The sequence below is a fragment of the Streptomyces sp. Y309 genome (assembly GCF_056712025.1).
The window spans coordinates 8,072,679-8,130,349 of record NZ_CM160048.1; the positions used below are offsets into that span (position 1 = coordinate 8,072,679).

General features: G+C 72.2%; 41 protein-coding genes and 2 pseudogenes (2 of these 43 cut by a window edge). 25 read left to right on the forward strand and 18 right to left on the reverse strand.

Going from position 1 to position 57,671, the window contains the following annotated elements; all coding sequences use genetic code 11:
• Positions 1 to 167: the beginning of a subtilase-type protease inhibitor gene (locus AC0KTA_RS33795; protein ID WP_481051990.1), read on the reverse strand. 283 nt of this gene lie to the left of the window's left edge; the window shows 167 of its 450 coding nt (coding positions 1–167); the start codon lies at positions 165 to 167; its stop codon lies off the left edge, out of view.
• Positions 168 to 531: 364 nt separating this feature from the next.
• Entirely contained in the window at positions 532 to 4,173 is a 3,642-nt protein-coding gene (locus AC0KTA_RS33800) for an AfsR/SARP family transcriptional regulator (protein ID WP_481051991.1), read from the reverse strand.
• A 174-nt stretch (positions 4,174 to 4,347) separates the two neighbouring features.
• Between AC0KTA_RS33800 and AC0KTA_RS33805 the strand changes: the two genes are divergently transcribed.
• The 5 genes from AC0KTA_RS33805 to AC0KTA_RS33825 all read left to right on the forward strand — a co-directional run bounded on the left by AC0KTA_RS33805 (position 4,348) and on the right by AC0KTA_RS33825 (position 11,726).
• A complete protein-coding gene (locus AC0KTA_RS33805; protein WP_481051992.1) occupies positions 4,348 to 5,289 on the forward strand; it encodes an NAD(P)-dependent oxidoreductase in 942 nt (313 codons plus the stop codon).
• A 191-nt stretch (positions 5,290 to 5,480) separates the two neighbouring features.
• Complete coding sequence (kdpF, locus tag AC0KTA_RS33810) at positions 5,481 to 5,570, forward strand: K(+)-transporting ATPase subunit F (RefSeq protein ID WP_106968048.1); 90 nt, start codon at positions 5,481 to 5,483, stop codon at positions 5,568 to 5,570.
• A gap of 10 nt (positions 5,571 to 5,580) precedes the next feature.
• On the forward strand, positions 5,581 to 8,133 hold the full coding sequence (locus AC0KTA_RS33815) for an ATP-binding protein (protein ID WP_481051993.1): 2,553 nt from the start codon (positions 5,581 to 5,583) through the stop codon (positions 8,131 to 8,133).
• Positions 8,134 to 8,180: 47 nt separating this feature from the next.
• Entirely contained in the window at positions 8,181 to 10,736 is a 2,556-nt protein-coding gene (locus tag AC0KTA_RS33820) for a DUF4118 domain-containing protein (protein WP_481051994.1), read from the forward strand.
• 135 nt (positions 10,737 to 10,871) lie between these two features.
• The gene (locus AC0KTA_RS33825) at positions 10,872 to 11,726 is read left to right on the forward strand and encodes a trimeric intracellular cation channel family protein (RefSeq protein WP_481051995.1); all 855 of its coding nucleotides are present in this window, start codon (positions 10,872 to 10,874) and stop codon (positions 11,724 to 11,726) included.
• A gap of 51 nt (positions 11,727 to 11,777) precedes the next feature.
• Here AC0KTA_RS33825 and AC0KTA_RS33830 read toward each other — a convergent pair whose 3' ends face one another.
• The 4 genes from AC0KTA_RS33830 to AC0KTA_RS33845 all read right to left on the reverse strand — a co-directional run bounded on the left by AC0KTA_RS33830 (position 11,778) and on the right by AC0KTA_RS33845 (position 16,886).
• On the reverse strand, positions 11,778 to 12,350 hold the full coding sequence (locus tag AC0KTA_RS33830) for a putative glycolipid-binding domain-containing protein (protein WP_481051996.1): 573 nt from the start codon (positions 12,348 to 12,350) through the stop codon (positions 11,778 to 11,780).
• A 73-nt stretch (positions 12,351 to 12,423) separates the two neighbouring features.
• Positions 12,424 to 14,895, reverse strand: a complete 2,472-nt coding sequence (locus AC0KTA_RS33835; RefSeq protein WP_481051997.1) for a polysaccharide lyase 8 family protein — start codon at positions 14,893 to 14,895, stop codon at positions 12,424 to 12,426.
• 129 nt (positions 14,896 to 15,024) lie between these two features.
• Entirely contained in the window at positions 15,025 to 15,918 is an 894-nt protein-coding gene (locus AC0KTA_RS33840; protein WP_481051998.1) for a slipin family protein, read from the reverse strand.
• 92 nt (positions 15,919 to 16,010) lie between these two features.
• The gene (locus AC0KTA_RS33845) at positions 16,011 to 16,886 is read right to left on the reverse strand and encodes a hypothetical protein (protein WP_481051999.1); all 876 of its coding nucleotides are present in this window, start codon (positions 16,884 to 16,886) and stop codon (positions 16,011 to 16,013) included.
• Between the two features lie 127 nt (positions 16,887 to 17,013).
• Between AC0KTA_RS33845 and AC0KTA_RS33850 the strand changes: the two genes are divergently transcribed.
• Positions 17,014 to 17,763: a class I SAM-dependent methyltransferase gene (locus AC0KTA_RS33850; protein ID WP_481052000.1), complete on the forward strand. Its 750-nt coding sequence runs from the start codon at positions 17,014 to 17,016 to the stop codon at positions 17,761 to 17,763.
• A 15-nt stretch (positions 17,764 to 17,778) separates the two neighbouring features.
• Here the strand turns inward: AC0KTA_RS33850 and AC0KTA_RS33855 are convergent, their stop codons facing one another.
• Entirely contained in the window at positions 17,779 to 18,729 is a 951-nt protein-coding gene (locus AC0KTA_RS33855) for a GlxA family transcriptional regulator (protein WP_481052001.1), read from the reverse strand.
• A 262-nt stretch (positions 18,730 to 18,991) separates the two neighbouring features.
• Here AC0KTA_RS33855 and AC0KTA_RS33860 point away from each other — a divergent pair, with 262 nt between their 5' ends.
• The 5 genes from AC0KTA_RS33860 (at position 18,992) to AC0KTA_RS33880 (ending at position 22,898) form a co-directional block, all read left to right on the forward strand.
• Positions 18,992 to 19,645, forward strand: a complete 654-nt coding sequence (locus tag AC0KTA_RS33860; RefSeq protein WP_481052002.1) for a DJ-1/PfpI family protein — start codon at positions 18,992 to 18,994, stop codon at positions 19,643 to 19,645.
• Between the two features lie 134 nt (positions 19,646 to 19,779).
• Positions 19,780 to 20,304, forward strand: coding sequence for a hypothetical protein (locus AC0KTA_RS33865; protein WP_481052003.1), 525 nt, complete (start codon positions 19,780 to 19,782; stop codon positions 20,302 to 20,304).
• A gap of 53 nt (positions 20,305 to 20,357) precedes the next feature.
• Positions 20,358 to 21,011, forward strand: coding sequence for a M15 family metallopeptidase (locus AC0KTA_RS33870; protein WP_481052004.1), 654 nt, complete (start codon positions 20,358 to 20,360; stop codon positions 21,009 to 21,011).
• A 136-nt stretch (positions 21,012 to 21,147) separates the two neighbouring features.
• Positions 21,148 to 21,852 (forward strand): DUF4232 domain-containing protein, encoded by a 705-nt coding sequence (locus tag AC0KTA_RS33875; RefSeq protein ID WP_481052005.1) that lies wholly within the window; start codon positions 21,148 to 21,150, stop codon positions 21,850 to 21,852.
• Positions 21,853 to 21,983: 131 nt separating this feature from the next.
• Positions 21,984 to 22,898, forward strand: a complete 915-nt coding sequence (locus AC0KTA_RS33880; protein WP_481052006.1) for an N-acetyltransferase — start codon at positions 21,984 to 21,986, stop codon at positions 22,896 to 22,898.
• Positions 22,899 to 22,972: 74 nt separating this feature from the next.
• Here AC0KTA_RS33880 and AC0KTA_RS33885 read toward each other — a convergent pair whose 3' ends face one another.
• On the reverse strand, positions 22,973 to 23,767 hold the full coding sequence (locus AC0KTA_RS33885) for a dioxygenase family protein (protein ID WP_481052007.1): 795 nt from the start codon (positions 23,765 to 23,767) through the stop codon (positions 22,973 to 22,975).
• A 111-nt stretch (positions 23,768 to 23,878) separates the two neighbouring features.
• Between AC0KTA_RS33885 and AC0KTA_RS33890 the strand changes: the two genes are divergently transcribed.
• Positions 23,879 to 24,337 (forward strand): MarR family winged helix-turn-helix transcriptional regulator, encoded by a 459-nt coding sequence (locus AC0KTA_RS33890; protein ID WP_481052008.1) that lies wholly within the window; start codon positions 23,879 to 23,881, stop codon positions 24,335 to 24,337.
• Between the two features lie 24 nt (positions 24,338 to 24,361).
• Here the strand turns inward: AC0KTA_RS33890 and AC0KTA_RS33895 are convergent, their stop codons facing one another.
• The gene (locus AC0KTA_RS33895) at positions 24,362 to 25,189 is read right to left on the reverse strand and encodes a class I SAM-dependent methyltransferase (RefSeq protein ID WP_481052009.1); all 828 of its coding nucleotides are present in this window, start codon (positions 25,187 to 25,189) and stop codon (positions 24,362 to 24,364) included.
• Between the two features lie 46 nt (positions 25,190 to 25,235).
• Positions 25,236 to 25,970, reverse strand: coding sequence for an MgtC/SapB family protein (locus tag AC0KTA_RS33900; RefSeq protein ID WP_481052010.1), 735 nt, complete (start codon positions 25,968 to 25,970; stop codon positions 25,236 to 25,238).
• Between the two features lie 439 nt (positions 25,971 to 26,409).
• On the opposite strand from AC0KTA_RS33900, the gene AC0KTA_RS33905 reads away from it, so the two are divergent.
• Together AC0KTA_RS33905 and AC0KTA_RS33910 are read left to right on the forward strand one after the other, a co-directional pair.
• Positions 26,410 to 28,164, forward strand: coding sequence for an ABC transporter permease (locus AC0KTA_RS33905; RefSeq protein ID WP_481052011.1), 1,755 nt, complete (start codon positions 26,410 to 26,412; stop codon positions 28,162 to 28,164).
• 71 nt (positions 28,165 to 28,235) lie between these two features.
• Positions 28,236 to 29,654 carry an ABC transporter ATP-binding protein gene (locus tag AC0KTA_RS33910; protein WP_481052012.1) on the forward strand — a complete coding sequence of 473 codons (1,419 nt, stop codon included), beginning with the start codon at positions 28,236 to 28,238 and terminating at the stop codon, positions 29,652 to 29,654.
• 44 nt (positions 29,655 to 29,698) lie between these two features.
• Here the strand turns inward: AC0KTA_RS33910 and AC0KTA_RS33915 are convergent, their stop codons facing one another.
• Together AC0KTA_RS33915 and AC0KTA_RS33920 are read right to left on the reverse strand one after the other, a co-directional pair.
• Positions 29,699 to 30,115, reverse strand: coding sequence for an ArsR/SmtB family transcription factor (locus tag AC0KTA_RS33915; RefSeq protein WP_481052013.1), 417 nt, complete (start codon positions 30,113 to 30,115; stop codon positions 29,699 to 29,701).
• 53 nt (positions 30,116 to 30,168) lie between these two features.
• Positions 30,169 to 31,206, reverse strand: coding sequence for a LacI family DNA-binding transcriptional regulator (locus AC0KTA_RS33920; protein WP_481052014.1), 1,038 nt, complete (start codon positions 31,204 to 31,206; stop codon positions 30,169 to 30,171).
• A gap of 299 nt (positions 31,207 to 31,505) precedes the next feature.
• On the opposite strand from AC0KTA_RS33920, the gene AC0KTA_RS33925 reads away from it, so the two are divergent.
• The 8 genes and pseudogenes from AC0KTA_RS33925 (at position 31,506) to AC0KTA_RS33960 (ending at position 43,935) form a co-directional block, all read left to right on the forward strand.
• Positions 31,506 to 32,783 (forward strand): extracellular solute-binding protein, encoded by a 1,278-nt coding sequence (locus tag AC0KTA_RS33925; RefSeq protein WP_481052015.1) that lies wholly within the window; start codon positions 31,506 to 31,508, stop codon positions 32,781 to 32,783.
• A gap of 2 nt (positions 32,784 to 32,785) precedes the next feature.
• Complete coding sequence (locus tag AC0KTA_RS33930) at positions 32,786 to 33,796, forward strand: carbohydrate ABC transporter permease (RefSeq protein ID WP_481052016.1); 1,011 nt, start codon at positions 32,786 to 32,788, stop codon at positions 33,794 to 33,796.
• A gap of 5 nt (positions 33,797 to 33,801) precedes the next feature.
• Positions 33,802 to 34,701: a sugar ABC transporter permease gene (locus tag AC0KTA_RS33935; protein ID WP_481056659.1), complete on the forward strand. Its 900-nt coding sequence runs from the start codon at positions 33,802 to 33,804 to the stop codon at positions 34,699 to 34,701.
• A gap of 81 nt (positions 34,702 to 34,782) precedes the next feature.
• The gene (locus AC0KTA_RS33940; protein ID WP_481052017.1) at positions 34,783 to 36,465 is read left to right on the forward strand and encodes a glycoside hydrolase family 13 protein; all 1,683 of its coding nucleotides are present in this window, start codon (positions 34,783 to 34,785) and stop codon (positions 36,463 to 36,465) included.
• Entirely contained in the window at positions 36,453 to 37,511 is a 1,059-nt protein-coding gene (locus tag AC0KTA_RS33945) for a LacI family DNA-binding transcriptional regulator (protein ID WP_481052018.1), read from the forward strand. Before AC0KTA_RS33940 ends, AC0KTA_RS33945 begins: the two co-directional genes overlap by 13 nt.
• A gap of 183 nt (positions 37,512 to 37,694) precedes the next feature.
• A pseudogene (locus AC0KTA_RS33950) lies at positions 37,695 to 39,104 on the forward strand (alpha-amylase); the annotation flags it as partial.
• A 135-nt stretch (positions 39,105 to 39,239) separates the two neighbouring features.
• Positions 39,240 to 41,939 carry a pullulanase-type alpha-1,6-glucosidase gene (pulA, locus tag AC0KTA_RS33955; protein ID WP_481052019.1) on the forward strand — a complete coding sequence of 900 codons (2,700 nt, stop codon included), beginning with the start codon at positions 39,240 to 39,242 and terminating at the stop codon, positions 41,937 to 41,939.
• A gap of 124 nt (positions 41,940 to 42,063) precedes the next feature.
• On the forward strand, positions 42,064 to 43,935 hold the full coding sequence (locus AC0KTA_RS33960) for a rhamnogalacturonan lyase (RefSeq protein WP_481052020.1): 1,872 nt from the start codon (positions 42,064 to 42,066) through the stop codon (positions 43,933 to 43,935).
• A 19-nt stretch (positions 43,936 to 43,954) separates the two neighbouring features.
• On the opposite strand, the gene AC0KTA_RS33965 is transcribed toward AC0KTA_RS33960, so the two are convergent.
• Together AC0KTA_RS33965 and AC0KTA_RS33970 are read right to left on the reverse strand one after the other, a co-directional pair.
• Positions 43,955 to 46,300 carry a xyloglucanase gene (locus AC0KTA_RS33965; RefSeq protein ID WP_481052021.1) on the reverse strand — a complete coding sequence of 782 codons (2,346 nt, stop codon included), beginning with the start codon at positions 46,298 to 46,300 and terminating at the stop codon, positions 43,955 to 43,957.
• Positions 46,301 to 46,387: 87 nt separating this feature from the next.
• Positions 46,388 to 48,277, reverse strand: a pseudogene (locus tag AC0KTA_RS33970) (glycoside hydrolase family 48 protein); the annotation flags it as partial.
• A gap of 343 nt (positions 48,278 to 48,620) precedes the next feature.
• On the opposite strand from AC0KTA_RS33970, the gene AC0KTA_RS33975 reads away from it, so the two are divergent.
• From AC0KTA_RS33975 to AC0KTA_RS33985, 3 genes are all read left to right on the forward strand, one after another.
• Positions 48,621 to 49,814, forward strand: coding sequence for a glycoside hydrolase family 5 protein (locus AC0KTA_RS33975; protein WP_481052022.1), 1,194 nt, complete (start codon positions 48,621 to 48,623; stop codon positions 49,812 to 49,814).
• Between the two features lie 14 nt (positions 49,815 to 49,828).
• Positions 49,829 to 51,187 (forward strand): glycoside hydrolase family 6 protein, encoded by a 1,359-nt coding sequence (locus AC0KTA_RS33980; RefSeq protein ID WP_481052023.1) that lies wholly within the window; start codon positions 49,829 to 49,831, stop codon positions 51,185 to 51,187.
• Between the two features lie 183 nt (positions 51,188 to 51,370).
• Positions 51,371 to 52,378, forward strand: coding sequence for a LacI family DNA-binding transcriptional regulator (locus AC0KTA_RS33985; RefSeq protein WP_481052024.1), 1,008 nt, complete (start codon positions 51,371 to 51,373; stop codon positions 52,376 to 52,378).
• A gap of 202 nt (positions 52,379 to 52,580) precedes the next feature.
• On the opposite strand, the gene AC0KTA_RS33990 is transcribed toward AC0KTA_RS33985, so the two are convergent.
• The 4 genes in view from AC0KTA_RS33990 to AC0KTA_RS34005 are tightly spaced (at most 41 nt apart) and all read right to left on the reverse strand, a layout consistent with a single transcriptional unit that may run on beyond the window.
• Positions 52,581 to 53,318, reverse strand: coding sequence for a glycoside hydrolase family 12 protein (locus AC0KTA_RS33990; protein ID WP_481052025.1), 738 nt, complete (start codon positions 53,316 to 53,318; stop codon positions 52,581 to 52,583).
• Positions 53,319 to 53,359: 41 nt separating this feature from the next.
• Positions 53,360 to 55,552 (reverse strand): glycosyl hydrolase family 95 catalytic domain-containing protein, encoded by a 2,193-nt coding sequence (locus AC0KTA_RS33995; protein WP_481056660.1) that lies wholly within the window; start codon positions 55,550 to 55,552, stop codon positions 53,360 to 53,362.
• Entirely contained in the window at positions 55,552 to 57,600 is a 2,049-nt protein-coding gene (locus AC0KTA_RS34000; protein ID WP_481052026.1) for a beta-galactosidase, read from the reverse strand. The genes AC0KTA_RS33995 and AC0KTA_RS34000 overlap by 1 nt, the downstream gene beginning before the upstream one ends.
• Positions 57,601 to 57,629: 29 nt before the next feature.
• A protein-coding gene (locus tag AC0KTA_RS34005) for a carbohydrate ABC transporter permease (RefSeq protein WP_481052027.1) crosses the window boundary here: on the reverse strand, positions 57,630 to 57,671 show its final stretch. The gene runs 885 nt beyond the window's last position; only the last 42 of its 927 coding nucleotides appear in the window; the start codon falls outside the window, past its right edge; its stop codon occupies positions 57,630 to 57,632.

Here is a 57,671-nt window from a genome sequence, read left to right on the forward strand (position 1 = left end):
GCGGCGTCCTCGCCCTGGCCGACGGTGAGCACCAGGTCCGACGGCGCGTAGAGGCCCCTCGGCTCGGCGGGCGCTGCCGCGGCCGTGCCGGTCGAGACCGCCGAGACGGTCAGGACACCGGCAGCCACGGCGACGGCCGCGCTCACGGTCTTCAGGAGGTGACGCACTTTGACGCTCCTTCAATGCGGGTTGGTTGTTCGGGGATTGTGTTTCTTGTGGGTAATGCTGGGTGTTACATGGAGATTGCGTGTGCTGCTTGCGGTTGCGGTGGGGAGTCTGGCAAGTGCGCTGAGTGAGCGGCAAGCGGATGGTCGATTTCCGGATGACTGGCTCCGCTGAGCGAGGAGCGAATGGCCGTTCGGGCAGCTCAGGGCGGCCGGGCGCGGCCCGTGCGGGCCGTCCAAAATGTGGACGGAGCCCGGTGGTATAACGCGGAACAACCGGCTGACCTGGGAAAATGAGCGGTTGGTTGTTTTGAGCGGCGCGGCCTTCGACCGGAAACCAGCGGTTGACCGTGGGCGTGCGGAGGGGCTACAGGCGGCGGGTGGGGCTGGTGGGATCTAGTCGACTTGCGGCTTTTGGGGTGGATGCGGGCCGGTCGGTGCCGGGGTGTGTCGCGGTGGGCGCGGGGCGGTGGGGCGGGTGGCGGTGGGCCGCGTCGACCGGGGGCGTCGCGTGGCCGCGGGCCGTTTCGGGCGTCAGGCGCCCGCCCTCCTCGAACGCGGTTGTGTACGTCCCGTCGCCGAGGTGTGCGCGGGCCGCCGCCGACACCCGGTCCACGTCCCGCCGTTCGCCCAGCGGAAGCGGCGCTCCCACGGAGGCGCGCGCCGCGGCGGCAGCGCCGAGCAGCGTCGCGGCCGCGCGGTGCTCCCCGGCGGCGGCAGCCGCCCCGGCGAGGCCCTCCAGGGCCAGGGCGAGTGCCCGCGCGTCACCGAGGCCGAGGGCGACGTCGAAGCCCTCCGCGTGTAGCGCGTGGGCCGCCGCGGCGTCGCCGCGCAGCTCCGCCACGAAGCCCAGCTCGGCGAGCGCGAGCGTCACGCCGGGGCCGTAGTCGGCGCCCCGGAACCAGGCGAGCAGCTCCCGCATGTGCCGCTCGGCGCCCGCCAGGTCGCCCTCCCTGCGCGCGCCGAGGCCGAGGCCGATGAGCGCGTCCAGTTCGCCGGAGCGGAAGCTGTGGTCGCGCGCGAGGCGCAGGGCCCGCTCGTGTGCGGCGCGGGCCTGTGCGAAGTCGCCCGTGAGCAGAGCGATCCGGCCAAGTCCGGACAGCCGCTTGGAGGCCTCCGTCCACAGTCCGAGGCGCTCCGCGATGGCCAGTCCGGCACGGTGCAGCCGGGCCGCCTCGGCGTAGTCGCCCGCGATCTCGCTGAGCGTGGCGAGCGGGAAGACGGTCTGCAACTGCCCCCATTCGTCGCCCAGTTCACGGAAGAGACGGGCGCTGCGCTCGCTGTCACGCCGTACGGCGGCGAGGTCGCCGTGCGCGATGGCGTGCCGGGCGCGCACGCTGAGCGCGGCCGCGGTGCCCCAGGTGTCGCCGAGGGCGGCGAAGGCGTCGAGCGCCTCGTTGACCAGCCGCTCGCCGGTGCGTACGGCGCCCGCGCCCATCTGGGCGGAGCCGAGGATCCACAGGGCGGTTGCCTGGACTGACGGGTCGTCAAGGTCTTGGTGGGCGGCGAGGGTTGCCCGGAGCAGGCGGGCGGTTTCGGGACTGCCCCCGCGGCTCTCGCGTTCGCGTCCGCCCTCGTGGCCGTGCTCGCCCTCGCCGGTGGCCTCCGGTCCGGTCTCGCCGGTGGCCTGCGGTCCGGTGTCCGTGCCTGCGCAGGCGTCCGCGTACGCGTCCGCGCCCGCGTCGGTGCCCTCGCGCAGTGAGATGCCGGTCCGCCAGGCCAGCGCGAGGGCGCGCGCGGAGGCGGTCTCCGTGGCGGGCTCGGGCACCAGGGCCAGCGCCGCGTCCAAGGACCTGCGGGCCTCCGCGATCCGCCCCCGCAGCACCCAGTACCAGGACAGGGCGTTGACCATGTCCAGCGCGCGGCCCGCCGCCTCCTGCCGGCCCGCCGCCCCCTGCCGGACCGCCGTGTCCAGTGCCCGGCGCAGATTGGCGCTTTCTTCGTCGAGGCGATCCAGCCACTTCCGCTGCTCCGGCCCGTGCAGCAACCGGCCCGCCCGTACGGCCAGCTCGGCGTAGTGGACGCTGTGCCGCTCGCGTACGGCGTCGGACTCGCCCGCCTCCTGGAGCTGTTCGGCGCCGTACTCCCTGACCGACTCCAGGACGCAGTACCGCGGCCCGTCCGGCCGGTCCGCGGCCACCACCAGGGAGCGGTCCACCAGGCGGGAGAGGAGGTCGAGCACATCGGTCCCGCGTACGGTGCCGCCCGCGCCGACGGCCTGCGCGGCGTCGAGCGTGCAGCCGTCGTGCACGGCGAGACGCCGCAGCACCGTGCGCTCCGGAGGTGTGAGCAACGACCAGCTCCAGTCGATGACCGCGCGGAGGGTGCGCTGCCGCGCCGGGGCGCCGCGGAAGCCGCGGGCGAGCAGGGCGAACCGGTCGTCGATGCGGGACAGCAGTCCGTGCACCCCCATCGTGCGGACGCGCGCCGCCGCCAGCTCCAGCGCCAGCGGCAGGCCGTCGAGGCGTACGCACAGCTCGGCGACCGCCTCGTCGTCGTCCGCGCCGAGCCCCGCCCCGGGCCCGGCGCCAAGGCCGGCCCGCCGCCGGAACAGCTCCATGGCGCTCGCCAGGTCGAGCGGGGGCACCGCCCACACCCGCTCGCCGCTCACATCGAGCGGTTCCTGGCTGGTCGCGAGGACGCTGAGTCCCGGCAGGTCGCGCAGCAGTACGTCCGCCAACTCGGCCACCGCGTCCACGAGATGCTCGCAGTTGTCGAGGACGACGAGCAGTCGGCGCCCGCGCAGCGCCCGCGTCAGCCGCTCGACCGCGGCCACCGGGGCACCCGGCTCCTCGTGCAGCCCGAGAACCCGGGCCACCGCCTCGGCCACCGTCTCGGCCACCGCGTCCGGCCCTCGCCCGGCCGCGCCGTCGAGGCCCGCGAGCTCGACCAGCCACACCCCGTCGGGAAACCCGTCCGCGAGCCCCCGCGCCGCCGCGACGGCGAGCCGCGTCTTGCCCACCCCGCCGGGCCCGGTGAGGGTCACAAGGCGGGTCGCGGCGAGGAGTTGACGTACTCCCGGCACGTCGTCGTCCCGCCCGACGAGGCCGGCGACGGGGGCGGGAAGGTTGGTGCGGGGCGCTGCCCCGGGCCCGGCGTGCGCTTCACTGCGGTTCGGCAGCCCCCCGAAGGGGCGCGGGGCTCCGACATGTGCGGCTCCGCCGCGTGGGGGCGACCAGCCACGACGAGGCCGCAGAGAATCAACGGCCCCTCGCGGCCCCGCGGCGGAGCCGCTAGTGGGCACAGCCAGCGGAGCGTCCAGCGCCGGATCCTGGCGCAGGATCGCCCCGTGCAGCGCCACGAGTTCCGCGCCCGGGGTGAGGCCCAGGTCGTCCGCGAGGCGGCGGCGGAGGTCCTCGTACGCGTCGAGGGCCTCCGCCTGGCGGCCCGCGCGGTACAGCGCCCGCAGGTGCGCGGCGCGCAGCCGCTCCCGCAGCGGGTGGCGTACGACCAGGTCGGCGAGGTCCGCGGCGAGCGGCCCGTGTTCGCCCGACTCCAGGCGCGCCTCGGCCTGTTCCTCCCACGCGGTGAGCCGGTCCTCCTCCAGGCGGCCGATCGCGCCGCGCGCGAACGCGGCGTCGGCGAAGTCGGCGAACGCCTCGCCGCGCCACAGCCCCAGCGCCTCGTCGAGGAGCCGCGCCTTCGCGCGCGGCCCGTCCGCGGTGGCCCGCGCCCGCTCCAGCAGGAGCGCGAACCGGCCGGCGTCGACCGCGTCCGCCGCGACGCGCAGCGCGTAACCGGCGGGCCCGGCCGCGACCAGGGCCCGGCCGCCCGGTTCGGCCCGCTCCAACGCCGCGCGAAGCTGGGACACCTTGCCCTGGAGCGCGTTCGCCGGATGGGCGGGCAGTTCCTCGCCCCACAGCCCGTCGATCAGCCGGTCCGCGGACACCGAGTGGCCGGGGTGCACCAGCAAGTGGGCCAGGAGCGCACGGACCTTGGCCCCCGGGACGGCCGCCGCCGCGCCGTCCGTCGTCCACACGGCCAGCGGACCGAGCACCCCGAATCGCATGCCGACGACGATAACCCGCCAGGTGAGCGACCCCCGGCCGGCTTCGACAGGGGACCGGCAGGGCACCGACAGCGACTCGGCAGCGACTCGGCAGCGAACCGGCAGTGCCCACCCGCACGGTGATGACCACAGGCCGGGCGCACCGCCCGGCACCGCACCCACCGGAGGCACACCATGAGCGAGACCCGGAACCGGACCGCGAACGACCAGGCCACCGCCACCCCCGAACCCACCACCCCCGAACCCACCACCGCCCCCGAACCCACGACCGTCACCGTCGTCGGCCTCGGCAACCTCGGCCAGGTCCTCGCCCGCACCTTCCTCGACCAGGGCCACAAGGTCACCGTCTGGAACCGCTCGCAGAACAAGGCGGACGAACTGGTCGCCCGGGGCGCCACCCTGGCGGCCACCCCGGCCGAGGCCGTCGCGGCGAGCGACCTCGTCGTCATCTGCGTACTCGACTACACGACCGTCCGTGACCTGCTCACGCCCGCCGCGGACGCCCTCGCGGGCCGCGTCGTCGTCAACGTCACCTCCGGCATCCCGGAGGCCGCCCGCGAACTCGGCACCTGGGTCACCGGGCAGGGCGCCGCGTACGTGGACGGCGCCGTCTACGCCATCCCGCAGACCATCGGAACGCCGGAGGCCTTCGTCCTCTACAGCGGTGACGAGGACGCCTTCGCGCGGTACCGGACGCTGCTGGAGACGCTGGGCGGAGCGGAGTTCGTCGGTTCCGAGGCGGGGCTCGCGGCGGTGTACGACGTGGCGCTGCTCAGCGGCATGTACGGCATGTTCGCCGGGTTCTTCCAGACGGTGGCCGTCGGCGGCTCCGCCGGGATCGACGCGGCGCGGGTCACCGAACTCCTCGTCCGCTGGCTCAAGGAGGCGATCGGCGCGCTGCCCGGCTTCGCCGCCGAGATCGACTCCGGGGACTACCGCACGGAGACGTCCAACATGGACATCAACGCCGTCGGACTTGCCCACATCCTGACCGCGACCCGGGGGCAGGGCGTCGGCGTCGACCTGCTCGCCCCGCTGCACGCCCTGTTCGAGCAGCAGGTGTCCGAGGGGCACGGGGCGGAGAGCCTGTCCCGCACGATCGAGTCCTTGCGTTAGCCGTTGGACCGGTACCGGCGGCGGGCGGGGGTCGCCGGCCCGCGTGACGTCAAGGCAGTGTCAACGTCCTGGTGAGAGCTGCCAAGGATGTGTCAAGGGGCATGTCCGCTTTCCCCGTGAGCGGCTTCGGTGGGGGAGTCACCAAGCGGCTTCGCAAGGAAGTCACCCGGCACGCCAAGGAGTTGAGGACCGTGAGCGCTGAGAATGTGGTGGGTCTCCTCGTCGCCGTCAGCCTGGTCGGATACCTCGTCCTCGCACGGCTCTTCCCGGAGAGGTTCTGACACCGGCGCGATGACGGACGTACGACCCGGACAACTGAAGGTCTTCCTCGGCGCGGCACCGGGGGTCGGCAAGACCTGCCGCATGCTCGACGAAGGACGGCGAAGGGCCGCGCGCGGCGCCGACGTCGTCGTGGGCTTCGTGGAGTGCCACCGGCGTCCGCACACGGAAGCCGCGTTCGAGGAGGCGAGGGCCGGCGGTCTCGAGGTCGTGGAGCGGGCCCGCTGCTCCTACCGCGGCGGCGAGTTCACCGAGCTCGACCTGGACGCCCTGCTGGCCCGGCGTCCGCAGGTCGCGCTGGTCGACGACCTCGCCCACACCAACGTCCCGGGCGAGGGCCGCAACCCCAAGCGCTGGCAGGACATCGACCGGCTGCTCACGGCCGGGATCGACGTCGTCACCACGGTCAACATCCAGCAGATGGAGTCCCTCAAGGACGTCGTCGAGAAGATCACCAAGGTGCCGCAGGCCGAGACCGTCCCCGACGACGTCGTGCGCCGCGCCCACCAGATCGAACTCGTCGATGTCGCCCCCGAGTCGCTGCGCCGCCGGATGGCGCACGGCAACATCCACGCGCCGGAGAAGGTCGACGCGGCCCTCGCCAACTACTTCCGCACCGGCAACCTCACGGCCCTGCGCCAGCTCGCCCTGCTCTGGGTGGCCGACCGCGTCGACGAGGCCCTCCAGGCCTACCGCGTCGAGCACGGCATCGGCGGCGTGTGGGAGATCCGCGAGCGCGTCGTCGTCGGCCTCACCGGCGGCCCCGAGGGCGACACGCTGATCCGCCGCGCCGCCCGCATAGCCGACCGCTCCGTGGGCGGTGAGCTCCTCGCCGTGCACATCGCGCGCAGCGACGGGCTCGCCGCCGGCACCTCGCACGCCTCCCTGACCCGGCAGCGCAGGCTCGTGGAGGACCTGGGCGGCAGTTACCACTCGGTCGTCGGCGACGACATCGCGACCGCCCTCGTGGAGTTCGCGCGCGCCGAGAACGCCACCCAGCTCGTCCTCGGCTCCAGCCGCCGCGGCCGCTTCGAGCGGTTCCTCACCGGGCGCGGCACGGGCGAGACCGCCGTCGCGCTCTCCGGTGACATCGATGTCCACACCGTCACCCACGAACGCGCGGGCCGCGGCACGCTCCTGCCCTCCCGCAGACGGACGCTGTCGGGCCCGCGCCGCGTCGGGGGCCCCGTCGCCGGGCTGCTGCTGCCGATCGTGCTCACCTTCCTGCTCGACCTGGACGTGGCCCGCGGGCACCTGAACCTCACCAGCGTGGCGCTGCTGTTCCTGCTCGCCGTGGTGGGCGTGGCCTGCATCGGCGGCGTGCTGTCCGCGGTGGTGGCGTCCGTGACCGCGTCGCTGCTGCTCAACTACTGGTTCATGCCTCCCATCGGGCACTTCACGCTCGCCGATCCGAACAGCATGCTCGCGCTCGTGGTGTTCGCGATCGTCGCCGCCACCGTCGCCGCCGTGGTCGACCGGTCGCTGCGCCTGTCCCGCCGCTCCGCGCGCGCCACCGCCGAGGCGGAGACGATGTCGTCGCTCGCGGGCACCATCGTGCGCGGCGGGCAGCCGATCCCCGCCCTGCTCGAACGCGCCCGTGAGGCCTTCGGCGTGGATGCCGCCGAGCTGGTGGAGCAGCCGCCCGACACCGAAGGCACCGCGGCCGCCCTGGTGACCGCCGTGCCCGCCGGCACCGACGCCTATCTCGTGCTGCGCGGCCGCACCCTGCCCTCCGCCGACCGCCGGGTCCTCGCCGCGTTCGCCGCGCACGTGGGCGCCGCCGTCGAGCGGGCCCGGCTCGCCGAGGCCGCCGCCGAGGTGGAGCCCGTGAAGGCCGCCGACCGGATGCGCACCGCGCTGCTGCGGGCCGTCGGCCACGACCTGCGCACCCCGCTGGCCGCCGCGCTCGCCGCGATCGGCTCGCTGCGCAGCCGCGACCTGGACTTCTCCGCGCAGGACCGCGAGGAACTCCTCGCCACCGCCGACGAGTCCATGACCAAGCTGAACCGTCTCGTCGACAACCTGCTCGACATGAGCCGTCTCCAGGCGGGCGCCCTCAAGCTCGAACTGCGCGACACCGCCCTTGAGGAGGTGCTGCCGACCGCACTCGACTCGCTGCCCGTCGCGTGCCCGGTCGAGACGGGCAGCCTGGAGGAGATCCCCGCCGTCCTCGCCGACCCGCCGCTCCTGGAGCGGGTGATCGCCAATCTCGTCGGCAACGCCGCCCGCCACACCCCGCCCGGCGGGAAGGTCCTGGTCACCGCGAGCGTCTTGGCGGGCCGCGTCGAACTGCGCGTCGTCGACCGGGGCCCCGGCCTCCCGGCGGCCGACCGCGACCGGGTGTTCGAGCCCTTCCAGCGGCTCGGCGACACCGACAACACGACGGGGCTCGGGCTCGGCCTCGCCCTGTCGAGGGGCCTCGCCGAGGCGATGGACGGCACCCTCACACCCGAGGACACGCCAGGTGGCGGCCTCACCATGGTGCTTTCGCTGCCCTTCGCGGAACGGGTGCGGGAAGTGAACGGTGCGGGCGGATCCGGCGTCTGGCATGCTGAGTGCCTTTGATTTGATCGAGGGCGCGTCCCCCGCACCTGAGCGCAGAAACGAGATTCATGGCACGCGGCAAGCTTCGGATCTATCTGGGGGCGGCACCCGGCGTCGGCAAGACGTACGCGATGCTGTCCGAGGCCCACCGTCGTATCGAGCGCGGCACGGACTGCGTCGTGGCCTTCGTGGAGCATCACGACCGTCCGCGTACGGAAGTGATGCTGCACGGCCTCGAACTGCTGCCGCGCAAGGAACTGGAGTACCGGGACGCCACGTTCACGGAGATGGACGTGGACGCCGTCCTGCAGCGCGCCCCGGCCGTCGCGCTGGTGGACGAGCTGGCGCACACGAACATCCCCGGCTCGCGCAACGCCAAGCGCTGGCAGGACGTCGAGGAGCTGCTCGCGGCCGGCATCGACGTGATCTCCACCGTCAACATCCAGCACCTCGAGTCGCTGGGCGACGTCGTCGAGAACATCACCGGCGTCCGGCAGCGCGAGGCCGTCCCGGACGAGGTCGTGCGCCGCGCGGACCAGATCGAACTGGTCGACATGTCGCCCCAGGCGCTGCGCCGCCGGATGGCACACGGCAACATCTATAAGGCCGACAAGGTCGACGCGGCCCTGTCGAACTACTTCCGCCCCGGCAACCTGACCGCCCTGCGCGAGCTGGCGCTGCTGTGGGTGGCCGACCGGGTCGACGAATATCTTCAGCAGTACCGGGGCGAGCACAACATCCGCTCCACCTGGCAGGCCCGCGAACGCATCGTCGTCGGCCTCACCGGCGGCCCCGAGGGCCGCACGCTGCTGCGCCGGGCCGCCCGGCTCGCCGAGAAGGGCGCGGGCGGCGAGGTGCTCGCCGTCTACATCGCCCGCAGCGACGGCCTCACCGCGGCCTCGCCCAAGGAACTCGCCGTCCAGCGCACCCTCGTCGAGGACCTCGGCGGCTCCTTCCACCAGGTCATAGGGGAGGACATCACCGCCGCGCTCCTGGAGTTCGCGCGCGGCGTCAACGCCACCCAGATCGTCCTCGGCGTCTCCCGGCGCAAGTCCTGGCAGTACGTCTTCGGGCCCGGCGTCAGCGCCACCGTCGCCCGCGAGTCGGGGCCCGACCTCGACGTCCACCTGGTCACGCACGACGAGGCGGGCAAGGGGCGCAGCCTGTCGCCCACCCCGCGCGCCACCCGGCTCGGCCGCAGGCGGCTCATCTGGGGCTGGCTGGTCGGCATGGGCGGGCCGATCCTGCTCGCCCTGCTGCTGCGCGGCTTCGCGCCGCACCTCGGCCTCGCCAACGACATGCTGCTGTTCCTGACGCTGACCGTGGCGGCGGCCCTGCTCGGCGGACTGCTGCCGGCGCTCGCGTCGGCGCTGTTCGGCTCCCTGCTCCTGAACTACTACTTCACCCCACCCGTCCACCACGTCCTGATCTCCAATCCGAAGAACATCGTCGCGCTGGTGATCTTCATAGTGGTGGCCCTGTCCGTGGCGTCGGTCGTGGACCTGGCGGCCCGCCGCACCCATCAGGCCGCGCGGCTGCGCGCCGAGTCGGAGATCCTGTCCTATCTGGCGGGCAGCGTGCTGCGCGGCGAGAACAGCCTGGAGTCCCTCCTGGAGACCGTGCGCGAGACCTTCGCCATGGAGTCCGTCGCCCTCCTGGAGCGCGAGAGCGACATCTCCCTGTGGACCTGCGCGGCGAGCGTCGGGACCCACCCGCACGTCGGCCGCCCCGAGGACGCCGACGTCGACATGCCCGTCGGCGACTACATGGCCCTCGCCCTGACCGGCCGCGTGCTGCCCGCCGAGGACCGCCGCGTGCTCGGCGCGTTCGCCGCGCAGGCCGCCGTCGTCCTGGACCGCCAGCGCCTGCAGTCCCAGGCGGCGGAAGCCCGCACCCTCGCCGAGGGCAACCGCATCCGCACCGCCCTGCTGGCCGCCGTCAGCCACGACCTGCGCACCCCGCTCGCCGGCATCAAGGCGTCCGTCTCCAGCCTCCGCTCGGACGACATCGAGTGGTCCGAGGAGGACCAGGCCGAACTCCTCGCCGCCATCGAGGCCGGCGCCGACCGCCTCGACCACCTCGTGGGCAACCTCCTGGACATGTCACGCCTGCAGACCCACACCGTGATGCCCATGGTCCGCGAGATCGACCTCGACGAGGTCGTCCCGCTCGCCCTCGAAGGCATGGCCACGCCCGCCGACAACGTCGTGCTCGACATCCCCGAGGAACTGCCGATGGTGGCCGCCGACAAGGGCCTCCTGGAGCGGGCCGTCGCCAACGTCATCGAGAACGCCCTCAAATACAGCCCCGACGACAAGCCCGTCCTCGTCTCCGCCAGCACCATGACCGACCAGGTGCAGCTCCGCGTCGTGGACCGCGGCCCGGGAGTGCCCGAGGAGGCCAAGGAACGCATCTTCGAGCCCTTCCAGCGGTACGGCGACGCGCCGCGCGGCGCCGGGGTGGGCCTCGGCCTCGCGGTGGCCCGCGGCTTCACCGAGGCGATGGGCGGCACCCTCGCCGCCGAGGACACCCCCGGCGGCGGGCTCACCATGGTCCTCGCGCTGCGGCTGGTCCCCGGTCGCCCCCGGACGAGCCCGGACCTGCCGACGGCCGCCACGTCCTGAGCCCGCCCGGGCCCGGGGCCCGAACGCGGCGTCCGGACCGCCTCCGGTCGCCGCCCGCCGCCCGGTGACGTACGAAACGTAGAGACGTACGAAAACGCAGAGACGTACGGAACGCGGGCCGGGAGGCGGGCGGTGATGGCCGAGCTGCTGACGCCGCACGGCGTGGCCCTGGCCACGCGCGGGCTCGATCTCGCCGGGGTCTTCGCCGCCGCGCTGCAGGGCGGCGCCATCGCCCGCACCGAACGCCTCGACCTGTTCGGCTTCGTCGCGGTCGGCGTGGTGTCCGGGCTCGGCGGCGGCCTCATCCGCGACACGCTGCTCCAGCACGGGACGCCGGTGGCGCTCACCGACGTCTTCTATCTGCCGACCGCGCTCGCCGGCGCGTTCATCGCCTTCGTGATCAGCATCGGCCAGGACGCCTGGGACCGGCTGTTCACCGCCCTGGACGCCGCGGTCATCGGCTTCTGGGCGGTCGCCGGGGCGCAGAAGACCCTCGCGGCGGGGCTCGGCTGGCTGCCCGCGCTGCTGCTCGGCACCACCACGGCCGTCGGCGGCGGGGCGCTGCGCGACATGATGCTGCGCCGCGTCCCCGCGGTGCTCGGCGGCAACGCGCTGTACGCGTCCGTGGCGGTGGTCGCCGCCGCGATCACCGTCGTGTGCAGCTACGCCGAGCAGCCCACCCTCGGCATCGTGCTCGGCGTCGCCGCGGCTCTCGCCCTGCGGCTCACCGCGTACAAGCGCGGCTGGGGGCTGCCGAGCGGCCTCGACTGGCAGCCCCGTACGCGTTTCGCGGGCGCGCTGCGGCGCAGGCGGCGCGGCGAACCCAGGGTCGCGGAGCGCTCGGAGAAGGCCCGGGGCGAGGGCGCGGCCCGACGGCTGCGGTTCCGCGGCGCCCACCCCGCGCCGGGCACCCTGCGCAGGAAGTCCGCCCCCGCGCACCCGCACGACACCGACGGCGACAGCACACCACGCCGTCCGGCGGTGAAGTAGTCCGCGCGTGCCTCACCCGGTTGGCCGAACACACCCCGGCAGTGTGGGCCCTCAGCGCGCCAGGCGGTGCGCGAGCCCCGGATAGTCGACGACGAAGCCGTCCCCGTCGAACGTCACGTCCCGCTGGAAGTCGCCGGACGTGAAGCGGACCCGCGCGCCGTGCACCGTGCGCTGGAGCGGCGCGTACCGCTGCCGGGAGGCGTGCACCGTCAGGTCCGGCACCGACACCCAGGCCATCAGGAACCGCCGCTCGCCGTCCGCCGCGGACCGGTGCAGGCCGTGCCGCAGCACCGGCATGGTGTTGGTCAGCGGACATAGCCCCAGGTCGCAGTCCAGCGCGCCGTCGAGCTCGGGCAGCGCCGAGCCGTCCGCGCTCCACCGCCCCGCGTCGTCGCGCACCAGCTCCAACTCCCGTACGCCGCCCGCGTCCTCGGCGGTGACGCGCAGCGCGCGCGTCACGAAGTCGGCGCCGGTGTCGAGTTCGTACGAGATCCAATAGGGATCGGGGGCCGTGCCGACGGCGCGGCCGTGGGCCCGCAGCGCGTCGCCGTCGAGCTCGGCCCAGGCCGTCTCGTATCCGGTGCTCTCCGTGACCTGCCAGGTGAGGACGCGCGAGATCGACATGGGCGGCACCTTAGCGGCGCGGGTGCGCCCTGACCGGCCGGGCCGCAGGGTGTTCACGCGTGTCGCAGGGTGTTCACGCGAGCCGCACAACAACTCTTTGGGTCGCGCCCCTCGTGGGGCCGAGGTCGCCGAACGTGAGTTTCAGGGACGCGCCCGTCGTGGCCGACGTGACGGTGGCGGGCTTGGCGGTGACCGCGGCGACCGGCCGGTTCCAGGTGACGGTGAGGCCCGGGCCCGCCGCGCGCGTCGGGTCGCTGACGCACACCACCGCCGTCCCGTCGGACCGCTCGCCGATCAGGACGGCGCAGGCGGCACTCGCGGTGAGCGCACCGGCCGTACCGCCCGTCCAGAAAGTCACGCCGGTGAAGCCGAGGGAGGGCACGCTGATGCCCTGCCGCGCACCGGAGTTGGCGAGGACCCGCAGCCAGCCGGTGGCCGCCGCGCGCTCGGCGGTGCGGGCCGCGCTCGCGCCGGGCAGCAGCATGTACGCGTACGTCGCGTCCGTGGGGTCGGTGCCGTGGTCCACGTACAGCGTGAGATAGGTGCGGGTCAGCGGGGTCGTGGCGCCGCCCTTGTTGATGTCGCTCCACTTGCCGGTGCGCTGCTCGCGCCGCGCGTCGACGGTGGCTCCGCCCGGGAAGACATAGCCGCCGTGGCCGCCGATGTGCGCCCACTTGGCGCCGGTGAGCCGCTGGGACCAGGGCGTGGTGGTGGGCTTGGTGACGCCGTCGGCCTGGAACGGGGCGCGTCCGTCCGGGCCCAGGTTGCGGTTCTCGACGGTCGTCTCCACGGGCGTCCCGTCCGCGCAGGTGATGCCCGCGCCCAGGCACACGATCGCGTCGTCCAGGCAGAACCACGCCTTGCGCGCCGACAGCGTGCTCTGCAGCCCCTTCAAGTGCTGCCCAAGGACGGCCCGTTGACCGTCGCTCGTCCCGCCCACCCAGCTCACGTCCGGCCGCGCCGCGCCCCAGTCGCCGCCCGCCCCGTCCGCGAGGACCTTGCGGGACGCGGTGATGCCGGGCAGCCGGTAGGGGTCGACGGTGGGCCAGAAGGCGTCGCTGTACTGCCCGTTGGCGTAGCTGTCGCCCCACCAGGCGAGCAGGCCCGAGCCGGTGTGCCAGCCGCGCAGATTCTCGCCGTTGCCGGTCTCGTAGTACGTGATGCGGGAGTCGGCCATGCTGATCGACGCGGCCCAGCCGGGGCGGCGGTGCGTGGCGCGCGCCATGTTGGTGAACAGGCGGTGGCCGGTCGGCTCCGGCACGGGCGTGACGGCGGCGTCGTCCTCGACGGCCTTGAGCCGGGCCAGCTGCGCCAGGCCGAGCTGCGGGTCCTTCAGTGGCGGGCTGTAGTAGTCGCGGCGCGTCCAGCCCTTCACCAGGCCGCGCCAGCGGGCGTTCTCGGCCGCGGACGCGCCCTGGCCGAGCAGCGCGATCGACGCCAGGATCGGATGGCCGCGCAGATGGTCGTCGGCCTGGATCCTCTTGGCGTCGGAGGCGGCGACACCGCGGCTGATGGCGCGCCCGGCGACGCAGTCCATGATCAGGCCGTTGTAGAGGAACGGCGCCCAGGCCTTCTCGACGGCGTCGAAGATGATCTGCTTCCCGCCGTCCGTCACCTCCCACTGCGACCCGTCGAGCAGCGCGAACAGCAGGCCGAGCCCGCCGAGCAGCACCGACCCGTACGAGCCCGTGTACGGCACGGTGGTGTGCTGGATGAACGAGCCGTCGGTGTACAGGCCGTCGCCGCTGGTCACGTACGGGAAGACGGGCGACAGGGCGTCCCGGGCCAGCGCGATCTTCGCCGCGTTCGCGCCGACGACGCCGCGCAGCGCCAGCACCCGGCACAGGTCGACGCGGTTGGCGCCGGTGCTGGTGCCGGTGTACCGGTCGACCGCCGAGTCCGGCACGAAGTGGTCGACGGCCGCGCAGTAGCGGGAGATCCGGTCGGCGGACAGCGCGTCGTACATCAGCACACAGACGTCGAGCAGCGCCTGCGGGGCGCCGATCTGCCAGCTCCACCAGTTGCCGAAGCGCGTCTGCCGCTCGTTGTAGACCTGCGCGTAGAGGTGGTCCAGGCCGGTCAGGACGGCGGCCTTGAGCGCGGCGTCGCCGGTCAGGCCGGTGCCCTGCTGGCTGTAGGCCTGCGCCATGGTGGCGAGGCGCGTGTAGCTGGTGACGATGTTCGCGGAGTAGCCGTACGACTCCTGGTCGGTGTCCGGTTCGGGGTCCGCGTACGAGGCGTCGGGCCACAGCGAGCCGGTCGCCGGGGACATGGAGGCCCTGAACTTCCCGGCCGTGGCGCCGAGTTCGACGAGCCGGCTCTTGAACGGCTCGGCGGTCGGGCTGAACCCCTCACCCAGGACGAGGGTGCGCCACTTGGCGCGCAGCGCGGCGTACGCGTCGGCGTCGGCGGCGGGGTCCGGTGCGGAGGAGTCCGGTGCAGCGGTGTCGCGCGCGGTGGCGGGCAGGGTGCCGGGTGCGGCGAGCGTGAACGCCGAGGTGCCGGTCGTCAGGAGGAAGGCGCGGCGGGGCCAGGGAGTGGGCATGCGGGGCTCCATGGGCAGGGGGAGGAGCGGGGGCACGTGCCGTGGCGAGGGCGACCGAGGCGCGGTAAGCGCTTTCTAGCATGTACGCGTCGAGAGACTCAATGGGCGTGACAGAAGTCGACCGTGAGGTCAGGTGCCGGGTGCGGTGCTGTCCTGTGCCTGGGCGTCGGGTGCCGTGGCCTCGGGTGCCGTGGCGTCGGACTGCGCAGCGGTTTCACCCTGCGGGGCGTCGGCCGGGGGCGTCGTCGTGAGCTGCGGCTGCTGGTTCGCGGCCCGTTCGAGGAAGCGCAGCAGCTCGACGGGGAAGGGCAGGACGAGCGTGGAGTTCTTCTCGGCGGCGACGGCCACGACGGTCTGCAGGAGCCGCAGTTGGAGGGCGGCGGGCTGCTGGGACATCTCCTTGGCGGCCTCGGAGAGCTTCTTGGACGCCTGGAGTTCGGCGTCGGCGTTGATGACGCGGGCGCGCCGCTCCCGGTCGGCCTCGGCCTGCCGTGCCATCGACCGCTTCATGGTCTCCGGCAGCGACACGTCCTTGATCTCGACGCGGTCGATCTGCACGCCCCAGCCGATGGCCGGGCTGTCGATCATCAGCTCCAGGCCCTGGTTGAGCTTCTCGCGGTTGGAGAGCAGATCGTCCAGGTCGCTCTTGCCGATGATGGACCGCAGCGAGGTCTGCGCCATCTGCGAGACCGCGAAGCGGTAGTCCTCGACCTGGATGACCGCGTCGGGCGCGTTGACGACCTTGAAGTACACGACGGCGTCGACGCGCACCGTGACGTTGTCCCGCGTGATGCCCTCCTGCGCGGGCACCGGCAGCGTCACGATCTGCATGTTGACCTTACGCATCCGGTCCACGACCGGCACGATCATGGTGAACCCGGGCTGGCGCGCGGCACCGGAGAGACGGCCGAGCCGGAAGACGACACCGCGTTCGTACTGCTTGACGACGCGGGCAGCCGACGCCACGTACACCAGACCCGCGGAGAGCGTCGCCACGCCCGCCGCAAGGAGCTCCTCCACCATGACGACCCCCTGTCGCTCCGAGTCGCCCGTCCATCAACGATACGCCCGGGCGCGGGGCGGGGCGAGCCCCTGGGAGCGGGTCAGGAAGCGGGTCAGGGGGCGGGCCGGACGGGGCGCGGCCGGGACTCGTACAGGCGCGTGTGGTAGCGGCCCGCGGCTTCGAGGCCGGCGGGGTCGAGACCCAGCGCGCGCACCCGCTCGACGACGTCGCGCTGCTCGTCGGGGCTGGTGAACAGGCGCTGCGGATAGGTGTGCGCGGGGTCGAACCCGGTGTCCAGGTCGTGCGCGGCGAGGCTCTGGGCGATGCGGTCGTAGGGGACGGTGCGCAGGACGAACGCACTGACCCACAGGGGGAGTCGGACGCAGCCGAGCAGGGCGTCGAAGGTGCGGTGCGTGACGTAGCCGATGCCGCCGGTGACGGTGATCAGGCCGACGCCGGACAGGGCACGGGCGAGGCCGTGGCTGGGCGGTACGCGTTCCAGGTTCTCCGCGTACGCCTCGTCGAGCAGGCCGACGGCCAGGGCGTAGGCGGTGGCGTTGGCGGCGGTGTCCACGCCGACCATGCGCACCGCGTCCGGGCGGCGGCGCGCGGCGTAGAACTCCTTGTCCAGGTCGACTAGTTCACTCGTGGTGAGCTCCGTCGTCGCGTCCCCGGCGTAGTGCGCGTACAGGTCGGCGAGCGTTAGATCGTGGTTGAGCAGGGCGGCGTTGATGCCGTACGAGCAGCACAGGTCGAGCACCGTGAAACCGTCACCGCCGTCCGGTCCTGGCGGAGCGCTCTCGCGCCGTGCCGCGAGCGTCCGGCGGAAGACGCCCTGGGCGTGGTGCGGGATCTCGTACTCGTACGGGGCGAGGCGGCGGAAGTACGGCCGCGGGTCGGGCAGGTCGTAGATGTCGTCGAACCGCGTCTTGCCCGCGATGGAGTCCGCCTCGGGGTCAGGTGTGTCGGGACGGCTGCGTGCGCACATGGGCATACCTCCGTGAAATGGGTTCGGGTGTGTGGCAGCTGAAGCTGTACCCGACGCCTCATGGGCCCGGAAGTCCGCGAGGCGCTTCCTGGCCACCCTGGCCACAGGGACTCATTAGGCTGTGCCGGTGTTCACCTCCCAGGGCCCCTCGCTCCGCGAACTGGCCGTGCAAGCGCTGTCCTCCACCGAGCACGGCTACGACCTGCTGGCTCCCAAGTTCGACCACACGCCCTTCCGTACGCCCGAGCGCATCCTCGACGCGTGTGCCGAGGCCCTGCGTCCACTTGGCCCGTTCGCGGCGGGTCTCGACGTGTGCTGCGGCACCGGCGCGGGCGTGGACGTCCTGCGGCCGATGTGCCGGGAGCATGTGACCGGCGTCGACTTCAGCGCCGGGATGCTGGCCGAGGCGCGCGCCGCGGTGACCCCGGGCGACGGGTCCGGGGGCACGGGGCCGGTGATCCACTGGGTGCGGGCCGACGCCCGCGCGCTGCCCTTCGCCGAGGGCTTCGACGTGGCCGTGAGCTTCGGGGCGTTCGGACACTTCCTGCCCGCCGAGCGGCCCGGCCTGTTCGGCCAGGTGCACCGGGCGCTGCGCCCCGGCGGCCTGTTCGCCTTTCCCATCGGCGCACCACAGCCACTCACGTCACCATGGTACTGGGCCATGCTCGGCTTCGACGGGGCGATGCGGGCGCGCAACCTGCTGTGGCGGCCGCGCTTCGTCATGTACTACCGCACGTTCGCCCTGGCCGCGGTGCGGGACGACCTGGAGCGGGCCGGGTTCGACGTGGAGTTGCGGCCGCTGGAGGAGTTCGGCCGCCGGGACGACGGCTCCCCGCACTGGCGGCTCGTGGTGGCGCGCAAGCGGGCCGAGGGGTAACAGCGGCGGCGGCCGTCACCTGGGTGCGCTGCTGAACGCCCGCCGGTACGCCTGCGGGCTGACCCCCGCGACCCGCTTGAAGCGGTCCCGGAACGCCGTCGGCGAGCCGAAGCCGACCTGCGCGGCGATGCGCTCCACCGGGTGCTCGGTGGTCTCCAGGAGGTGCTGGGCCTGGCGGACCCGCGCGCGGTGCAGCCACTGCAGCGGTGTCGTGCCGGTCTGCTCGCGGAACCGGCGCAGCAGGGTGCGGCTGCTCAGGCCCGCGTGCGCGGCGATGTCGTCGAGGGTGAGCTCGCGCGCCGCGTTCTCCTCCAGCCAGCGAAGGAGCGGTTCGAGCGCACGGCCGCGCGGGTGCGCCGGGGGCTGGTTGACGATGAACTGGGCCTGCCCGCCCTCCCGTTCGAGCGGCATCACCGAGAGCCGCGCGGCGTCGGCGGCGACCGCCGAGCCGTAGTCGCGCCGGATCATGTGCAGGCTCAGGTCCATGCCGGCGGCGGCGCCCGCGGACGTGAGGATCTGGCCGTTGTCGACGTAGAGCACGTCCGGGTCGACGTCGATGTCCGGGTAGGCCGCCGCCAGGTGGTCCGTCGCGAACCAGTGCGTGGTGGCGCGCAGGCCCGTGAGCAGCCCGGCCTGCGCGAGGACGAAGGTGCCCACGCAGATGGAGGCGATGCGGGTACCGGAGGCGGCGGCCTCGCGCAGCGCGGCCAGGGTCTTCTCCGGCACCGGCGCGGACGGGTCGTGGGTGCCCGGCACGATGATCGTGTCCGCGTCCACGAGACCGCTCAGGTCGTGGTGCGCCCGCAGCGCGAACGTGCCCGCGTCGACCTCGGGCTCGGCCGCGCACACCCGCACCCGGTAGCCCGGCCGCTCACCGGGCAGCCGGGTCCTGTTGAACACGTCCAGGGGCATCGCCAGGTCGGACGGGATGACGTCGTCGAGCGCCAGGACGGCCACGGTGTGCATGGCGGCAACGTACGTCACCGCCGTCATCCCGCCAAGTGCGCTGTACGTGCCCTGAGCGCCGCCCGCCTCCGGGACCAGGCGGCTTCCGGAGCCGACGGCCTCGTACGACAGCGTGGCGATTTTCCGTTGAAAGCTGTCATTGCAGCCACTGTCCGGGTCGTGATCGCGCTGGCTAGCCTCGGCGCCGGGAAAGCGGACCGGAGCCCTGCGCCGCCAGGGCCACCTCGGCCGCCACGGCCACCACCAGGAAACGGAACCCCGCATGCACGCTCAGGTAGTTCTCTTCGACGGCTTCGACCCCCTCGACGTCCTCGGTCCGCTGGAGGTCCTGTACGCCGGAGGCATCGCGACGGACGGCGGCATCACCGTCGAGCTGGTCTCGGCGGAAGGCGCCCGGGACGTGCCGAGCGGCCTGGAGCTCGTGACCCTCAGGGCCACGGCACGCCTTGACCCGGGGCGCGCGGGCCTGATCCTGGTGCCGGGCGCGGCGGGGCCCACCGAGCAGCGCGACCCCGAGGACGACAGCATCCCCTCCCGCCTCGCCCGCACCCAGCGCACCGCGCTGCCCGCGCTCCTGGCGGAGGCCATGGCGCACCCCGGCTCGACCATGACGTCCGTGTGCGGCGGCTCCCTGGTCCTGGCGCTGTCCGGGCTGCTCAAGGGCAGGCACGCCACCGGTCACCACGAGGCGCTGGACGCTCTGTGGGGCCTCGGGGTGTCCGTCGTGCGGGCCCGCGTCGTCGACGACGGCGACCTGGTCACCGGCGCCGGGGTGACCTCGGGGGTCGACCTCGGACTGCACCTCCTGGAGCGGGAGTTCGGGCCGCGCGTCGCGCACGCCGTCGAGGAGGTGTTCGCGCACGAGCGGCGCGGGGTGGTGTGGAGCGCCACCGGGACGGAACCCGCACCGATCTGACCCGACCCGCCCTGACCCGACCCGGCCTGGCCTGACCCGAACTGACTTTGACCCGGCCGGACTTGATCTGGCCTGGCCCGACCGCGCTCCCGCCGCCGAAGCCCGCCCCGAACGCCCGACCCGAAAGCCCTCTCATGACGAAGCTGTTCCTGATCCTGCACGTCCTCGCGGCCATCATGGCCGTCGGCCCGGTCGCCGTCGCGGCCAGCATGTTCCCGCCGGTGCTGCGCAGCGCCCTCGCCGGTCCCGGCGAGGCGGCGCCCGTCACGACACTGCGTACGCTGCACCGCATCTGCCGCGTCTACGCGGGCGTCGGCATCGCGGTGGTGATCTTCGGCTTCGCGACCGCGAGCAGCATGGGCGTGCTAGACAGCGCCTGGCTGATCACGTCGATCGCGCTGACGTTCCTCGCGGCGGTGATCCTGATCGTCCTCGTGCTGCCCCGGCAGGAGTCGGCCCTGGAGGTGGTGGCGGCAGCCCCGGGCGCCGTGGGCGGGGAGACAGGGGGGACCGAGGAAGCCGCCGCCGCGCAGGGCACCGTGAAGCTCGACGCGCGGGCCGGCGCCCAACTGGCCATGTTCACGGGCACCTTCAACGTCCTGTGGGCGACCGTCACCATCCTGATGATCGTCAGGCCGGGCTCCACGACCGGAGGCTGACCCCGCACATGCGTCCGAAGGCTCCTGGCAGTCGGGCGCGGCATGATCTCCGCATGACTGAGATCACCCTGATGTCGGACCCGAAGGTCGCCGCCGTGCCCGTACGCGACTGCGGCGAACCGCTGGTGGACGTGCGCGCCGCGGACACCCTGCTCGTCGACGCCCGGGCGAAGGACCCGGCGGACGCGTACGCGCACCTGCGTGAGGGCGTACTCCAACGCCTCCTGCGGGCACAGGAGTTGCTGCCGCAGGGCCTGCGGCTGCTCTTCGTCGAGGGATACCGCCCACTGTCCCTCCAGCGCCACTACTTCGAGCGGTACGCCGCCGGGCTCGGCGCCGAGAACCCGTCCTGGACGCCCGCCCGGATCCACGCCGCAGCCAGCCGCTTCGTCTCCCCGCCGGAGATAGCCCCGCACAGCGCGGGCGCCGCGGTGGACCTGACCCTCGCGGAGGCCGACGGCACGGAGTGCGACCTGGGCACCGCCATCGACGCGAGCCCCGAGGAGAGCGCGGGCGCCTGCTACACGGGCGCGCCCGGCATCAGCGCCGAGGCCCGCATGAACCGCAAGGTCCTGGGCGCCGCGCTCACCGCCGCGGGCCTCGTCAACTACCCCACGGAGTGGTGGCACTGGTCGTACGGCGACCGCTACTGGGCGCTGGAGACGCGGGCGGAGTGCGCCCTGTACGGGCCGTGCGAACTCCGGTAGGCGGCCGGATGTGCCCCTTGCGGTGGGGGAGATACGCCCCTGAGGTGCCATCCTGAGGTGTGGGAGCGGGCGTGCGGGGCACGCGGCTGTGGACGGCGACGACGCCTCGGCTCTCGACGGACGAGGGAGGCACATGATGCCCGAACGCCCCTGGACGCCGCGCGGTGCACGGCCGCGCGCTGCGTCCATTGCCCTGGCTGCCGCGGGCGCGCTCCTGCTCGGCGCGTGCGGCGGGCAGAACGACGACGCGGGTTCTCCTCCGTCCCCTCCGGAAAGGGGTACGGACACGGCAGCCACGGCGAGCACCCAGCCCCCGCGCACGGTGCCCCCGGCCGGCAAGCCGGAACCCGTCGATACGGCCCCGGCTCCGGAGCCCGCCCCGGCGTCGGCGTCCGCCCCGACGCCGACGTCGGCACAGCGGCCCGCCGCCCCGTCCCGATGCACCGCCGACCGCCTCGCGCTGTCCCTCGGCCGCATCGACCCGGGAGCCGGCAACCGCTATGCCCCGCTCGTGTTCACCAACACCGGGTCCACGACGTGCGTGCTGCGGGGCTACCCGGGTGTCTCCCTGCTCGACTCCTCCGGCGACCGCGTCGGCCGGCCCGCGCAGCGCGGGGGGACCATGCTGCCGCCGGTGCAACTCGACCCGGGGGAGAGCGCGTTCGCCAGTCTGCACACGCTGGCCCGGGGCGTGACGGACAAGCCGTGCTGGCCCCGTGCCGACCGGGTGCAGGCCTATCCGCCGGGATCGACCGGGGCACTGCGGACGCCGGCCGGGAACTTCGAGGTGTGCGGCGACACGTTCGACGTGACCGCGGTGGAGCCCGGCAGGCATCCGTGACACACGCGTCCCGGCAGGCACCCGTGACGCACCCGCCTGTCACGCGCGCCGCGCTCGCCGTATGATCTACGGCGTACCGCATCGCATGGCGGCCTCCTGAAGCACCCGAAGCCCGACCGGGAGGTCCACGCATGTCCGCGCTCAAGGTACGCCCCTTCCACCGCGACGACCGCGATCAGCTCACCGAGCTGGTGAACAGCCATGTCGCCGCCGTCGTGCCCGGCGTCTCCGTCTCCGTGAACACCGTCCTCGGCCAATTGGCGCGCCAGCCCGACGAGTTCATCACCGACCCGTGGGTGGCCGAGCGCGTCACGCTCGTCGCCGAGCAGCGCGCGTTCGTCGTGGCCGCCGCACATCTGCTGCGCTACCGCGCAAGCGCCGACGTCGGCCCGGACTACCGCGACCTGGGCGAGATCAACTGGTTCGTCTGCCATCCGCCCGCGTCCTTCTGGCCGGACTCCGACGCGGCCGCGGACCTGCTCATGAGCGCCTGCCTGGCGCAGCTCGCCCGCTGGGACGTGCGCGCCCGCGCGGCCGACGGCGCGCTGCCCGCCCCCGCCGTCTACGGCCTGCCGCGCGCCTGGCCGCACGTCCGCGCCGCCTACGAGCGCGCCGGGTTCCGGCACACCGGCGACACCGAGGTCGTCCTGATCGCGGCCGTGCCCGACCTGCGGCGCACGGAGCCGCCACGGCCGGGCCTCGCCGTCCGCCGCACCCTCGGCGAGTGCGGCACCCGGCTGACCGCGCACGCCGACGGCCGCGACCTCGGCTTCATCGAGGTCGACACGGCGCTCGGGCGCCCCGAACGCCAGGCCCGCAACGGCTCGTTGGCCGACATCGGCAACTTCGCCGTCGAGCCCGGCCACGGCGTCGACGACCTGGAGGCCTGGCTCCTGGGCGAGGCCGCCGAGTGGCTGCGCCTCGCCGGTGCCGACCGGCTGCTCGCCTACGAAGCGGCCGACGACCCGGAGGCGATCGCGCGGCTCACGGCGCTCGGCTTCCGGGAGCTGGTGCGGACCGACCGGGGCTGGTACCACCACGCCTGAGGCCTGGGGGCCTGTGTCTGCGGCCGGGGGCGCTCGGCCGGAGAGCGTTCCGCCGGAGCGGTCGGGCTCGGCCCTCAGCCGAACTGCACCGACCGCTTCGACAACGCCATCCACGTGCCCTCGATGACGCTCCGCGGACTGCCCAGGTCGTCCGCCGCCGCGCCGAGCGTGACCGCGAGCGGCACGAAGTGCTCCTCGCGGGGGTGGGCGTACCGGGCGCCCGGGGCCTTCTGCGCGAAGTCGAGCAGCGCGTCGACGTCACCGGCCGCCAGGGCCCGCCGCCCCCAGTCGTCGAACTCGGCCATGGGGGAGGGGACTTCGTTCTGCGGATTGATGGCGCGCAGGTTGTGCGTGAAGGAGCCGCTGCCGACGATCAGCACGCCCTCGTCGCGCAGCGGAGCGAGCCTGCGGCCGATGTCCATCAGCCTCTTCGGGTCCAGCGTCGGCAGGGACATCTGGAGCACCGGGACGTCCGCGTCCGGGTACATCTCTCGCAGCGGGACGTACGCGCCGTGGTCGAGGCCGCGCTCGGGCAGGTCGTGCACCGGCATCCCTGGGGCGCGCAGCAGGCCCCGGACCTGTGCGGCGAGCCCGGGGGCGCCGGGCGCGGCGTACTGGATCCGGTAGTAGTGCTCGGGGAAGCCCCAGAAGTCGTAGACGAGCGGCACGGTGGTGGTCGCGCCGAGTGTGAGCGGGGCCTCCTCCCAGTGGGCGGAGACCATCAGGATCGCCTTCGGGCGCGGCAGCTCCGCGCCCCACCGGGCGAGCTGCCCGGGCCAGTCGGCGTCCTCGGCGAGGGTCGGGCCGCCGTGGCTCATGAAGAGCGCGGGCATCCGCGATGCCGGTCGTTCCGGGGCTGCGGTGGTCATGGTCGGCGCCTCCTTGGCGGCGTGGTTCAAAGGCGGCATGGTTCAAATTTGAAGCACACGAGCGACCGTACTCGATGGTTTGAATTTGAACAACAGGCGTACGCTGCCCCCATGGGCGACACGAAGTGGCTGAACGACGACGAGATGGCCCTCTGGCAGGCCTTCCTCACCGCGGGGGCGCTGCTCGACCGGCGCGTCGAGGAGCAGCTGAAGGCCGAGTCGGGGCTGTCCCATGTCCAGTACGAGGTGCTGGTGCGGCTGTCCGCCGCCGCGGACGGCGAGCTGCGCATGAGCGAACTCGCCGGCGCCCTGGTGACCACCAAGAGCGGGCTGACGTACCAGATCACGCAGATGGAGAAGGCGGGTCTGGTGCGTCGCCGCTCGTGCGCCGGCGACGTGCGCGGCGTCTACGCCGTCCTCACCGACGCGGGCCGCGCCCGCCTGGAGCGCGCGGCGCCCGGGCACGTCGAGGTCGTCCGCACTCACCTGATCGACGTCCTCAGCGAGGACCAGGTCCGGTCCATGAAGGAGGGCCTCGGCGAGGTCGTGCGGAGGCTGACCGGGGCGTGAGCCCCGGCCGGACCCCGGTGGACGTCACGGCAGGCGGACCAGATTCATGCGGTACTCCTCCACCTGCGGAAGGCGCTGCGGGACGAGGCCGTCGAGCATCGCCGTGTAGTCCTCCGGGAGCAGGCGGCGCAGGTGGTCGGGCAGCGTGGTGACGGTGTGCGAGGCGAGGACGCGCGCCCCCGGCAGCCAGTCGCCGATCTGCTCCGGGTCCGCGCAGCTCCACCGCATCCTGGCCGACACCTTGCTGAGCGCGTCGTGCTCGTCCTGGGTGCCGACGACGCCGGGCCCCGTGGTGTCCAGCGCGAGCAGCGCCCCGGGGAACCGCTTGGCCATCAGGTCGAGCGCGCGGCGCGCGTCGTCCTCGGCCAGGTAGGGGAGCACGGCCTCCGCCGACAGGAAGTACGGGCCCTCGAAGGCGCCCGTGACCTCCTGCGCCCAGTCGTCGTCGAGGACCGACGCCACGCGGGTCAGGCGCCGGGCCGAGTCCTCGACGAAGGCGCGGCGCAGCTCGACCACGTCCGGCAGGTCGAACTCGAACCAGTGCGCGCGGCCGTTGTCGAGCCGCTCGTGACGGGTGTTGAGGCCGGTGCCGATCTCGACGACGGTGCCCGCCGGGTGGGCGTCGAGGAAGTCGCGTACCCAGTGGTCGAACAGGGCCGCGCGCAGCACCGTGCCGACCAGGCTCGGCCCGCCGTCGAAGCGGGCGAAGTCGTAGTCGATCTCCGCCACGATCTCGGCGGCGCGTGGGTCGCTGAGGACCGGGCGAGGCCTGCGGCTCTCGACCGCGCGGCCGTACAGCGGGATCAGCAGGGTCTCCTGGGTCGTGCCCAGGCGTATCTCGCGCTTGGTCATGACCCTCACCTTAATGAAAATGAATGTCAAAAATCGAGGGTCGGACTCAGGCCAGTGCTCCGCGCTCCGCCCGTGCCTGGTCGTCCTGGTCGGTGAGGTGCCAGTGCAGGTCGCGGACGCCCGGCTCCAGGGAGAGACGCGTCACGAGCTGCTCCATGTCCGCGCCGGGGGCGCCGTCGATGACGACCGACGCCTCCAGCGTGGTCGTGCCGTCGTCCTCGCCGCGCCGGATGCGCAGTCCCGCGAGGCGCGGGTCGGTGCTGCTGAGCAACTGGATGAGCAGCGCGCGGATGTGGGCCTCGTCCCGGCGGTCGCAGGTGACGTGGAAGGTGACCTGCGTGGTGGTGTCGGCGTTACCCTGCGGTGCACGGTCGATGAGGTGGCTGGTGGGCCGCAGTACGAGGTGTACGGCGACGACGGTGACGGCGCCGAGCAGTGCGAGGGCCAGTCGCCCGGAGGCTGCGAGGATGCCCACCGCCGCCGAACACCACAGCGTGGCGGCCGTGTTGAGGCCGCGGATCGACGCGCCCTCGCGCATGATGACGCCGCCGCCGAGGAATCCGACGCCGGAGACGACGTACGAGGCGACCCGGGTCGGGCTCGTCGGGTCGTGCATCGCCTCGCTGTAGAGGACGAACAGCGTGGCCCCGGCGGCCACCAGGGCGTTGGTGCGCAGGCCCGCCATGCGGGCGCGCCATTGCCGCTCGACGCCGATGAGGGCGCCGCAGCCGACGCCGGTGGCCAGGCGCAGGGCGAAGTCGAACGTGGTCAGGGACTGCATGGCGACACCTCCTGGGGCCTGGCCGGGTACGCACCCATACTTGCACGTCTACGCAAGTAAGAACAAAGGGTCTGCGTGGCACCCGGCGCCCTTATTTGCGTATCCACGCAAAGAGGCGCACACTTCCGGAGGCAGAACCAGGCCCCGGCGGCGCAGCCGGAGGCACGACCCCGGCATTCACGAAGGAGGCAGCCATGGGCGCGGACCCTCCCAGTAGCAGCCGCTGCCTCCCCGGCAGCACCTGATCCGCCGCTCCCCGCCGTACGGCACGGGACCGGCGCGACGCGGCCCGCGCGCCACACCGCGCGCCCCCGGCCGCCTCTTCCTCATGCCAGTTCACGTGCGCACACCTGACACTTCGTGACCCCGGCTGCCGTACACGCCTTGCGGTAGCGGCCCGGGGACCGCTGTGCCCAGAGTGTGGTCGGAGGTTCTTGTGATGTCGTTCAAGGCCGGCGGCGCCCCGCCGCGCGCCCCGCTCTCCTCCCGGTTCGCCGGCCGCCTGTCCCGGATGACCTGGGTGGACGTGGTGGTCGCCGCGGCCGTCCTGGTCCTGCTCTACCTCGTCCTGCGGGTCGGCCAGGGCACCACCGTCCGCTTCTCCACCGACCAGTCCATCAAGGTGGACACCGATCCGGCCCGGCTGCCGTACGACGCCGCGCGCTCACTCCTGCGGATGTTCGCCGCCCTCGCCGCGTCGATCGTCTTCACCTTCGCGTACGCCTATGCCGCAGCGAAGAGCCGCCGCCTCGAGCGGATCCTCATCCCGGCCCTGGACATCCTCCAGTCCGTGCCCGTGCTCGGCTTCCTCACGGTCGCCGTGACCGGGTTCATCGCCCTGTTCCCCGGCTCCCTGCTCGGCCTCGAATGCGCGTCGATCTTCGCGATCTTCACCTCGCAGGCCTGGAACATGACGTTCGGCTTCTACCACTCGCTGACCTCGCTGCCGCGTGAACTCGACGAGCTGTCACGGTCGTTCCGCTTCACCAAGTGGATGCGGTTCTGGCAGGTCGAGGTCCCGGCCGGGATGATCGGCCTGGTCTGGAACGGCATGATGAGCTTCGGCGGCGGCTGGTTCTTCCTCGTCGCGTCCGAGGCGATCAGCGTCAACAACAAGGACTACGCGCTGCCCGGCGTCGGCTCCTACGCCGGAGCCGCGGTCACCGACGGCGACCTCGGCAAGGTCGGCTGGGCCATCCTCACCATGGCCGTCATGGTCATCGGCGTGAACTTCCTGTTCTGGCGCCCGCTGACGGCCTGGGCGGAGCGGTTCAAGAACGAGCAGTCCGAGGCGAGCGAGATCCAGCGCTCGGTCGTCCTCGACTTCCTGCGCCGCTCCAACTGGCCGCACCTGCTCGGCACGCTGCTGCGTCCCGTGGGCCGCGCGCTCGGCCGCGCCGCCCGGGTGTTCGGCACCGACGACCGGCCGCTCACGGTCGACCCGGGGCGCAGGCGCACCGGCGACATCACCTTCGCGATCGTCGCGGGCGGCCTCATCGTGTGGGGCCTGGTCGACCTAGGCTTCTACCTGAACGACCGCACCGGCATCGGGGTGTTCGGCGAGCCGTTGCTCCTCGGCCTGGTCACCTTCGTCCGCGTCGTCGTGCTCGTCGCCGTCGCCACCGTCGTCTGGGTGCCCATCGGCGTACGCATCGGTTTCTCGCCGCGGCTGACCCGCGTCGCGCAGCCGATCGTGCAGGTGCTCGCGAGCTTCCCGGCGAACTTCCTCTTCCCGATCGCCGTCTGGTTCTTCCTCAGGACCGGCCTCTCGATCAACGTGGGCGGCATCCTGCTGATGGCGCTCGGCGCGCAGTGGTACATCCTCTTCAACACCATCGCCGGCGCCATGTCGATCCCGACGGACCTGCGCGAGGCCATGGACGACCTGGGCGTCCGGGGTTGGCAGCGCTGGAAGCGGCTGATCCTGCCCGGGATCTTCCCTTCGTACGTCACCGGCGGCATCACCGCGTCCGGTGGTGCCTGGAACGCCTCGATCGTCTCCGAGGTCGTCACCTTCGGCGGCACCACGCTGACCGCGACCGGCCTCGGCGCGTACATCGCGCAGGCCACCGCCGACGGCGACTTCCCGCACCTGCTCGCGGGCGTCGCGGTGATGAGCCTGTACGTCGTGGGGCTCAACCGCCTGCTGTGGCGGCGCCTCTACCGCCTCGCGGACACCAGGTACGCGCTGTGACCCAGCACCGGGCCGACACCCGGGCCCACCCCCAGACTTACCTTTCCCTCCGGCGAACTGGAGCCTCTCTCATGGCACTCAAGGCCCTCCGCAAGCTGCGCACCCCCACCACCCCTACTGGCCCGGCGGCCGCCCCGCCGCGCGCCGCCGACGGTGACGTCCTGCTCGAAACCGTGGGCCTCACCAAGTCCTACGCGGGCGCAGACGGCGAACTGCCCGTGCTCGCCGGCATCGACCTGAAGATCCGTGCCGGGGAGGTCGTCGCGCTGCTCGGCAAGTCCGGCTCCGGCAAGTCCACGCTGCTGCGCTGCCTGGCCGGTCTCATCCCGGCGAGCTCCGGCACCGTCAGCTACCGCGGCGAGCCGCTGACCGGCGCCAACCCCGGCACAGCCATGGTGTTCCAGACCTTCGCCCTGCTGCCCTGGCTGACCGTGCAGCAGAACGTCGAACTCGGCCTGGAGGCACGGGGTGTGCCCGCCGAGGAGCGGGCCCGCGCCGCCGTGCAGGCCATCGACCTGATCGGCCTCGACGGCTTCGAGTCCGCGTACCCGAAGGAGCTGTCGGGCGGGATGCGGCAGCGCGTCGGGTTCGCGCGGGCCCTCGTCGTCGAGCCGGACGTGCTGATGATGGACGAGCCGTTCTCCGCGCTCGACGTCCTGACCGCCGAGAACCTGCGCGGCGAGCTGATGGAGCTGTGGGAGTCCGGTCAATTCCCCACGCGCGCCGTCGTGTTGGTGACCCACAACATCGAGGAGGCGGTCCTGATGGCCGACCGCATCGTCGTCCTCGGCTCCCGCCCCTACGGCACCATCCGCGAGACCGTCGAGGTCGGCCTCGACCGGCCGCGCGACCGCGACGCGCCCGCCTTCCAGGAACTCATCGACCGCGTGTACCGCATCATGACCGGCCGCCCCAAGGAGACCCTTCCCCAAGCTCTCAACTCCGTTCGAGCAGGGGAGACCCCACCCTCGAGCCGCACCGAACCCGCCGACCTGGAGAAGCGCACGGTCGCGGGCACCCCGCTGCCCGCCGCCACCGTCGACGGACTCTCCGGCCTCGCGGAGATGGTCGCGCACCGCGGCGGCCGCTGCGACCTGGCCGACCTCGCCGACGAACTCGGCCTGGACGTCGACGACATGCTCCCGCAGGTCGACGCGCTCGACCTGCTCGGCTTCGCCGCCGTCAGCGGCGACGACCTGGTCCTCACCGAGACGGGCACCGCGTTCGCCGAAGCCGACGTACAGACGTCCAAGCCCCTGTTCGCCCGCGCCGCGACCGAGGTGCCGCTGGTGAAGCTGATCACCAACAGCCTGCGGCAGCGGCCGGACGCCGCAGTCCGCGCCGGGTTCTTCCGCGACCTGCTCGCCCACCACTTCACGAGCGAACAGGTGGAGCGCCAACTGGAGACGGCCACCGACTGGGGCCGCTACGCGGAGCTGTACGCGTACGACGCCGACCGGCAGGAGTACCGGCTGGACAGCGCCGCCTAGCCGACTGGCCGCCAAGTCGGCCGGACGGCCGGTCGCCCAGTCGGTCAGTGCTCGGTGGCCGGGCGCCGGCGGGCCGCCCGGGCCGTCGGCCGACGCGCGGGAGCGGTCTGCCGCGCGGCCTCCGGCGTGGGCTCCGCCGGTGCGTCGGGCGCCGCGGTGCCGTCGGCGGCGCGTGCGACCAGCGCCGCCTCGTCCAGGAGGCCCCGCACGTTCGCCGCGCGGTAGTAGATCCGGGTGCCCTCGCGGCGCGAGACGACGAGCCCGGCCGCCCGCAGCTTCGCCAGATGCTGCGAGGTCGCGGCCACATGCGCGCCGAGCAGCTCGGCGAGCGCGCTGACGGGCAGCTCCTGCCGGCTGAGGGCCCACAGAAGCCGGTACCGCGAGGGATCGGCCACCGCCTTCAGCACCGCCACCGCACGGTCCGCGGCCTCCGCGTCCCACGACTGTCCTTGCGCGTCCATGCAAGTAGGGTAACGGGCTGCCGGAGTGTGCGGGACACCCCCGCAGCCCCGCCTCAGGCCCCCGCGGCCCCGCCGCGCCGCCCCGACGCCGTGGACCCCCGTACCACCAGCTCCGGCAGGAACACGAACTCGCTGTGCGGTGCGGGGGTGCCGCCGATCTCTTCCAGGAGTGTGCGCACCGTGGCCTGGCCCATGGCCTGGACGGGCTGGCGGATCGTGGTGAGCGGTGGGTCGGTGAAGGCGATGAGCGGGGAGTCGTCGAAGCCGACCACCGAGATGTCGCGGGGCACGTCCAGGCCCTGTTCGCGGGCGGCGCGGACGGCGCCGAGCGCCATCATGTCGCTGGCGCAGACGATGCCGGTGCAGCCCTTGGCGATCAGTGCGGCGGCCGCGGCCTGCCCGCCCTCCAGGGTGTAGAGGGAGTGCTGGACCAGCTCGTCGGCCTCGGCGGGGGACAGGCCGAGCCGCTCGCGCAGGCCGAGCCGGAAGCCCTCGATCTTGCGGACCACTGGCACGAAGCGCCGGGGGCCGACCGCGAGGCCGATACGGGTGTGGCCGAGTGAGGCGAGGTGCCGCACGGCGAGTTGGGTCGCGGCGCGGTCGTCGGTGGAGACGAAGGGCGCGTCGACCTTGGGGGAGAAGCCGTTGACCAGGACGTAGGGGACGCCCTTGGCGCGCAGCGCCTCGTAGCGCTCCATGTCCGCCGTGGTGTCGGCGTGCAGCCCGGACACGAAGATGATCCCGGCGACACCGCGGTCCACCAGCATCTCGGTGAGCTCGTCCTCCGTGGAGCCGCCCGGGGTCTGGGTGGCGAGGACCGGGGTGTAGCCCTGGCGGGTCAGGGCCTGGCCGACGACCTGGGCGAGCGCGGGGAAGATCGGGTTGTCCAGCTCGGGCGTGATCAGGCCGACGAGGCCCGCGCGGCCGCTCCTGCGCAGCCGGACGGGCCGTTCGTAGCCGAGCACGTCGAGTGCGGCCAGGACGGCTTCGCGGGTGGCCGCGGCCACGCCGGGCTTGCCGTTGAGCACCCGGCTGACGGTGGCTTCGCTGACCCCCGCCTGGGCTGCGATGTCGACGAGCCGCGCGGTCATGAACGGGACTGTACAGGCCGGGCGGATCTCTGCCCACTTGTTGCGCAAGCCTTGCAGGCCCCTTCCGCCCTGGCCAGGAGCGGCCCGGGCGGAAACCTCATGGACACGCAGGGGCACGCAAGGACACGCGGCGGTAACGATCCCACGCTCTTGCAGAAATTTCTCGCAAGGTCTTTCGGGACGTTTTCAAGCCTGTTACGTTCCTGCCAACCCGGCGCCGCCTCGACTGCGGCCGGCAGGAGGCACCTCTTCGTCTCTCCTCATTCCGGGCCATTCCGGGACCAGTTGAAGGAGTTCACATGCGGCGTGGCATAGCGGCCACCGCACTGGTCGCAGCCCTGGCGATGACAGCGGCAGCGTGCGGCGGCGACGACGGTGGCAGCGGGAAGAAGAGCGGAGGCAAGCTCTCCGGGACCGTCACCTTCTGGGACACCTCGAACGACGCCGAGAAGGGCACGTACCAGAAGCTGGCCGAGGGCTTCGAGAAGCTCCACCCCGGCGTCAAGGTCGACTACGTGAACGTGCCGTTCGGCGAGGCCAACGCCAAGTTCAAGAACGCCGCGGGCGGCAACTCCGGCGCCCCCGACGTGATGCGCACCGAGGTCGCCTGGGTGGCCGACTTCGCCAACCTCGGCTACCTCGCGCCCCTGGAGAACACGCCCGCGCTCGACAAGCCGGACGACTACCTCCCGCAGGCCGCCGCGAGCACCAAGTTCAAGGGCAAGACGTACGCGGTGCCGCAGACCATCGACACCCTCGCGCTCTTCTACAACAAGAAGATGCTCAAGGACGCGGGCGTCGCGGTCCCCAAGACCTTCGACGAGGTCGGGTCCGCCGCGAAGAAGATCAAGTCGAAGTCCGGCAAGACCGGTCTCTACTTGCGCGGCGACGACCCGTACTTCTACCTGCCGTACCTCTACGGAGAGGGCGGTGACCTCCTCGACACCAAGAAGAAGGAGATCACCGTCGACGACGCCGAAGGCGCCGCCGCCTTCAAGGTGATGAAGGGCCTGGTCGACTCCAAGGCCGCCGTCACCGACGCCAGCGACGGCTACAACAACCAGCTCAACGCCTTCAAGGACGGCGACGTCGCGATGGCGCTCGACGGCCCCTGGTCCATCGAGGGCGCCCTGCAGGGCAAGCAGTTCAAGGGCGCCGCCGGCAAGGCCAACCTCGGCGTCGCGCCCGTCCCCGGCGGCAGCGCACGCCAGGCCTCGCCGCAGGGCGGCTGGAACCTCGCCGCGTACGCCGGTTCCAAGAACCTCGACGCCTCCTACGAGTTCATCAAGTACATGAGCTCCGCGAAGGTGCAGCAGCAGACCACCGAGAAGCTGAGCCTGCTGCCCACCCGCACCTCCGTCTACGAGGTGCCGTCCGTCAAGAACAACCAGATGGTGCAGTTCTTCAAGCCCGCCGTCGACAAGTCGGTGCAGCGCCCCTGGATCCCCGAGGCCAATTCCCTCTTCGAGCCGATCCGGCTGCAGATGGGGAAGGTGCTGAACGGCAGCACGTCGCCCGGTGACGGAGCCAAGAACATCGGCGACGCCTACCGCAAGCTCCTGAAGGACTACAAGTAGGCATGGCGGTCGACAGCGGCCACTCCGTGGCCGGGGCCGTGGACGCCGGGCGCGTCCACGGCCCCGGCCGGCGGACCGGCAAGAACCCGGGGCGCCTGCGCAGGGCGCTCACCACCCACTGGTACGCCTGGGCCATGGTCGCCCCCGTGGTGACCGTCATCGGCGTGATCGTCGGCTATCCGCTGCTGCGCGGCGTGTATCTGTCGACGACGGACGCCAACGAGGCGAACGTCGAGCGCACCATCGGCGTCAACCACATCCCGGCGACGTACGAGTCGGTCGGCCTGGACAACTACACGGCCATCCTCGAGGACGGTGTCTTCTGGGACCGGCTCACCTGGACCGTGGTGTGGACGGTCTCCTGCGTGGCCCTGTCGTTCGTGCTCGGCCTCGCCCTGGCGAACATGCTCAACCGCAAGCTGAAGGGCCGCTCCTTCTACCGGATGGCCCTCATCCTGCCCTGGGCGGTGCCCGCCTTCGTCTCGGTCTTCACCTGGCGGCTGCTCTTCAACGAGAAGAGCGGCATCCTCAACAAGATCCTCGCGGGCGGCGGCATCGACGCGATCCCGTGGCTCAACGACCCCACCTGGGCGAAGCTCTCGGTGATCGCCGTCAACGTCTGGCTCGGTGTGCCCTTCATGCTGGTCGCCATGCTCGGCGGCCTGCAGTCCATCCCCGGCGAGCTGTACGAGGCCGCGGAGATGGACGGCGCGAACGCCTGGCAGCGCTTCCGCCACATCACGCTGCCGGGCCTGCGCTCGGTGAGCAGCACCGTCATCCTGATCAGCGCCATCTGGACCTTCAACATGTTCCCGGTGATCTTCCTGCTCACCCGGGGCGGTCCGGGCGACGCCACCGAGATCCTGGTGACGTACGCCTACCGGCTCTCGTTCGTGGTCAGCCCGCGCGACTTCGCCGGGTCCGCGGCCTGGGGCGTGCTCATCCTGCTGCTGCTTTCGCTCTTCGCGGTGGTCTACCGCCGCGCGCTCCGCAAGCAAGGAGAGGTGTGGTGACCTCCATGAAGAGCCCCACGACACAGAAGGCGCCACCGAACGCGTCACCCGGGACCGCGCACAAGGGAAAGGTCCGGGCGCGCGGCGAGCGCAGCCCGCTGGCGTCCGTGGCCCTGCACACCACCCTGCTGATCGCCAGCGCCGTCGCGGTGCTGCCGCCGCTGTGGCTGCTCGTCACGTCGTTCAAACCGAAGAGCGAGGCGTTCTCCACGGCGATCGTGAAGGACTTCACCTTCGGCAATTACGACCACGTGGTGAACGACACCGAGTTCCTGAGCTGGGTCGGCAACTCCCTGTTCGTGGTGGGCCTGACCACTGTCATCGGCGTCTTCATCTCGGCGACCACCGGGTACGCGGTCAGCCGCTTCCGGTTCCCCGGCATGCGGCCCCTGATGTGGCTGCTGCTGATCACGCAGATGTTCCCCGTCGCGGTGCTCATCGTGCCGCTGTACAACCTGCTCGCGAGCTTCGGGCTGCTGAACCAGCCGATCGGTCTGGTCCTCACGTATCTGACGATCGCCGTGCCGTTCTCCGCGTGGATGATGAAGGGCTACTTCGACACCATCCCGGTGGAGATCGACGAGGCGGGCCGGGTGGACGGCCTCAATCCGTTCGGCACCTTCTGGCGGCTCATCATGCCGCTGGCCAAGCCCGGCCTCGCCGTGACCGGCTTCTACAGCTTCATCACCGGCTGGGCCGAGGTCGCCTACGCCTCCGCCTTCATGACCGGCGAGGAGAACCTCACCCTCGCGGGCGGCCTGCAGACCTTCGTCAACCAGTACACCAGCGACTGGGGCTCGCTGACTGCCGCCGCCGTGATCGTCGCGGTGCCCGCGGCGGTGATCTTCGGCTTCGTACAGCGTCACCTGGTCTCCGGACTCACCGCAGGCGCGACGAAGTCCTGACTCCGGCGCGAGGCAGTCCTGACCTCGTGCCGCCCCCCCGCTCCGCCGATCCGCCCACAGACTCGACCTTCCAGGGAACACATGACCCAGCATCTCGCTGCCCCTGCCGCCCCCGACTCCGGCACGCGTACGGACTGGTGGCGCGACGCGGTGATCTACCAGGTCTATCCGCGCAGCTTCGCCGACGGCAACGGCGACGGCATGGGCGACCTCGAGGGCATCCGGGCCCGCCTGCCGCACCTGAAGGACCTCGGTGTCGACGCCGTCTGGCTCAGCCCGTTCTACGCCTCGCCGCAGGCCGACGCGGGCTACGACGTCGCCGACTACCGCGCCATCGACCCGATGTTCGGCACCCTCCACGACGCCGACGCGGTCATCCGGGACGCGCACGCCCTGGGCCTGCGCATCATCGTGGACCTGGTGCCCAACCACTCCTCCGACCGGCACGACTGGTTCCAGCGCGCCCTGAAGGAGGGCCCCGGCTCGCCCCTGAGGGAGCGCTACCACTTCCGCCCCGGCAAGGGCACCGGCGGCGAACTGCCGCCCAACGACTGGGAGTCCATCTTCGGCGGCCCGGCGTGGACCCGCACCACGGACCCGGACGGTACCCCCGGCGAGTGGTACCTCCACCTGTTCGCGCCCGAGCAGCCCGACTTCAACTGGGAACACCCCGCCGTACGCGACGAGTTCCGCTCCATCCTGCGCTTCTGGCTCGACATGGGCGTCGACGGCTTCCGCGTGGACGTCGCCCACGGCCTGGTCAAGGCCGAGGGGCTCCCCGACATCGGCCACCACGACCAGCTGAAGCTGCTCGGCAACGACACCATGCCGTTCTTCGACCAGGACGGCGTACACGAGATCTACCGCAGCTGGCGGCGAGTTCTCGCCGAGTACGCGGGCGACCGCGTCCTGGTCGCCGAGGCCTGGACGCCCACCGTCGAGCGCACCGCGCACTACGTACGCCCCGACGAGATGCACCAGGCCTTCAACTTCCAGTACCTGGGCACCCATTGGGACGCCGCGGAGCTGCGCGAGGTCATCGACAGCTCGCTGGCCGCCATGCTGCCCGTCGGCGCGCCCGCCACCTGGGTGCTGTCCAACCACGACGTGACCCGGCACGCCACGCGGTTCGCCAACCCGCCCGGCCTCGGCACCCAGCTCCGCACCGCGGGCGACCGCGCGCTCGGCCTGCGCCGGGCCCGGGCCGCGACCCTCCTGATGCTGGCGCTGCCCGGCTCGGCGTACCTCTACCAGGGCGAGGAGCTCGGCCTGCCCGACGTCACCGACCTGCCCGACGAGGTCCGCCAGGACCCGTCGTTCCACCGGGCGCACGGGCAGGACGGGTTCCGCGACGGCTGCCGGGTGCCGATCCCGTGGACCGTCGACGGGCCGTCGTACGGCTTCGGCACCGGCGGGAGCTGGCTGCCGCAGCCCGCGGGATGGGGCGAGCTGAGCGTCGAGGCGCAGACCGGCGACCCCGCGTCGACCCTGGAGCTCTACCGCAAGGCCTTGCAGACGCGTCGCACCCAGCCGGGGCTCGGCGCGGGCGACACGCTGGAGTGGGCCGACGCCCCCGAGGGCGTACTCGCCTTCCGCCGCGCGGACTTCGTGTGCACCGCGAACACCACGGGCGAGGCCGTGCGGCTGCCGGCCCCCGGCCGGCTGCTGCTCGCGAGCGGCCCCGTCGACGTACGCGGCGACGCGGATGATGCCGCCGCCGACATGGTGCTGCCCGCCGACACCACCGCCTGGTGGGCGGTGTGACGACCTCGCCGCCGCGGGACGCCGACCGGGGCGCCCCGCGGCTCGCGGACATCGCCGCCCAGGCCGAGGTCAGCGAGGCCACGGCGAGCCGCGTCCTGAACGGCAAGGCGGGCGTCGCGGCCGCCACCCGGCGCCGCGTGCTCGCCGCGCTCGACGTGCTCGGCTACGAGCGGCCGCTGCGCCTGAAACGCCGCAGCGCGGGCCTGGTCGGCCTGGTGATCCCCGAGCTGACCAACCCGATCTTCCCGGCGTTCGCGCAGGTCGTGGAGCAGGTCCTCGCCGGGCACGGGTACACGCCGATGCTGTGTACGCAGATGCCGGGCGGCGCCACCGAGGACGAGCTGGTGGAGCAGCTGGAGGAGCGCGGTGTCAGCGGCATCGTGTTCCTGTCCGGGCTGCACGCCGATGCCACGGCCGACCCCGGGCGCTATCTCGCCCTCGCGGGCCGGGGGGTGCCGTTCGTCCTCATCAACGGCTACAACGAGCACATCCCGGTGTCCTTCGTCTCGCCCGACGACCGCGCGGCCGTGCGGATGGCGGTGCGGCACCTCGTGGACCTGGGGCACGAGCGGATCGGCCTCGCCATCGGTCCGACGCGCTACGTCCCCTCGCGGCGCAAGGCCGAGGGGTTCACGGCGGCGCTGCACGAGTACGTCGGCCTGCTGGAGGGGGAGGCCGAACAGCTCGTGCAGCGCACGCTGTTCACCGTCGAGGGCGGGCACGCGGCGGCGAGCGCGCTGCTCGACCGCGGCTGCACCGCCGTGGTGTGCGGCAGCGACATGATGGCGCTGGGCGCCGTACGGGCCGCGCGGGAACGGGGATTGGCCGTGCCCGGCGACGTCTCCGTGGTGGGCTTCGACGACTCGCCGCTCATCGCGTTCACGGATCCGCCGCTGACCACGGTGCGCCAGCCCGTGCAGGCGATGGCCTCCGCGGCGGTCGGCGCCCTCCTGGAGGAGATCAACGGAAATCCCGTGCAGCGCACGGAGTTCGTCTTCCAGCCGGAACTCGTGGTGCGCGGGTCGACCGCGCAGGCGCGGCACTGAGGGCGAACAGGCCGGGGCGGTCCCGCGATTGAGGGCGCGCGGAGGGTTGACCGGGGTTGTTGAGGGTCGTACGGTCACGACCGAAAACACTGCCGCAATCTTGCTGCAACAACCTTCAACGGCCTGCCGGGCACGGCACGTTGCCCGCGAAGGCCCCCCACGTCACCCGTGCAGGAGGCCCCCGTGACCCGTCGTACGCGCACGAAGCCCTCGGTCGGCCGCAGATCGCAGGCCGCGACGCTCGCTCTGCTCGCCGGAGTCGGCGGCAGCCTGGTCGGCGGTGCGCCGCAGGCGGCCGCCGCCCCGCCCGGCGCCAAGGACGTCACCGCCGTGCTCTTCGAGTGGAAGTTCAGCTCGGTGGCCAAGGCGTGCACGGACCGGCTCGGCCCCGACGGCTACGGCTACGTCCAGGTGTCGCCGCCGCAGGAACACATCCAGGGCCCGCAGTGGTGGACCTCGTACCAGCCCGTCAGCTACAAGATCGGCGGCCGGCTCGGTGACCGGGCCGCCTTCAAGAACATGGTCGACACCTGCCACGCCGCCGGCGTCAAGGTCGTCGCCGACACGGTGATCAACCACATGGCGGCCGGGAACGGCACCGGCACCGGCGGCTCTTCGTACACGAAGTACGACTACCCCGGCATCTACTCGCGGCCCGACTTCGACAACTGCACCGCGCAGATCACCAACTACCAGGACCGCTTCAACGTCCAGGAGTGCGAGCTCGTCGGCCTCGCCGACCTCGACACCGGCGAGGACTACGTACGCGGCCGCATCGCCGCCTACATGAACGACCTGCTCTCCCTCGGCGTCGACGGCTTCCGCGTGGACGCCGCCAAGCACATGGCCGCGGACGACCTGAAGAACATCAAGTCGCGCCTGAGCGACCCGAACGTCTACTGGAAGCAGGAGGCCATCTTCGGCGCGGGCGAGGCCGTCTCGCCGGACGAGTACCTCGGCACCGGCGACGTCCAGGAGTTCCGCTACGCCCGCGACCTCAAGCGCGTGTTCACCGGCGAGAAGCTCGCGTACCTGAAGAACTACGGCGAGGGCTGGGGCTACATGCAGTCCGGCAAGTCGGCCGTGTTCGTCGCCAACCACGACACCGAGCGCGGCGGTGACACCCTCACGTACAAGGACGGCGCGAGCCACACCCTGGCGCACGTGTTCATGCTGGCCTGGCCCTACGGCGCCCCGGACGTGCACTCCGGCTACGAGTTCACCGACCGGGACGCCGGGCCGCCGAACGGCGGCCAGGTGGACGCCTGTTACCGCGACGGCTGGAAGTGCCAACACGCCTGGCCGGAGGTCAGGAGCGTGGTCAAGCTGCGCAACACCGCGCGCGGTGCGGCTGTTGCCAACTGGTGGGACAACGGCAACGATGCGATTGCCTTCGGCCGTGGTGACAAGGCTTACGTCGTCATCAATCACGAGGGCTCGGTCCTCGACCGTACGTTCCAGACCTCGCTTCCGGCGGGCGGCTACTGCGATGTGCAGAGCGGGCGGACTGTCACCGTCGACGGTGACGGCCGCTTTACGGCTTCCGTCGCGCCCGGTACTGCGCTCGCGCTGCATGTCGGTGCCCAGCGCTGCTGAATGTGCCGCGTCAGGCCCGTCAGCGTCTGCGGGTTCGTCGGGGCTGGTCGCGCAGTTCCCCGCGCCCCTTCAGGGCGCCACCGGACCGCAGCCGTCCTGCTGACCACACCACACCGAAGGAGAACGCACCCCGTGACCGGCTCCGTACGACGCACCGCCGCCGCCGTGGTCCTGGTCCTGTTCGCCGCCGTCGTGCCCCTCACGGGTGCGGCGGCGGTGCCTGGCCAGAACAACCCCGCCGCCCCGGCCGGCGCCCCCGACCTCAGTAAGGCCGAGGCGCAGTGGATCGACCGGGACACCGTCGCCTGGAACAGCGGCGCGGGCGCCGCCACGGAGTTGGTGTACGCGCGGCGCGGTGGGATCGCCGTCGAGGGCGGCCGACTCACCGGCTCGGCGCAGCGGATCCGGCTCGCCCCCGTGCCCGGCGGCCTCACCGACGCCCAGCGGGCGAAGTTCCCGCACCTGCGGACGTACGCCGCCTTCCGCGTCGACCCGCGCGATCGCGACCGTGTCCGCAGGGCCCTCACCGGCCAGGTCGTCGCGGTACAGCGCGCCGCCGGAGGGAAGCCGCGCGCCGCCACCGGCGTACAGACCCAGGGCGTCCTCGACGACCTGTACAGCCCCGCCGCGTCCAAGGCGGCCCTCGGCCCGGGCTTCACGGGCGGCAGGCCCTCGCTCGCGGTGTGGGCGCCCACGGCCCAGGACGTCAGGCTTGAGATCGGGGGCCGGAGCGTGTCGATGCGGCGGGACGCGGCCTCGGGCGTCTGGTCGGCCGCCGGGCCGAAGAGCTGGACTGGCAAGCCGTACCGGTACGTCGTCAAGGTCTGGGCGCCGAGCGTCCGGAAGGTCGTCACCAACAAGGTCACCGACCCCTACGCGACAGCCCTCACCACCGACTCGGAGCGCAGCCTGCTCGTCGACCTCGACGACCCGAAGCTCGCGCCCAAGGGCTGGCGCACCCTGCGCAAGCCGCCCGCGACCCCGCTGCGCGCCGCGCAGATCCAGGAGCTGCACATCCGGGACTTCTCGATCGACGACCGCACCGCCGCACACCGGGGCACGTACCGGGCGTTCACAGACCGGACGTCCGACGGCATGCGGCACCTGCGCAAGCTCGCGCGGGCCGGTACGTCGTACGTCCACCTGCTGCCCGCGTTCGACATCGGCACCATCCCCGAGCGCCCGTCCGACCAGGACACGCCCGCCTGCGACTTGGCGTCCTTCGCACCCGACTCCGAGGAACAGCAGGCGTGCGTCGGCAATACCGCGGCCAAGGACGCCTACAACTGGGGCTACGACCCCCTGCACTACACCGTCCCGGAGGGCTCCTACGCGAGCGACCCCGAAGGCACCCGGCGCACCGTCGAGTTCCGCGAGATGGTGCAAGGGCTCAACGGCGCCGGGCTGCGCACCGTCATGGACGTCGTCTACAACCACACCGTCGCGAGCGGCCAGGCCGACAAGTCCGTCCTCGACAAGATCGTGCCCGGCTACTACCAGCGGCTGCTCGCCGACGGCTCCGTCGCCACCTCCACCTGCTGCGCGAACACCGCGCCCGAGAACGCCATGATGGGCAGGCTCGTCGTCGACTCCGTCGTCACCTGGGCCAAGCAGTACAAGGTCGACGGGTTCCGCTTCGACCTCATGGGACACCACCCGAAGGCCAACATCCTCGCCGTCCGCAAGGCCCTCGACGCGCTGACGCCGAAGAAGGACGGCGTCGACGGCAAGAAGATCGTGCTCTACGGAGAGGGCTGGAACTTCGGGGAGATCGCCGACGACGCGCGGTTCGAGCAGGCCACGCAGCGGAACATGGCGGGTACCGGGATCGCCACCTTCTCCGACCGGGCGCGCGACGCCGTGCGCGGCGGCGGCCCGTTCGACGAGGACCCCGGCGTCCAGGGCTTCGCGAGCGGCCTGTACACCGACCCCAACGCGTCCAAGGCGAACGGCACACCGGCCGAGCAGAAGGCCCGCCTCCTGCGCTACCAGGACCTGATCAAGGTCGGCCTCACCGGCAACCTCGCGGGATTCGCCTTCACCGACTCCGGCGGCCGGAAGGTCACGGGCGCGGACGTCGACTACAACGGCGCCCCCGCGGGCTACGCCGCCGCCCCCGGTGACGCCCTCGCCTATGCCGACGCCCACGACAACGAGGCGCTGTACGACGCGCTCGCCTTCAAGCTGCCCCGCGGGACGTCGGCCGCCGACCGGGCCCGGATGCAGGTCCTCGCGTCGGCGACGGCGACGCTCTCGCAGGGCCCGGCGCTGTACCAGGCGGGCAGCGACCTGCTGCGCTCCAAGTCCCTCGACCGCAACTCCTACGACAGCGGGGACTGGTTCAACGCGATCCACTGGGACTGCCGTGAGGGCAACGGCTTCGGGCGGGGGCTGCCGCCGGCGGCCGACAACAAGGACAAGTGGCCCTACGGCAAACCGCTGTTGGCTTCCGAAGCGCTGTCGCCCGGCTGCGCGGAGATCGAGGGCGCGTCGGCCGCGTACCGGGACCTGCTGAAGCTCCGCGCCACCGAGCCGGCGTTCTCGCTCGCGACGACCGGCCAGGTGCAGCAGGCGCTGTCCTTCCCGCTGTCCGGCACCCCCGGGGAGACCCCGGGCGTGATCACGATGCGCCTCGGCGACCTGGTGGTCGTCTTCAACGCGACCCCGCAGGAGCGCACGCAGCGCGTCGCGGCGCTCGAAGGCACGGCGTACTCGCTGCACCCCGTGCAGGCTCGGGGCGCCGACGAGGTGGTCAAGTCGGCCTCGTACGCGCGCAGTTCCGGAACGTTCCACGTGCCCGCGCGCACGGTCGCGGTGTTCCGGCGCGGCTGACCACGCCCGCCGCGGCTGACCACCCCGCCGCGTGGCACGTTCTGTGACGTGCCACGCGGCAACTCCCCCTTCATCGGCGGCAACTGACGGTGTGAACCCCCAACCCGCAACACGGGAGGCACCCGTGCAGAACCCGCTTCACCACCGCAGACGCAGGCCCAAGAGCCTGCTGTGCGCCGCCCTGGCCGTCGGTGCCCTCGGCGCCGCCGGGCTCGTCGCGCTGCCCGGCTCGTCGTCGGAGGCGAACGCCGCGCCCGCCGCGCGGCAGGCCGAGAAGCTCGACCGCGGCGTCGTCAGCGTCCACAACGGCAGCGGCAACCTCGTCAGCTGGCGCTGGCTCGCCTCCGACCCGGACGACGTGGCCTTCAACGTCTACCGGGGCGGCACGAAGGTCAACTCCACGCCGATCACCGGCTCGACGAACTACTTCCACTCCGGCGCGCCCAACTCGGCCGACTACACCGTCCGCGCGGTCGTCGGCGGCGTCGAGCAGGGCGACTCGGTGCACGCCGTCCAGTTCCGCAGCGGCTACAAGGACGTGCCGATCAGCCCGCCCGCGGGTGGCTCGGGCTACACGTACGAGGCGAACGACGCGTCCGTCGGCGACCTGGACGGCGACGGCGCGCTCGACTTCGTACTGAAGTGGCAGCCCACCAACGCCAAGGACAACTCGCAGTCCGGCGTCACCGGCAACACCATCATCGACGGCGTCAAGATGGACGGCACCCGCCTGTGGCGGATCGACCTCGGGCGGAACATCCGCTCGGGCGCCCACTACACGCAGTTCCAGGTGTACGACTACGACGGCGACGGCAAGGCCGAGGTCGCGATGAAGACCGCGGACGGCACCGTCGACGGCAAGGGCAAGGCCATCGGCAACGCGTCCGCCGATCACCGCAACTCCGGCGGCTATGTGCTCTCGGGGCCCGAGTTCCTCACCATGTTCAACGGGCAGACGGGCGCGGCCATGGGCACCGTCGACTACGTGCCGGGCCGCGGCAACGTCGCGGACTGGGGCGACAACTACGGCAACCGCGTGGACCGCTTCCTCGCCGGGACCGCCTACCTGGACGGCTCCCGGCCCTCGCTGATCATGGCGCGCGGCTACTACACGCGCAGCGTCATCGCCGCCTGGGACTGGCGCGACGGCAAGTTCACCCGCCGCTGGACGTTCGACACCAAGTCCTCGTCCAACGCGGGCAAGGGCTACGACGGGCAGGGCAACCACAGCCTGTCCATCGCGGACGTCGACAAGGACGGGAAGGACGAGATCGTCTACGGCGCGATGACCGTCGACGACAACGGCAACGGCCTGTGGACGACGAAGCTCGGGCACGGCGACGCCGGGCACGTCGGTGACCTCAACCCCTCGCGCGCGGGCCTGGAGTACTTCAAGGTCTCCGAGGACAGCTCCAAGCCCGGCTCGTGGATGGCCGATGCCCGCACCGGCCAGATCCTGTGGCAGACCGCGTCGGGCAGCGACAACGGGCGCGGCGTCAGCGCCGACATCCACGCCGGTTCCCCGGGCGCCGAGTCCTGGTCGGCCGCCGACTCCACCCTGCGCTCGCCCACTGGCGGCTCCGTCGGCCGCGAGCCGTCCAGCATCAACTTCGTGAGCTGGTGGGACGGCGACACCACCCGGGAGCTCCTCGACGGCACCCGCGTCGACAAGTACGGCACGGGCGGCGAGACCCGCCTCCTGACCGGGGCCTCTGTCTCCAGCAACAACGGCTCGAAGTCCACCCCGGCGCTGTCCGGCGACATCCTCGGCGACTGGCGTGAGGAAGTCGTCTGGCGCACCTCCGACAACCGCGCCCTGCGGATCTACTCGACCCCGCACCAGACCAGCACCAGGATCACGACCCTGCTCCAGGACACCCAGTACCGCACGGCCCTGGCTTGGCAGAACACCGCCTACAACCAGCCCCCGCACCCGAGCTTCCACATAGGAAACGGAATGGCGACCGCGCCACGTCCCACGGTCGCCACTCGCTGAACTCGTCAACTGCGTACGGCTATTCGGCCGCGGTGTCGCCATAGACGATGCCGCGGCCGTTCGTCGAGACGTACACCCGGCCGTACACCTTGGGGTCACCCGTGATCGCCGCGCCGGTCCAGCCCCACTGGTGCGCCGCGTCGTTCACGCGCACCCAGCTCGCCCCGGCGTCCGTGGAGCGGAAGATGCCCCGCACGCCGCCGATCTTCGCGCTGGTGTAGAGCGTCTGGTACGAGGCGCCGGGCGCCGCCTTGCCGAAGCCGATGGTGTCGGCCTCCTGCACGCCGGTGACCTTGGTGAAGCTCGTACCGCCGTCGGTGGAGTGCCACAGGCCGTACGTGCCGCCGGTCTTGCCGCCCGCGAGCCAGATGTCCCCCTTCTTGCCGGGCACGGCCTGGAAGCGCACGTTCCCCTCGGCGGGCAGCCCCGACGACGCCTTCGCCGTGAACGTGGCGCCGCCGTCCGTGCTGACGTAGAAGGTCCCGGACTTGAAGCCGTAGAACGTCTTCGGGTCCACCCGGTCCGCCTCGACGCCGGCGCCCTGGGGGATGCCGGACGAGGCCGTCCACGACGAGCCGAACCCGGACGCCGTGTGCACGCCGGCGCCCTCCGGGCTCCACACGAAGCGGCTGCCGTCGGCCGCCGCCGCGACCGTCCCGCCGCCCGTGACACCCGAAGGCTCCTGGCCGCCGAACCAGTTCGCGCCGTTGTCCGTGGAGAAGGCGACGCGCGGCGCGGCGTCCGCGTTGCCGGCCCGCACCACGGTGTTCGGGTTGGACTCGGCGTAGTCCAGGCTCGTGGACGTGGTGAAGTTCGGCGAGGTGTACATCAGCGGCGGCACCTTGGTGAGGTCCGTGTGCCGGAAGCCGCCGATGTCACCGAGCGCGCTGAGCAGGGGCGCTCCGGACGGGGGAGCGGCGAGGTCGTTGACGGCAGTCTCCTCCAGGCCCTTCACCATCGGCGTGATCGTGAACTTCGACCCTGCCTTGTCCCAGTTGGAGAGGTTCTCCGTGCCGAAGACGGTCGCGCCCGTGCCGTACATCATCCGGTTCGAGTCGAACGGGTCGATCTCCAGTGCCTCCGTCATCCACCCGAGCTTCGGGGTCTGCTCGGGCGGCTGCGGGTGGGCGCCCCACGACAGCCACGGCACGGACGAGACGTCCATGGTGTAGCGGTTCTCGCGGTTCGGATACGACGAATAGCCCCACGCGGACGTCCAGTTGGCGCCGCTGTCCGTGGAGCGGAAGATCTGCGTGTCCGGCCACCAGGAGCTGTAGCCGGTGACCATGACGGTGCCCGGGTGCTGACGGTCGACGCTCAGGCCGCTGAAGCCGTAGTAGGTGTCGGCGTCGGCGACCGGGCTGATGTTCTTCCACTCGCCGGTCTTCGTGGCGTACCGCCACACCTGGCCCTTGCCGCCGTCGTACGGGCCGCCCTTGTCGCTGTAGGCCAGGTACAGATAGCCGTTCTCGGCGTCCAGGACGCCCTTGTGCGCGAGATGGCCGGTGGGCTGGCCGGCGACGCGGGACCAACTGGCGCCCGCATCCGTCGACTTGTAGACGGCGTTGTCCTTGTCGGCGACCCCGACATAGAGCGTCTGTGTCTTGCCACTGCCCGTGCCCGTGGACTCGTCGAAGGTGACCCAGACGATGCCCTGATTGTCGGAGGCGTAGCCGCTGGAGTCGTTCGGGTTCTCCTTGTAGTTGCCGACGTTGGGGAAGTTCGTGACCTGCGACCAGGTGGCGCCGGAGTCGGTGGAGCGCCACAGGCCCTTGCCGCTGGGCGCGCCCAGGTAGAGGACGCGGTTGTCGTGCGGGTCGACGGCGAGGCGCTCGCCCATGCCGCGGCCGGGCATGTTGCCGCCGAGCTTGAACGGCAGGTCCGCCTTCTTCCAGGTCGCGCCGCGGTCGGCGGAGCGGAGGACGGCGCCGTTGCCGGGGTCCCAGTCGTTGGTGTACGTGCCGACGGCCGCGTACACCTTGTCCGGGTCGACGGAGTCGGACGCGAGGCTCACCACGCCCGTGTGTCCCCAGTCGTCCCAGCCGACCGAGTCGAGCAGGGGCGTCCAGGACTTGGTGGACTGCTGCCAGCGGTAGGCGCCGCCGATGTCGGTGCGCGCGTAGGCCAGATTGCGCTCGGTGCGGTTGAACACGATGCCGGGGACGAAGCCACCGCCGTCGATCCGTACGTTCTTCCACGTGTACGGCTCGGCGGCGGTGGCGGATGCGGCGGTGGTCGTGAGGGGGTGGGCGGCGGCCCGCTCGGGGGAGGAGAGCGGGCCGCCTGCGAGGAGCCCGGCCAGGAGGCCGAGGAGGGCGGGCAGCGCACGCGCTCTGTGCGCGCGGGGCACAGGCACTTCAGGCATGGGGGTCCTTGGGGGTGTGGGGGTGTGGGGGTGCGCGGGAGCCCCGGCCCGCGGCGGGGCCGGGACTCCCGCGCCGTGCGGGGCGCGTCAGCGGGTGCCTTCGAGGAGTTCCGCGTACGCGCCCAGGGCGAGGGCGATGTCCACCTGGGCCCAGAACCGGTGGTAGGTGAGGGTCGGCGCGGCGCCGCCCGCCAGATAGGCCTCGACCTTCGGCCAGTCGGGGTCCTTCTTGTAGAAGGAGCGGATGGAGGCGAACGTCGACGACGAGCTGATCGCGTCGCCGTTCGGCATCTTGCCGGTCCAGCCGCCGGGCACGTACACGCCGTCGTCGAACCGGTTGTAGTCGGCGCGCCGCTCCGGCACGGCGATGCCGCGGGCGTCCTGGTGGTGGGTCCACATGCCGTCGAGCAGGGCCTTGGCGGTGGTCTTCGCCCGGGCGTGGCCGGACTTCGCGGCGTAGTAGACGAGGGTCCGCGCGTAGGCGCCCGCGACGCCCACGTCGTTGGTGCGGTCCACGACGGAGACGTGCAGCCCTGAGTTGCCGCCCGGGTTCGACGGGTTCCACGTGTCGGGCTTGCCGGACCAGCTCAGTGTGGAGGGGAAGGCGTACGTTCCGTCGGCGGCGACGGTGGTGTTCGCCAGCGCCCAGTTCACCCACTTGTCGAGGACGGCCTTGGCGTCCGCGTTGCCCGTCTGGTGGTAGTACTCGGCGACCCGCTCCATCGACCAGGCCTGGAAGCCGAACCACTGGTTCGACGGCGGGTCGTGGTAGACGGGCTTCTCGTCGTAGTACATGCCGTAGAACGTGGGCGTGCCGGACGGCGGCGTCGCGTACCGCCCCTGCCAGCTGTTGGTCGCGCCGCCCGCGATCGCGCCCTCGGCGGACTGCAGCCAGCGGTAGAACTCGATCTGCCGCTTCAGGCTCAGCGCCCAGTCCGCCTTGCCCGTGGCCGACTTGGGGGTGAGAGCCGCGTACGAGCTGAGGGCGTGGGCGGCGAGCGGGTTCTGGTAGCCGCCGTGGCTGTGGCTGCAGCCGATGCGCCAGGCCCAGCCCGCCGACGTGTCGAGGGCGCCGCCCCACGCGTAGTACCAGGACAGCAGGTAGTGCGAGCTGTTCTTGCCGCTGCCCGGCGCGCAGCCGGACGCGCCCACGCAGTCCCCGACCTTCTTGAAGTACTTGTCGAACATGGCGTAGCGCAGGTAGTCGCCCATCTTCGCCGCCTTGGCGACGGTCGCGGCGACCTGCGACTCCTTGCCCTGCGCGGTGGCCCACTTGTGCGCCCAGTAGGCCGCCTGGACGGCGCGCGCGTCGGCGTCCGGGGCGTTGGTGTACTTCCACTGCTTGGCGTAGGAGTTGTCGCCGGTGAACAGGTCGAGGTAGCCGTTCCTGCCGCCGTGGGTGAAGTCGTCGCGGCACGGCTGGGTGACCGTCTCCCAGACCGACTCCTGGGCGCCGCGCTGGAAGGTGTTGATGTACGTCGGGGTCTTCCCGGAGCCGCCGAAGCCGTAGGTGTTGTCGACGTCCTGCAACCAGTGCATGCCGTAGATGTCGTCGGTGCCGTACGCGCTCTTCAGCTCGGCCGCGAGCGGGTCGTTGCCGACCCCGATGCCGGGGTCGAGCCGGGAGGGGTACTGCGACGGCTGGTCCCATTCGGGGGCGTAGGTCGCGGGCTTCGACGCGTTGTAGAAACTGTTCGTCGGCTGCTGGTCGTGCGTGGGGATCATGTATTTCTCCATGGTTTCCCACGCCTGGTTGAACCGGGACCAGTCGCCCGTCACCTTGCCGTACATGGCCTGCAGCCAGATCAGATAGCTGTAGGCCTCCGATGTCGTTTCGTGGCCGTGATCAGGTGCTTCCACGATCAGGGTTTCGACGGAGTGGTACGGAATGCCCTCCGGCGAGAAATAGCCGTTCCCCGGGCTTGTGATCTTTCCGTAGAGATCGAGGAAGCGTTGCTCGTACGGCGTCGCCGCGGCCGACCCGGCGGCCGCGTGGGCGCTTTGACCTGGGGATATCAGCGAGTTCACGGCGGGTGCCGCGAGTGCCGCGGCGCCGAGCGCGAGGAGGTGACGGCGGCTCAACTGCGATCTGGATTCGGCGGGATCGGGTAAAGCGCGCATACGGGTGACCTTCTTCCAGTTTCGTGGGAGCGCTCCCAAAGTCGTTGTGCGACCAGGGCTTGTCAAGGGTTCGCGCGTGAAGTGAGTTGTCGAATCAATTCGACGAAGAAATCTCCCGTTAACGCGGCAACCCTTTCCGTTCCCGGTGGCGACTGCACTCCACAAGCCCGGTCTTGAGCCGACCTCGAAGGAGTCGCTCATGCGGCATCCCCCACGGCATCCCCCACGACCCGGACCGCCCCCGCGGCCGCCTCGGCGGCTTTCGCGCGCACTGGCCGTACTGGCCGGTGTGCTGCTGTCCGCCGCCGGCCTCACGGCACCCGGCACCCTGTCGACGGCGGGCGCGGCACCGCCCCCGGCGCCCGATGCGCGGGCCGCCGCGCCACCCGCCCTGGCCGTGCAGGGCAACAAGCTCGTGACGGCGGACGGCACCCCCCACCGGCTGCTCGGAGTGAACCGCTCCGGCGGCGAGTTCGCCTGCGTCCAGGGCTGGGGCATCTTCGACGGACCCGTCGACGACGCCTCCGTCAAGGCCATCGCGGACTGGAAGGCCAACACCGTCCGCATCCCGCTGAACGAGGAGTGCTGGCTCGCCACCGCCAACATCAAGCCCGAGTACGCGGGCGCCAACTACCGCTCCGCCGTGGCCGCGTTGGTGCAGCGCGTCAAGAGCCACGGCATGACGCCCGTCCTCGAACTGCACTGGTCGCACGGCCAGTACACCGGCAACTCCGCGGGCTGCGCGGACGTCCACGCGAGCTGCCAGAAGCCGATGCCCAACGCCCAGTACACGCCCGCGTTCTGGACGTCGGTCGCCCAGACCTACAAGAGTGATCCCACCGTCGTCTTCGACCTCTTCAACGAGCCCTACCCGGACCGCGCCACCCCCACCAACGACCAGGCCTGGGCCTGCTGGCGCGACGGCGGCAGCTGCCCCGGCATCGGCTACGAAGTCGCCGGGATGCAGGACCTGGTGGACACCGTGCGCGCCACCGGCGCGAAGAACCTCGTCCTGGTGCCCGGCATCGCGTACTCCAACGACCTGAGCCGCTGGCTGGAACACGCGCCCAAGGACCCGGCGGGCAATCTCGCCGCGGCCTGGCACGTCTACAACTTCAACACCTGCTCGAACGAGGACTGCTGGAACCGCACCCTCGCCCCGGTCGCCGCGAAGGTCCCGCTCGTCGCGGGCGAGATCGGCGAGAACACCTGCGCGCACGCCTTCATCGACCGCGTCATGACGTGGTTCGACGAACGCGCGCTCTCCTACCTCGGCTGGACCTGGAACACCTGGAACTGCTCCTCGGGACCGGCCCTGATCAGCGACTACGACGGCACACCCACCGCGTTCGGCATCGGCCTGCGCGACCATCTGCGCTCCCTCCACACCTGAGAGGCCCTTCACGCATGAGCCGCACCCACCACAGATCACGCACCCTCCTGCTCGCCCTGTCCACCGTCCTCGCCGTCAGCGGCGGCACCGCCGTCGCCTTCGCCGGCGACAGCGGCACCAAGGCCGCCGCCGCCCGCGTCGACAACCCCTACGCGGGCGCCAAGGTCTATGTGAACCCCGAGTGGTCCAAGAACGCCGCCGCCGAACCGGGCGGCAGCGCCATCTCCAACCAGCCCACCGGCGTCTGGCTCGACCGCATCGCCGCCATCGGGGGCAGCGGCGGCAAGATGGGCCTGCGCGCCCACCTCGACGCGGCCCTCCAGCAGAACGCGAACGTCGTCCAATTGGTGATCTACAACCTGCCGGGCCGCGACTGCGCCGCCCTCGCCTCCAACGGCGAACTCGGCCCGACCGAGATCGACAAGTACAAGACGAGCTACATCGACCCGATCGCGAAGATCCTCGCCGAGTCCAAGTACGCGAACCTGCGCATCGTCACCACCATCGAGATCGACTCGCTGCCCAACCTCGTCACCAACACCGGCGGCCGCCCCACCGCGACCCCCGAGTGCGACGTGATGAAGGCCAACGGCAACTACGTCAAGGGCGTCGGCTACGCCCTGAACAAGCTGGGCGCCGTGCCCAACGTCTACAACTACGTGGACGCGGGCCACCACGGCTGGATCGGCTGGGACGACAACTTCGCGGCCTCCGCGCAGGTGATGCACCAGGCCGCGACCGCCGAGGGCAGCACCGTCGACAAGGTGCACGGCTTCATCGCCAACACCGCCAACTACAGCGCCCTGAAGGAGGACCACGTCAAGATCGGTGACACGGTCGGCGGCCGCTCCGTGCGCGAGTCGAAGTGGGTCGACTGGAACCGCTACACCGACGAGCTGTCCTTCGCGCAGGCCTTCCGCAACCAGCTCGTGTCCACCGGCTTCAAGTCCGACATCGGCATGCTCATCGACACCTCCCGCAACGGCTGGGGCGGCTCCGCGCGGCCGACGGGCCCCGGCCCCACGACCGACGTGAACGCCTACGTGAACGGCGGCCGCTTCGACCGCCGCATCCACATCGGCAACTGGTGCAACCAGTCCGGCGCGGGCCTCGGCGAACGCCCCAAGGCCGCACCCGAGCCCGGCATCGACGCCTACGTGTGGATCAAGCCGCCGGGCGAGTCCGACGGCGCCAGCAAGGAGATCCCGAACGACGAGGGCAAGGGCTTCGACCGCATGTGCGACCCGACGTACACGGGCAATCCGCGCAACGGCCACAACCTGTCCGGCGCGCTGCCGAACGCCCCGCTGTCCGGCCACTGGTTCTCCGCCCAGTTCCAGGAACTCCTGAAGAACGCGCACCCGAAGCTGTAGGGCCGCGCGCCGAACGCGCCACCCCCCCCCAGCGCGCCCCGCGGTCCAGGAGGATCTCGGCCCTCCTGGACCGCGGGGCGCCGGGCCGGGTCTTTCGAAGCGCTTCGACACCATGCCTGGACAGGTCCGAGACGCCCGCCATAAGGTCCTTTCAGGATGCAGCGCCGAGTCCGGGAGAACTGAATGGTCACCCTCGCCGAGGTCGCCAGGCACGCCGGAGTCTCGGCCAGCACGGTGAGCTACGTCCTCAGCGGCAAGCGCTCCATATCCGCCGGCACCCGCGAGCGCGTCGAACGCAGCATCCAGGAGCTCGGCTACCACCCGAACGCGGGCGCCCGCGCCCTGGCCAGCAGCAAGTCCAACGTCATCGCCCTGATGATGCCGCTGCGCACCGACATGTACGTCCCCGTGATGATGGAGATAGCCGTCGCCGTCGCCACCACGGCCCGCGGCCACGGCTACGACGTCCTGCTCCTGACCCGCGAGGAGGGCCCCGCGGCCGTGCGCCGCGTCACCGGCAGCGGGCTCGCCGACGCCATGATCCTGATGGACGTCGAGCTGGACGACGACCGCCTCCCGCTGCTTCGCGAGGCCCCCCAGCCCGCCGTGCTCATCGGCCTTCCCGCCGACACCGCCGGGCTCACCTGCGTGGACCTCGACTTCGTGGCCACCGGCGCGCTGTGCGTCGAGCACCTGGCCGCGCTGGGCCACCGCGAGATCGCCGTCATCGGCGAGGCGCCCGCCGTCTACGAACGCCACACCGGCTTCGCCGAGCGCACCCTGGAGGGGCTGCGCGCCAAGGCCCGCGAGCTGGACGTGCGGCTGCTGCACCGCCCGTGCGAGGTGGGCTACGGACCGACCGCGGTCACCCTCGCGCGGATCTTCGACGAACGGCCCGGCACCACGGGTTTCGTCGTGCAGAACGAGTCCGCCGTGGAGCCGCTCCTCGGCCTGCTCCGCCTGCGGGGCAAGGCGGTGCCCGAGGACGTCTCGGTGGTCGCGGTCTGCTCGGACCAGGTGGCGCTCCAGGCGTCCGTGCGGCTCACCTCCGTGTCCCTGCCCGCCGAGGAGATGGGCCGCAGGGCCGTGGCGCAGATCGTCGCCAAGCTGGAGGGGCGCGGCGCGGACGAGGTCGTGCTGCTCCCGCCGGAGCTGACCGTGCGGGCCAGCTCGGGACCCGCCCCGCACTGAGAGCCTGTCTTTGAACCCCCGCCTGCGCCCCGACGCCCGGCACGCACGCTCGCCGCACGGCGTCCCAGGACAGGTGGCTCCGCCACATGACCTGGGACGCCGCACGCCGATCGCACGCACCGACCGCCGCTGCGCCTGCCCTCCGGGCAGACGACGGGGGTTCAAAGACAGGCTCTCACCCGCACGGCCTGGCGTCGCCGGCTCAGCCGCCGGACACCGTCAGCGAGTTGGTCCTGAAGTCGAGCCCGCCCTGCGAGCCGCTGATCTCGTAGCCGAACTGCACGTCGCCGATGGTCTCGTTGCCCATCCAGCCCTTGGTGTTCTTGATCCACTTGAGGATGGGCAGGATGTCGACGGAACCGGCCGACGAGCCTGACGTCCGCAGGAACGAGAAGACCTCGTTGGAGCCGTTGCTGCCCTTGAAGACGTTCCAACTGTGGCCGCCGAGGGAGACGTTGCCCTGCGGAGTGCCGAGCGGGCCGACGTTCCCGTGCTGGTTGACCCACAGCATGATCTCGTAGTCGTGGTCGGTGTCCCAGATGTCGTACGAGGAGTTGTAGTCGCCCGCCGACGGGACCGTGACGTTGTACGAGCTCTTGAGGGACGACAGTGAGTCGACGGGCTTGCCGATCACCTTCTTGGCGTTGGGGTAGGACTTGATGCCGCTGGTGTTCGGGTGGTCGGCGCGCACGCTCCACTTGGTGCCGGAGTCGGCGGAGATGCACTGGCTGCCGGCCCCCGAGCCCCAGATGTTGTTGTACAGCGTGTAGCCGTCGAGGTTGGTGTTGCCCCACTGCTCGCAGGAGCTCCAGACGGCGCCGGGAGCGGCCGCGGCCGAGGTGACGCCCACGGTCAGGGCGAGAGCGGCGCCCGCCGCGGCGGCCGGGGCGGCCAGTCGGCGGAGGACCAGGGTGCGTGGGGTGCGGTGCTTGCTTGCCATGCGGGTTTCTCTCCTCTGTGAGGTGGGGGGATGTGGGGGGATCACCGCGGGCTCAGGGTGAGCTCGCGGGTCTCACCGGCGCTGAGGGAGAGCTGTCGGGCGCCGGTGGGAGTCAGGAGTTCGATGGCGCAGGTGCGGCCGGGGCGGATGACGGCGGTGCAGGTCGTGGGGGACCAGCTGAGGTCGACATCTGCCCCGAAGCGGGTGCGGACGCCGCGCAGGGTGCCGCGCGGGCAGGATTCGGGGCGTGCGGGAAGCAGCACCAGGCGGTCGGGGCCCGACTGGATGAGCGCCTCGACGATCACGGCCGGCAGGGCGTGTGCCGCGTCGGCGTTGTAGACGTCACGGCGCGGGTAGTGCGAGCTCATCAGCGAGGCGTGGAAGTAGTCGCCGGTCAGGACGCGGTCGAGCGCGGCGCCGGTGTGCCCGGCGTCGCCCAGGCGGGCGGCGATCAGCGCGCGGTGCAGATGGCCGTGCGCCGATTCGTTCTCGGCGCCGCGCAGCGCGAGGGCGCGCGCGGCGGCCTTGGCCAGGTCGGGCGTGTCGTAGGGGTTGATCTCGGTGAGCGGCCACACCGCGTAGAGGTGGCTGAGGTGGCGGTGGTCGTAGGTGTCGGCGAGGCCGGGCCAGGACCACTCGGCGAGCGCGTCGTCCTCGTTGACGCGATAGAGGGGCAGGCGGTCGGCGAGGGCGCGCAGGCGCTCGGCGCGGTCCGGGTGATAGGCGGCCGCGGTGAGCAGGGCGTGCCGGGCGGCGGCGATGTCCATCGTGGCGTTGACGGCGCCCCAACTGCCGTTCGCCGGGCGGTTCTCGGGTGAGAAGGAGGGCACGACGGCGATGCGGCCGTCGGGTCCGGTGCGGGTCAGGAAGTCCTCGTAGAAGTCCGCGACTTCGCCGAGCGCGGCGGCCAGGCGCGGGTCGCGCTCGCCGCGCATCTGGTCGTGGTCGACGAGCGGCTGCAGCAGCCAGTCGGCGCCCGCCGTCCACAGGTGGTGCGGATAGTCGCGCTCGAAGCTGTACGAGTGACCGCTCTCGCCGTCGGTGTGGCAGGGCGCGACGACGCCCCGGGCACCGAACACGGCCCGCGCGTTGTCCCGCCAGTCCGCCAACTGGCCCTGAACGAGCCGGGCTTGGGCCTCGATCACCTCGGGCAGCGCTCCCGCGGTCGCGGACGCGGTCTGCAGGCCCAGGTTGGCGTTGGTGGTGAAGGCACCGGACCAGGCGGTCTTCCAGTCGCCGGTCCACAGCCCGGTCAGGCGCGGCGGCAGCATTCCGCTCGCCGAAAGCAGGTGGTAGCGCCCGGCCGCGAACAGCCGCTCGAGGAGGGCGCGGCTGCCCGGCCTGCGCAGCAGCTCACTGCCGCACAGGGAGCGCTCGGCGGACGGCGCGCCCAGGTCGAGGCTCACCCGCTCGTAGGCGGTGCGGTGCGGCTCGATGTGCCGGGTCAGCAGCTTCTTGTACGCCGCGGGGACGGCCGTGTCCGCGACCAGGGCGCGCAGCGCCGCCGCCTCCGCGGCGACGTCGAGCTCCCCGCGGTGGCGTCGCACCCGGGTCAGGAGCAGCACCCCGCGGGCTCCCTCGACGCGGGCGCCCCGCGCGGAGACCGCGGCCCCCTCGCCCCCGGCCACGCACGCGAGCGTGACGCCGGTGAACGAGCGGTCGCTGTCCGGGTAGCGGGCCCGCAGGCTGAGCAGCGCGCCCTCGGGTGTGACGACGGTACCGCTGCCCACGGCGAGGGTGTGGGGCGCGCCGGGAAGGCGGGGGTCGAGGGCGAGCTCGGCGGTGAGGGACGCGTCCGTGACGTACTGGACGATCACGTCGTCCGCGCGCGAGACGAAGACGCGGCTGCGCCACCCCGCGCACGCGGCGGTGACGACTCCGGTGGCGAAGTCGACGGCGCGCCGGTAGCCGCGCCACTCGGCGGCCGTGCGGCGCACCCGCACTTGGAAGGCCGGGTGGAAGGGCTGGACCCACTGCAGCGGCCGGCCGTCGGTGAACCGCTCGGCGGCCGCGGTGTCGCCCGCGAGCAGCCGGTCCTGGACGCCCGGGAGCCGGTCGGCCAGGGCGGGCGGCCGCGCGTGCTCGGCGCCGTTCGGGCGGACGAGGGTGTGGTGGTTGACGACGACGCGTTCGTCGAGCGGGTCGCCGAACACCATGGCGCCGTGCCTGCCGTTGCCGCTGAGGAAGGCGTCCTCCCAGCGCGCGGCGGGCTCCGGCTCCCACGTTCCGTGGATCACGCGGGGTCCTTCCGGGGGACGGCCGGCGGCTCGGCGGGCGCATCCGGCTCGTCGGGCTCGGCCTTCGGCTCGTGCGACGCCGGTTCCAGGACGGCCACCCCGTAGCGGCCGAGCGTGAGCGTGTCCTCGGCCGGCTCGCCGGTGAGCAGGTCGTGGTGGTGCCCCGGGACGGGCACCGTCACCGCGTCGCGGCCATGGTTGAGGACGAAGAGGAGCTCGCCGCGGCGCACCGCCTCCACGCCCGGCGGCAGACCGTCGAGCACGGGCCGGACGCCCGCCTCGGCGGCGACGCGCGCGAGCAGCTCGCGCAGGGCGCCCGGCTGCGGCAGCGTCGAGAGGTACCAGGCCCGGCCGTGCCGCACCACGGCGGGCAGCCCGTCGAGCTCACCGCGCCGGTACGTCGCGAACGCCTCGGCCCCGTCCGCGGCCTCCAGCTCCTCCGACCAGAGCGTGCCGGTGAACGCCCCGCAGTCCACGGTCTCGTCGGCGTCCAGCGGCCACCACTCGTGGACGGTGCGGATGCCGAGGAGCTCCCGCAGCCGGGCGTCCATGGCGCCGGGCCGCACCCGGCCGTCCTCGTCGGCCACGCCCGTGAGGAACCCGGCGACGAGGGTGCCGCCCCCGCGTACGTACGCGAGCAGGTTGTCGATCGCCGCGTCGGTGAGGAGATACAGCTGCGGGACGACCACGAGGCGGTAGCCGGACAGGTCGTGTTCGGGGTGGGCGAAGTCGGTGGTCGTGTGGGCCTCCCACAGGGCGCGGTGCCAGGCGCGCAGGATCGCCGGGTAGTCGACGAGCGCGGAGAGGCGGCCGTCCCGCTCGCTGGCCCACCAGGAGTGCCAGTCGTGCAGGACGGCCACGTCGGCGGGCACCCGAGTGCCGCTCACCCTGCCGCCGAGCGCGGCGAGTTCGGCGCCGATCTCCTTGACCTCCTGGAAGGTGCGGCCGTGCTCGCCCGCGTGGGAGAGCATCCCGGAGTGGAACGACTCCGCGCCCTGCCGGGACTGGCGCCACTGGAAATAGCAGACGGCGTCCGCGCCGCGCGCCACGGCCTGCAGGGACCACAGGCGGTTCAGGCCGCGCGGCTTGGGGTGGTTGACGCCGCGCCAGTTGACCGGTCCCGCGGCCTGCTCCATCAGGAACCAGGGGCCGCGCGCCTGGGAGCGCGTGAGGTCCTGCACGAGCGCGCCGTACTGACCGCCCAGGGGGTCCTTGGGGTCGGGGTAGAGGTCGGTGGACACGACGTCCTCGTGGGCGGCCCACGCCCACGCGTCGACCCCGCTGAACAGCGGCATGAAGTTCGTGGTGACCGGCACGTGCGGGCTGTGCGCCGCGACGATGGCGCGTTCGGCGAGGTAGCACTCCTTGAGGGCGTCGGACGTGAACCGCTTGAAGTCCAGGACCTGCGCGGGGTTCTTCAGGTAGTGGGCGCGGCGCGGCGGCAGGATCTCGTCCCAGGCGTCGTAGCCCTGCCCCCAGAAGGCCGTGCCCCAGACGGAGTTGAGGGCGTCCAGGGTGCCGTACCTGCCCTGGAGCCAGCGGCGGAACGCGGCCGCCGACTCGTCGCCCCAGTCGTGGGTGCAGTACTCGTTGTTGATGTGCCACATCGTGAGCGCGGGGTGGCGGCCGTAGCGGGCGGCCAGGTCCTCGGTGATGGCGGCGGCGTAGCGACGGTAGGCGGCGCTGGAGTGCGCGAAGTGCTGGCGCGAGCCCCACCACTCGGTCCGCCCGTCCTCGTCGCGCGGCAGCGTCTCGGGGTGCAGCTTGCCGAGCCAGGGCGGGGGAGCGGCGGTCGGGGTGGCGAGGACGACGCCGATGCCGTGCTCGTGCATCAGGCCCATCAGCCGGTCCAGCCAGCCGAACTCCCGGGCTCCCGGCCGTGGTTCGAGCCGGGCCCAGGAGAACACGCCGAGCGTGACGGAGGTGACCGAGGCCTCCTTCATCAGCCGCACGTCCTCGGGCCAGACCTCCTCGGGCCACTGCTCGGGGTTGTAGTCGCCGCCGAAGAGGACGCGGCCGCGGGTGCTGTCGTCGAGTGTGGGCATGGACGGGGTCATCCCTTGACTGGGTCGGGTCATCCTTTGACGGCGCCGGTGAGCATGCCTTGCCTGAAGTG

Excerpts from the sequence above, each read along its gene's own strand:
- AC0KTA_RS33825 (WP_481051995.1), top strand. The coding sequence starts at position 10,872 with ATGGCCGAGCTGCTGACGCCGCACGGCGTGGCCCTGGCCACGCGCGGG.
- AC0KTA_RS33910 (WP_481052012.1), top strand. The coding sequence starts at position 28,236 with ATGGCACTCAAGGCCCTCCGCAAGCTGCGCACCCCCACCACCCCTACT.
- AC0KTA_RS34000 (WP_481052026.1), bottom strand. The coding sequence starts at position 57,600 with ATGCCCACACTCGACGACAGCACCCGCGGCCGCGTCCTCTTCGGCGGC.
- AC0KTA_RS33800 (WP_481051991.1), bottom strand. The coding sequence starts at position 4,173 with ATGCGATTCGGGGTGCTCGGTCCGCTGGCCGTGTGGACGACGGACGGC.
- AC0KTA_RS33915 (WP_481052013.1), bottom strand. The coding sequence starts at position 30,115 with ATGGACGCGCAAGGACAGTCGTGGGACGCGGAGGCCGCGGACCGTGCG.
- AC0KTA_RS33900 (WP_481052010.1), bottom strand. The coding sequence starts at position 25,970 with ATGCAGTCCCTGACCACGTTCGACTTCGCCCTGCGCCTGGCCACCGGC.
- AC0KTA_RS33860 (WP_481052002.1), top strand. The coding sequence starts at position 18,992 with ATGCACGCTCAGGTAGTTCTCTTCGACGGCTTCGACCCCCTCGACGTC.
- AC0KTA_RS33965 (WP_481052021.1), bottom strand. The coding sequence starts at position 46,300 with ATGCCTGAAGTGCCTGTGCCCCGCGCGCACAGAGCGCGTGCGCTGCCC.
- AC0KTA_RS33975 (WP_481052022.1), top strand. The coding sequence starts at position 48,621 with ATGCGGCATCCCCCACGGCATCCCCCACGACCCGGACCGCCCCCGCGG.
- AC0KTA_RS33845 (WP_481051999.1), bottom strand. The coding sequence starts at position 16,886 with ATGTGCGCACGCAGCCGTCCCGACACACCTGACCCCGAGGCGGACTCC.
- AC0KTA_RS33870 (WP_481052004.1), top strand. The coding sequence starts at position 20,358 with ATGACTGAGATCACCCTGATGTCGGACCCGAAGGTCGCCGCCGTGCCC.
- AC0KTA_RS33895 (WP_481052009.1), bottom strand. The coding sequence starts at position 25,189 with ATGACCAAGCGCGAGATACGCCTGGGCACGACCCAGGAGACCCTGCTG.
- AC0KTA_RS33815 (WP_481051993.1), top strand. The coding sequence starts at position 5,581 with ATGACGGACGTACGACCCGGACAACTGAAGGTCTTCCTCGGCGCGGCA.
- AC0KTA_RS33830 (WP_481051996.1), bottom strand. The coding sequence starts at position 12,350 with ATGTCGATCTCGCGCGTCCTCACCTGGCAGGTCACGGAGAGCACCGGA.
- AC0KTA_RS33885 (WP_481052007.1), bottom strand. The coding sequence starts at position 23,767 with ATGACCACCGCAGCCCCGGAACGACCGGCATCGCGGATGCCCGCGCTC.
- AC0KTA_RS33990 (WP_481052025.1), bottom strand. The coding sequence starts at position 53,318 with ATGGCAAGCAAGCACCGCACCCCACGCACCCTGGTCCTCCGCCGACTG.
- AC0KTA_RS33980 (WP_481052023.1), top strand. The coding sequence starts at position 49,829 with ATGAGCCGCACCCACCACAGATCACGCACCCTCCTGCTCGCCCTGTCC.
- AC0KTA_RS33890 (WP_481052008.1), top strand. The coding sequence starts at position 23,879 with ATGGGCGACACGAAGTGGCTGAACGACGACGAGATGGCCCTCTGGCAG.
- AC0KTA_RS33820 (WP_481051994.1), top strand. The coding sequence starts at position 8,181 with ATGGCACGCGGCAAGCTTCGGATCTATCTGGGGGCGGCACCCGGCGTC.
- AC0KTA_RS33985 (WP_481052024.1), top strand. The coding sequence starts at position 51,371 with ATGGTCACCCTCGCCGAGGTCGCCAGGCACGCCGGAGTCTCGGCCAGC.
- AC0KTA_RS33940 (WP_481052017.1), top strand. The coding sequence starts at position 34,783 with ATGACCCAGCATCTCGCTGCCCCTGCCGCCCCCGACTCCGGCACGCGT.
- AC0KTA_RS33935 (WP_481056659.1), top strand. The coding sequence starts at position 33,802 with ATGAAGAGCCCCACGACACAGAAGGCGCCACCGAACGCGTCACCCGGG.
- AC0KTA_RS33880 (WP_481052006.1), top strand. The coding sequence starts at position 21,984 with ATGTCCGCGCTCAAGGTACGCCCCTTCCACCGCGACGACCGCGATCAG.
- AC0KTA_RS33875 (WP_481052005.1), top strand. The coding sequence starts at position 21,148 with ATGCCCGAACGCCCCTGGACGCCGCGCGGTGCACGGCCGCGCGCTGCG.
- AC0KTA_RS33925 (WP_481052015.1), top strand. The coding sequence starts at position 31,506 with ATGCGGCGTGGCATAGCGGCCACCGCACTGGTCGCAGCCCTGGCGATG.
- AC0KTA_RS33865 (WP_481052003.1), top strand. The coding sequence starts at position 19,780 with ATGACGAAGCTGTTCCTGATCCTGCACGTCCTCGCGGCCATCATGGCC.
- AC0KTA_RS33855 (WP_481052001.1), bottom strand. The coding sequence starts at position 18,729 with ATGCACACCGTGGCCGTCCTGGCGCTCGACGACGTCATCCCGTCCGAC.
- AC0KTA_RS33835 (WP_481051997.1), bottom strand. The coding sequence starts at position 14,895 with ATGCCCACTCCCTGGCCCCGCCGCGCCTTCCTCCTGACGACCGGCACC.
- AC0KTA_RS33930 (WP_481052016.1), top strand. The coding sequence starts at position 32,786 with ATGGCGGTCGACAGCGGCCACTCCGTGGCCGGGGCCGTGGACGCCGGG.
- AC0KTA_RS33805 (WP_481051992.1), top strand. The coding sequence starts at position 4,348 with ATGAGCGAGACCCGGAACCGGACCGCGAACGACCAGGCCACCGCCACC.
- AC0KTA_RS33840 (WP_481051998.1), bottom strand. The coding sequence starts at position 15,918 with ATGGTGGAGGAGCTCCTTGCGGCGGGCGTGGCGACGCTCTCCGCGGGT.
- AC0KTA_RS33920 (WP_481052014.1), bottom strand. The coding sequence starts at position 31,206 with ATGACCGCGCGGCTCGTCGACATCGCAGCCCAGGCGGGGGTCAGCGAA.
- AC0KTA_RS33905 (WP_481052011.1), top strand. The coding sequence starts at position 26,410 with ATGTCGTTCAAGGCCGGCGGCGCCCCGCCGCGCGCCCCGCTCTCCTCC.